Source organism: Natrialba aegyptia DSM 13077 (genome assembly GCF_000337535.1).
Lineage (GTDB): Archaea > Halobacteriota > Halobacteria > Halobacteriales > Natrialbaceae > Natrialba > Natrialba aegyptia.
Genome location: NZ_AOIP01000009.1, coordinates 57672 through 114676, shown reverse-complemented (window position 1 = coordinate 114676; position 57005 = coordinate 57672). Strand labels below are relative to the sequence as shown.

At 62.8% G+C, this 57005-nt stretch carries 53 protein-coding genes and 2 tRNA genes (1 of these 55 only partly in view); 27 read left to right on the top strand and 28 right to left on the bottom strand.

Annotated features, from left to right (window positions below):
- Together citE and C480_RS21990 are read left to right on the top strand one after the other, a co-directional pair.
- Positions 1–396, top strand: the end of a protein-coding gene (citE, locus tag C480_RS02005; RefSeq protein WP_006663951.1) for an L-malyl-CoA/beta-methylmalyl-CoA lyase. Its footprint begins 648 nt before the window's first position; the window shows 396 of its 1044 coding nt (coding positions 649–1044); the start codon falls outside the window, past its left edge; the stop codon is at positions 394–396.
- 285 nt (positions 397–681) lie between these two features.
- The gene (locus C480_RS21990; protein WP_006663950.1) at positions 682–1368 is read left to right on the top strand and encodes a metallophosphoesterase family protein; all 687 of its coding nucleotides are present in this window, start codon (positions 682–684) and stop codon (positions 1366–1368) included.
- An 85-nt stretch (positions 1369–1453) separates the two neighbouring features.
- Here the strand turns inward: C480_RS21990 and ppk1 are convergent, their stop codons facing one another.
- On the bottom strand, positions 1454–3835 hold the full coding sequence (gene ppk1 / locus C480_RS01995; RefSeq protein ID WP_083873327.1) for a polyphosphate kinase 1: 2382 nt from the start codon (positions 3833–3835) through the stop codon (positions 1454–1456).
- Positions 3836–4733: 898 nt separating this feature from the next.
- On the opposite strand from ppk1, the gene C480_RS01990 reads away from it, so the two are divergent.
- The gene (locus tag C480_RS01990) at positions 4734–5957 is read left to right on the top strand and encodes an RNA-guided endonuclease InsQ/TnpB family protein (protein WP_006663947.1); all 1224 of its coding nucleotides are present in this window, start codon (positions 4734–4736) and stop codon (positions 5955–5957) included.
- A 347-nt stretch (positions 5958–6304) separates the two neighbouring features.
- Here C480_RS01990 and C480_RS01985 read toward each other — a convergent pair.
- Both C480_RS01985 and C480_RS01980 read right to left on the bottom strand, forming a co-directional pair.
- Positions 6305–6386 (bottom strand) — tRNA-Ser (locus tag C480_RS01985).
- 23 nt (positions 6387–6409) lie between these two features.
- Positions 6410–7189 carry a glycosyltransferase family protein gene (locus C480_RS01980; RefSeq protein ID WP_006663946.1) on the bottom strand — a complete coding sequence of 260 codons (780 nt, stop codon included), beginning with the start codon at positions 7187–7189 and terminating at the stop codon, positions 6410–6412.
- 100 nt (positions 7190–7289) lie between these two features.
- Between C480_RS01980 and C480_RS01975 the strand changes: the two genes are divergently transcribed.
- The gene (locus C480_RS01975; RefSeq protein WP_006663945.1) at positions 7290–7514 is read left to right on the top strand and encodes a hypothetical protein; all 225 of its coding nucleotides are present in this window, start codon (positions 7290–7292) and stop codon (positions 7512–7514) included.
- Between the two features lie 32 nt (positions 7515–7546).
- Here the strand turns inward: C480_RS01975 and C480_RS01970 are convergent, their stop codons facing one another.
- The 4 genes from C480_RS01970 to C480_RS01955 all read right to left on the bottom strand — a co-directional run bounded on the left by C480_RS01970 (position 7547) and on the right by C480_RS01955 (position 10076).
- Complete coding sequence (locus tag C480_RS01970) at positions 7547–8212, bottom strand: uracil-DNA glycosylase (protein ID WP_049903069.1); 666 nt, start codon at positions 8210–8212, stop codon at positions 7547–7549.
- A gap of 88 nt (positions 8213–8300) precedes the next feature.
- A complete protein-coding gene (locus tag C480_RS01965) occupies positions 8301–8597 on the bottom strand; it encodes a hypothetical protein (RefSeq protein ID WP_006663943.1) in 297 nt (98 codons plus the stop codon).
- On the bottom strand, positions 8594–9670 hold the full coding sequence (locus tag C480_RS01960; protein ID WP_006663942.1) for an Mrp/NBP35 family ATP-binding protein: 1077 nt from the start codon (positions 9668–9670) through the stop codon (positions 8594–8596). The genes C480_RS01965 and C480_RS01960 overlap by 4 nt, the downstream gene beginning before the upstream one ends.
- A gap of 73 nt (positions 9671–9743) precedes the next feature.
- On the bottom strand, positions 9744–10076 hold the full coding sequence (locus C480_RS01955; protein ID WP_006663941.1) for a hypothetical protein: 333 nt from the start codon (positions 10074–10076) through the stop codon (positions 9744–9746).
- Positions 10077–10180: 104 nt separating this feature from the next.
- Between C480_RS01955 and C480_RS01950 the strand changes: the two genes are divergently transcribed.
- The 3 genes from C480_RS01950 (at position 10181) to C480_RS01940 (ending at position 12961) form a co-directional block, all read left to right on the top strand.
- On the top strand, positions 10181–10549 hold the full coding sequence (locus tag C480_RS01950) for a DUF5783 family protein (protein WP_006663940.1): 369 nt from the start codon (positions 10181–10183) through the stop codon (positions 10547–10549).
- An 86-nt stretch (positions 10550–10635) separates the two neighbouring features.
- Positions 10636–11487: a translation initiation factor eIF-2B gene (locus C480_RS01945; RefSeq protein WP_006663939.1), complete on the top strand. Its 852-nt coding sequence runs from the start codon at positions 10636–10638 to the stop codon at positions 11485–11487.
- 187 nt (positions 11488–11674) lie between these two features.
- Positions 11675–12961: a TIGR00341 family protein gene (locus tag C480_RS01940; protein WP_006663938.1), complete on the top strand. Its 1287-nt coding sequence runs from the start codon at positions 11675–11677 to the stop codon at positions 12959–12961.
- 11 nt (positions 12962–12972) lie between these two features.
- Here the strand turns inward: C480_RS01940 and C480_RS01935 are convergent, their stop codons facing one another.
- On the bottom strand, positions 12973–13695 hold the full coding sequence (locus tag C480_RS01935) for a ThuA domain-containing protein (RefSeq protein WP_006663937.1): 723 nt from the start codon (positions 13693–13695) through the stop codon (positions 12973–12975).
- 240 nt (positions 13696–13935) lie between these two features.
- Between C480_RS01935 and C480_RS01930 the strand changes: the two genes are divergently transcribed.
- From C480_RS01930 to C480_RS01910, 5 genes are all read left to right on the top strand, one after another.
- A complete protein-coding gene (locus C480_RS01930; protein ID WP_006663936.1) occupies positions 13936–15090 on the top strand; it encodes a Gfo/Idh/MocA family protein in 1155 nt (384 codons plus the stop codon).
- Positions 15091–15361: 271 nt separating this feature from the next.
- Positions 15362–16645: an ABC transporter substrate-binding protein gene (locus C480_RS01925; protein ID WP_006663935.1), complete on the top strand. Its 1284-nt coding sequence runs from the start codon at positions 15362–15364 to the stop codon at positions 16643–16645.
- 20 nt (positions 16646–16665) lie between these two features.
- Positions 16666–17643 carry a carbohydrate ABC transporter permease gene (locus C480_RS01920; RefSeq protein WP_006663934.1) on the top strand — a complete coding sequence of 326 codons (978 nt, stop codon included), beginning with the start codon at positions 16666–16668 and terminating at the stop codon, positions 17641–17643.
- Complete coding sequence (locus C480_RS01915) at positions 17643–18614, top strand: carbohydrate ABC transporter permease (RefSeq protein ID WP_006663933.1); 972 nt, start codon at positions 17643–17645, stop codon at positions 18612–18614. Before C480_RS01920 ends, C480_RS01915 begins: the two co-directional genes overlap by 1 nt.
- 22 nt (positions 18615–18636) lie before the next feature.
- Positions 18637–19782 (top strand): ABC transporter ATP-binding protein, encoded by a 1146-nt coding sequence (locus tag C480_RS01910; RefSeq protein WP_006663932.1) that lies wholly within the window; start codon positions 18637–18639, stop codon positions 19780–19782.
- A gap of 22 nt (positions 19783–19804) precedes the next feature.
- Here the strand turns inward: C480_RS01910 and C480_RS01905 are convergent, their stop codons facing one another.
- A complete protein-coding gene (locus C480_RS01905) occupies positions 19805–20578 on the bottom strand; it encodes a DUF4013 domain-containing protein (protein WP_006663931.1) in 774 nt (257 codons plus the stop codon).
- A 92-nt stretch (positions 20579–20670) separates the two neighbouring features.
- Here C480_RS01905 and C480_RS01900 point away from each other — a divergent pair, with 92 nt between their 5' ends.
- The 7 genes from C480_RS01900 to C480_RS01865 all read left to right on the top strand — a co-directional run bounded on the left by C480_RS01900 (position 20671) and on the right by C480_RS01865 (position 25798).
- The gene (locus tag C480_RS01900; protein WP_006663930.1) at positions 20671–20997 is read left to right on the top strand and encodes a DUF5785 family protein; all 327 of its coding nucleotides are present in this window, start codon (positions 20671–20673) and stop codon (positions 20995–20997) included.
- A gap of 137 nt (positions 20998–21134) precedes the next feature.
- Complete coding sequence (locus C480_RS01895; RefSeq protein ID WP_006663929.1) at positions 21135–21896, top strand: GTP cyclohydrolase III; 762 nt, start codon at positions 21135–21137, stop codon at positions 21894–21896.
- A 106-nt stretch (positions 21897–22002) separates the two neighbouring features.
- Positions 22003–22629 (top strand): CBS domain-containing protein, encoded by a 627-nt coding sequence (locus tag C480_RS01890; protein ID WP_006663928.1) that lies wholly within the window; start codon positions 22003–22005, stop codon positions 22627–22629.
- Between the two features lie 247 nt (positions 22630–22876).
- Positions 22877–24088, top strand: coding sequence for a phosphoglycerate kinase (locus C480_RS01885; protein ID WP_006663927.1), 1212 nt, complete (start codon positions 22877–22879; stop codon positions 24086–24088).
- 79 nt (positions 24089–24167) lie between these two features.
- Complete coding sequence (locus C480_RS01880; protein WP_006663926.1) at positions 24168–24674, top strand: GNAT family N-acetyltransferase; 507 nt, start codon at positions 24168–24170, stop codon at positions 24672–24674.
- A gap of 79 nt (positions 24675–24753) precedes the next feature.
- Positions 24754–24827: transfer RNA gene (locus C480_RS01875), tRNA-Thr, on the top strand.
- Between the two features lie 686 nt (positions 24828–25513).
- Positions 25514–25798: a HalOD1 output domain-containing protein gene (locus tag C480_RS01865; protein WP_006663924.1), complete on the top strand. Its 285-nt coding sequence runs from the start codon at positions 25514–25516 to the stop codon at positions 25796–25798.
- A gap of 47 nt (positions 25799–25845) precedes the next feature.
- On the opposite strand, the gene C480_RS01860 is transcribed toward C480_RS01865, so the two are convergent.
- The 3 genes from C480_RS01860 to C480_RS01850 all read right to left on the bottom strand — a co-directional run bounded on the left by C480_RS01860 (position 25846) and on the right by C480_RS01850 (position 27969).
- Positions 25846–26256, bottom strand: coding sequence for an acyl-CoA thioesterase (locus C480_RS01860; RefSeq protein ID WP_006663923.1), 411 nt, complete (start codon positions 26254–26256; stop codon positions 25846–25848).
- Positions 26257–26309: 53 nt separating this feature from the next.
- Entirely contained in the window at positions 26310–27062 is a 753-nt protein-coding gene (locus C480_RS01855) for a ribonuclease H-like domain-containing protein (protein WP_006663922.1), read from the bottom strand.
- Between the two features lie 103 nt (positions 27063–27165).
- On the bottom strand, positions 27166–27969 hold the full coding sequence (locus tag C480_RS01850) for a DUF7504 family protein (RefSeq protein ID WP_006663921.1): 804 nt from the start codon (positions 27967–27969) through the stop codon (positions 27166–27168).
- Between the two features lie 158 nt (positions 27970–28127).
- Here C480_RS01850 and C480_RS01845 point away from each other — a divergent pair, with 158 nt between their 5' ends.
- Positions 28128–29054, top strand: coding sequence for a DUF7547 family protein (locus C480_RS01845; protein WP_006663920.1), 927 nt, complete (start codon positions 28128–28130; stop codon positions 29052–29054).
- An 18-nt stretch (positions 29055–29072) separates the two neighbouring features.
- Here the strand turns inward: C480_RS01845 and C480_RS01840 are convergent, their stop codons facing one another.
- The 4 genes from C480_RS01840 to hflX form a co-directional block, all read right to left on the bottom strand.
- Positions 29073–29432 carry a hypothetical protein gene (locus tag C480_RS01840; protein WP_006663919.1) on the bottom strand — a complete coding sequence of 120 codons (360 nt, stop codon included), beginning with the start codon at positions 29430–29432 and terminating at the stop codon, positions 29073–29075.
- A complete protein-coding gene (locus C480_RS01835; protein ID WP_006663918.1) occupies positions 29429–30583 on the bottom strand; it encodes a thiolase family protein in 1155 nt (384 codons plus the stop codon). Before C480_RS01835 ends, C480_RS01840 begins: the two co-directional genes overlap by 4 nt.
- Positions 30584–30735: 152 nt before the next feature.
- A complete protein-coding gene (locus C480_RS24455; RefSeq protein WP_275040261.1) occupies positions 30736–30867 on the bottom strand; it encodes a nuclear transport factor 2 family protein in 132 nt (43 codons plus the stop codon).
- Between the two features lie 50 nt (positions 30868–30917).
- A complete protein-coding gene (gene hflX, locus C480_RS01830; RefSeq protein WP_006663917.1) occupies positions 30918–32219 on the bottom strand; it encodes a GTPase HflX in 1302 nt (433 codons plus the stop codon).
- A gap of 557 nt (positions 32220–32776) precedes the next feature.
- On the opposite strand from hflX, the gene C480_RS01825 reads away from it, so the two are divergent.
- Entirely contained in the window at positions 32777–33100 is a 324-nt protein-coding gene (locus C480_RS01825; protein ID WP_006663916.1) for an FUN14 domain-containing protein, read from the top strand.
- 217 nt (positions 33101–33317) lie between these two features.
- On the opposite strand, the gene C480_RS01820 is transcribed toward C480_RS01825, so the two are convergent.
- The 7 genes from C480_RS01820 to C480_RS01790 all read right to left on the bottom strand — a co-directional run bounded on the left by C480_RS01820 (position 33318) and on the right by C480_RS01790 (position 40376).
- Positions 33318–34043 carry a ribosome assembly factor SBDS gene (locus C480_RS01820; protein WP_006663915.1) on the bottom strand — a complete coding sequence of 242 codons (726 nt, stop codon included), beginning with the start codon at positions 34041–34043 and terminating at the stop codon, positions 33318–33320.
- A 200-nt stretch (positions 34044–34243) separates the two neighbouring features.
- Positions 34244–35005, bottom strand: a complete 762-nt coding sequence (gene psmA / locus C480_RS01815) for an archaeal proteasome endopeptidase complex subunit alpha (RefSeq protein ID WP_006663914.1) — start codon at positions 35003–35005, stop codon at positions 34244–34246.
- A gap of 4 nt (positions 35006–35009) precedes the next feature.
- Positions 35010–35513: an Rpp14/Pop5 family protein gene (locus tag C480_RS01810; protein ID WP_006663913.1), complete on the bottom strand. Its 504-nt coding sequence runs from the start codon at positions 35511–35513 to the stop codon at positions 35010–35012.
- Positions 35510–36136: a class I SAM-dependent methyltransferase gene (locus C480_RS01805; RefSeq protein WP_006663912.1), complete on the bottom strand. Its 627-nt coding sequence runs from the start codon at positions 36134–36136 to the stop codon at positions 35510–35512. Before C480_RS01805 ends, C480_RS01810 begins: the two co-directional genes overlap by 4 nt.
- The gene (locus C480_RS01800; protein WP_006663911.1) at positions 36120–36824 is read right to left on the bottom strand and encodes an RNase P subunit p30 family protein; all 705 of its coding nucleotides are present in this window, start codon (positions 36822–36824) and stop codon (positions 36120–36122) included. The genes C480_RS01805 and C480_RS01800 overlap by 17 nt, the downstream gene beginning before the upstream one ends.
- 123 nt (positions 36825–36947) lie before the next feature.
- A complete protein-coding gene (gene tbsP, locus C480_RS01795; protein WP_006663910.1) occupies positions 36948–37766 on the bottom strand; it encodes a transcriptional regulator TbsP in 819 nt (272 codons plus the stop codon).
- Positions 37767–38162: 396 nt separating this feature from the next.
- On the bottom strand, positions 38163–40376 hold the full coding sequence (locus C480_RS01790) for a polysaccharide deacetylase family protein (RefSeq protein ID WP_006663909.1): 2214 nt from the start codon (positions 40374–40376) through the stop codon (positions 38163–38165).
- A 149-nt stretch (positions 40377–40525) separates the two neighbouring features.
- Here C480_RS01790 and glyA point away from each other — a divergent pair, with 149 nt between their 5' ends.
- Positions 40526–41779, top strand: a complete 1254-nt coding sequence (glyA, locus tag C480_RS01785; protein WP_006663908.1) for a serine hydroxymethyltransferase — start codon at positions 40526–40528, stop codon at positions 41777–41779.
- A gap of 124 nt (positions 41780–41903) precedes the next feature.
- Here glyA and C480_RS01780 read toward each other — a convergent pair whose 3' ends face one another.
- Positions 41904–43547 (bottom strand): outer membrane protein assembly factor BamB family protein, encoded by a 1644-nt coding sequence (locus C480_RS01780; RefSeq protein ID WP_006663907.1) that lies wholly within the window; start codon positions 43545–43547, stop codon positions 41904–41906.
- A 105-nt stretch (positions 43548–43652) separates the two neighbouring features.
- The gene (locus C480_RS01775; RefSeq protein WP_006663906.1) at positions 43653–44606 is read right to left on the bottom strand and encodes a TIGR03557 family F420-dependent LLM class oxidoreductase; all 954 of its coding nucleotides are present in this window, start codon (positions 44604–44606) and stop codon (positions 43653–43655) included.
- Between the two features lie 100 nt (positions 44607–44706).
- Between C480_RS01775 and C480_RS01770 the strand changes: the two genes are divergently transcribed.
- Together C480_RS01770 and C480_RS01765 are read left to right on the top strand one after the other, a co-directional pair.
- A complete protein-coding gene (locus C480_RS01770) occupies positions 44707–45705 on the top strand; it encodes an ABC transporter ATP-binding protein (protein ID WP_006663905.1) in 999 nt (332 codons plus the stop codon).
- Positions 45702–46475, top strand: coding sequence for an ABC transporter permease (locus tag C480_RS01765; protein WP_006663904.1), 774 nt, complete (start codon positions 45702–45704; stop codon positions 46473–46475). The genes C480_RS01770 and C480_RS01765 overlap by 4 nt, the downstream gene beginning before the upstream one ends.
- Before the next feature lie 16 nt (positions 46476–46491).
- On the opposite strand, the gene C480_RS01760 is transcribed toward C480_RS01765, so the two are convergent.
- The 3 genes from C480_RS01760 to leuS all read right to left on the bottom strand — a co-directional run bounded on the left by C480_RS01760 (position 46492) and on the right by leuS (position 52606).
- On the bottom strand, positions 46492–48690 hold the full coding sequence (locus tag C480_RS01760) for an ATP-binding protein (RefSeq protein ID WP_006663903.1): 2199 nt from the start codon (positions 48688–48690) through the stop codon (positions 46492–46494).
- 142 nt (positions 48691–48832) lie between these two features.
- Complete coding sequence (locus tag C480_RS01755; RefSeq protein ID WP_006663902.1) at positions 48833–49441, bottom strand: DUF420 domain-containing protein; 609 nt, start codon at positions 49439–49441, stop codon at positions 48833–48835.
- 243 nt (positions 49442–49684) lie between these two features.
- Positions 49685–52606, bottom strand: a complete 2922-nt coding sequence (gene leuS, locus C480_RS01750; RefSeq protein ID WP_006663901.1) for a leucine--tRNA ligase — start codon at positions 52604–52606, stop codon at positions 49685–49687.
- 129 nt (positions 52607–52735) lie between these two features.
- Here leuS and C480_RS01745 point away from each other — a divergent pair, with 129 nt between their 5' ends.
- The 3 genes from C480_RS01745 to C480_RS01735 all read left to right on the top strand — a co-directional run bounded on the left by C480_RS01745 (position 52736) and on the right by C480_RS01735 (position 56648).
- Positions 52736–53446, top strand: coding sequence for a hypothetical protein (locus C480_RS01745; RefSeq protein ID WP_006663900.1), 711 nt, complete (start codon positions 52736–52738; stop codon positions 53444–53446).
- 348 nt (positions 53447–53794) lie between these two features.
- Positions 53795–55042, top strand: coding sequence for a polysaccharide deacetylase family protein (locus C480_RS01740; protein ID WP_006663899.1), 1248 nt, complete (start codon positions 53795–53797; stop codon positions 55040–55042).
- A 589-nt stretch (positions 55043–55631) separates the two neighbouring features.
- Positions 55632–56648 (top strand): carboxypeptidase regulatory-like domain-containing protein, encoded by a 1017-nt coding sequence (locus C480_RS01735; RefSeq protein ID WP_006663898.1) that lies wholly within the window; start codon positions 55632–55634, stop codon positions 56646–56648.
- Positions 56649–57005 lie beyond the last annotated feature (357 nt).

The following is a 57005-nucleotide window of genomic DNA, read 5'->3' as shown; positions in this document are numbered from 1 at the left end:
CCGTTCGACGACCTGTTCAAAGAACGCGCCGGGCTGACCTACTACAACGCCGACGAGTACGCCGATCAGGTCGAACACGAGGCCCGGCTCGGTCTGGACGGTTCTTGGTCGCTCTATCCCAAACAGACCATCCAGGCCAACACGATCCACATGCCCACGCCCGCCGAACTAGAACGCGACGTGCACAAGATCGAGCGGTTCAACGAAGCCAAACGTGAAGGCACCGGCGCGGTCACCATCGACGGCCAGATGGTCGACGAAGCGACGTTCAAGAACTTCGAAAATACGGTCCAACAGGTCCGTGCAATCGACGACCGGCGACCGGCCCAAACCGCAGAGCGCTACGACGAATCACTGTTAGAACGCGCGCGTGAACTCGAACTTTCCTACCAGTAGCGTTCGAGGACGGTCGGATTACCGCCGCCGATGATCCGCGTCACGTGGGGTCGGCGTCTTGTGTGTACCGACAGTTGTTACAGGGAGTATCGAGGATGCCTATTCACAGATTGGGTTCGGATCCGACGAATATTCGTCAGTACGATAGCGTCCGGTTTCTCTTATCTAGGGGGACTCATACATAGCCGTATAGTCTGCTACTAGAAACAGCTTAACCCGGTTACGGAGAATAGATGTCTGAACGCCGATAGAGATCGACCCACCACCCATTCCAAACAGTTTCTCATGAACACAGTACCGAAGTTCAGCGATGGTGTCGAATCACACCACAAACGGTTCGATGTCGATGAGTACAGTGATATTTACGTCGTTGGTGACGTCCACGGAAGCCGGGCCACTCTTGAGACGCTTCTTTCGGACCTCGGCCTGAACGACGACGACCTCGTTATCTTCGTCGGTGATCTGGTACGAAAGGGACCAGATAGCCCCGGCGTGATCGATCTTGTCCGCGAAGATAGTCGTCTCATCAGCGTTCGCGGGAACAACGAGCAGAAAATCGTGCGTGGGCACAAGGACCCAGAATGGCTCCGTGAAGGGGATCGAGCGTATTTTGACTCGCTCCCTGTTGTTATCTCGTTTGCGGATGCACTCGTTGTCCATGGTGGCGTTGACCCCAAGCAAACACTGGAAAACCACTCCGTTGAAGAGCTATTGACGATGCGTGCACCACACGGTGATGGGTATAATGGACCGTTCTGGTACGAGAGTTATGACGGTCCATATCGTGTCTTCTTCGGACACACCGTTCACAACCGTCCGGTTGAGCGAGAGTTCGCCGTCGGTCTCGACACCGGCTGTGTCTATGGTGGCATGCTCACGGCTTACAATTACCGGTATGACGAATTTATCACTACCGACCAGACGACAACTCACCAAGAGCGAGACGACTCAAAAGTCGTTCACCCGGCTTGAATCGGTTTTCTACCGTGAGGTCGGACACACCCCGCAATTCTAGATACGTTTGGAGTTCGAATAACCGTGTTCGGAAATATCGGCGTTATACGTACTCCGATCGGAGACGATTCCGCGCTCCCTCACGAGTCTTGAAATACCGTCGTTCGCCGTCAGTTGTTCGAACTGCCCAGTCGTAGATTTCGCTGTTAGGACGATACCAGTACTCGGAATACGCGTCGAACACAGGTTTCTCTCCGCCGTCTGACCGGGCCTGAGTAATTGTCTCGTCGTGCGTGGAGTCATCCGGTTTCTCGCGACCGGCATCTGCATCGGTTTCGGACGCGTCCGCAATGAGGAGGTCCCCCTCGATGAGATCTGTATCGACCATCAGCCCCGATTCACTTCCGCGATCGAGAGCCGCTTTCGTGGCTGTCATCAGTATCTCTTGGATGTCCCGTACGGGGTCATCACCCGGAGAGATTTGCTCGTAGCTCCCGTCGCTTTGCATCACCCACCGACGGCGGTTATCCGCCATTGACGACTCCAGGATGAACCGGAGTTGTCTACGCAGTTGTGTCTCCTGAACCGGAGTAACGGCTTCCACCCGATAGTCGAGATTCCGTGTCATCCAATCGGCCGACCCAATGTACCATTCAGGCTTGCCACCGTTTTCGAAGTAGAAGATTCGAGCGTGTTCGAGGAATCGGCCGACAATCGAATGGACAGTGATGTTCTCGCTCAACGCTTCGATACCAGGGCGGAGCCGACAGATGTCCCGAACAATCAGATCGATCTCAACACCGGCTCTCGAAGCGCGATAGAGTTCCTCGACCATCGAGGGATCTTCGAGTCCGTTTACCTTCACGACGATCCGCGCCCGTCGGCCCGCATCGGCATGGTCAGCTTCCCGTCTAATCATCTCCGTAAACCGCTCGCGCATCGTTACAGGCGCGATTAGGAGCTTCCGGAAGCGATCATCGAGCGTTGGTCCGGTAAAAAAGTTGAATACCTTCGTGAGGTCGTGGCCAATGTCCTGATTGGCGGTCACCAACCCCAGATCAGAATACCCCTTCGCCGTCTCCGAGTGGTAATTTCCCGTCCCGACGTGTGAGTAGAGTCGAACACCGTCGTCTTCCTGTCGAACGACGAGCGCAGTCTTAGAATGCGTTTTCAGGTTGACGGTTCCGTAGGCGACGTGGATACCTTCCTCCTCGAGTTGTCGAACCCACTCCAGGTTATTCTTCTCGTCGAAGCGAGCCTTGAGTTCAACCATCACAGCCACCTGCTTGCCGTTCTTGGCGGCGTCGATGAGACTTTGTATCACCTTCGAGTCACTCGCCGTCCGATAGATGGCCGCTTTCACTGCGAGCACGTTGGGGTCGTTTGCCGCCGCGTTGAGAAACTGTTGTACCGTCCCTTCGAAGGAGTGGTACGGATGATGTACAAGGACATCCCCCTCTCGAATCTCATCAAAGATAGCCATCGGTCCGTCTTGAGTATCGCTCGTCACCGATCGAAATCGGGGGTGTGCTCGTGGGGTCCACGAAGACCGCTTGAGATCAGGACGGTCCAGCTCGGCGAGTTCGAAAAAGTCCTCGAAATCGATTGGTCCCTCCCGATAGAACACTTCCCGATCATGCACATCAAGCTGCGCTTTGAGGGTCGAAAGCGACTCGGCTGGCATATCGGCATCGACTTCCAGCCTGACGACTGTCGCAAAGCGACGCTGCTCGAGAACCTCCTCAACCATATCGATGAGGTCCTCAGCGACCTCTTCGTTACGCCGCACCTCAGCGTTCCGAGTCACTTTGAATTTCGACACGTCGCGGATGTCGAGATCGGGAAGCAGTAGATCAAGATTTGCTTCGATCAACTCTTCGATGAGAATATACCGATCCGTTCTGTCGGGAATCGCTATCAACCGCGGCTGGTTTGATGGGATTTTGATGCGAGTGAACGTGGGGTCATCAGCCTCGTCCGACGAAAGTACAGCAAGAGAAAGTGAGAGATTCGAAATGAACGGAAACGGGTGAGCCGGGTCGAACGAAAGGGGCGTCAGCGTTGGCAGTATCGACTCCTCGAAGTACGTCCGTACCGTTTCGCGCGTATCCGCCGATAACTCGTCGAGATCGCAAATCTCGATACCCTCATCCGCGAGTGTGGGCTTGAGCGTGTTTTGCCAATATGCTGATTGCTGGCGAAAAAGCGGACGTGCGGTATCAAGCACCTCGCGCCACTGTTGTTTCGGCGTTCGACCATCCGGCGTCGTCTCGGTCACGTCGGCTTCGATCTGCTGTTTGAGCCCACCGACGCGCTTCATGAAGAACTCGTCAGTGTTCTTGGTAAAGAACGCAAGAAATCGAAGCCGTTCGAGTGGTGGATTGCGCTCGTCCATCCCCTCGCAAAGAACACGCTCCTGAAAAGCAAGCTCTGAGAGTTCCCGATTCAGGTAGTACTCGGGGTTCGTGAGGTCCCTCTCGCTCATTGCTGCACCTCACAGCACCCATGTAGCTGTGGCCCCCCGATTCGACGTGGCTGATCGCTCACGGATTCGAGTTCAAATCGTGTCGGTCGATTTCCGCCGATCGGTCTCCGTTGAACCGGTGGCTCACAATTGCGTCCCACACTGGGCACTGCATTCGATACCGAACACCCAGCCCGTCGAACAACCGTCCGTAACCAGCCGAGTACGCCTCTCGTCCCGTCGACATCCGTGGCGATAGTTCGCATGCGATCGGTCTGTGAACCGAGTTGTCCGAGAGTATCAGGCTTCGGCATAGGGCTGGAAAGTAATCGTTTCAGTTGACAGTTCAGACTCTCTCATCGGAGTCCGAACGAACTCGGGTGACTCCATCGCACGTTCCATTGCGTCACGTCTGCTCAACTGGCTCCGGATCGCAGCTAAACTCTCATCAAGAATATGAGTATATCTCTGGGTAGTGCCAGTCGTGCGACACTCCCGGGTCGGATGGACATCTCCGGTTCCCCCACGTATTCGATCGGGCTTGTGGATCGAACACTGCCAGAGATCGGATTGTGGCATACCCGGTAAAGAATCATCGGACTACAAGTAACCCACTTAATAGCTCTATGTATCAATATGTATTTATCTAAAAATAGGCGCTAAGACCCCTTCCTCAGCGAGCGAAGCGAGCAGGGAGGGGATACAGCGCCGCTCGAGTTTCATACACTGTTCTACAGCAGGTTCACAGGCCCCACGTGATCGGTAACACTTTACGTATAGAGTGCATTGTGTGCATACAGTGAAACGGAAAACTATCACCATTCGGGAGGACCAAGACGAGTGGATCGAGGAGCAGCACCTCAACCTCTCGTCGTTCGTCCGTGACAAACTCGACGAACTCATCGAAGAACGTTCGTAGATGAACTACAACTACCGGTACAGACTCGACCCGTCCGATGCCGTCCAAGAGACGTTGGACCGGCATCGGGATCTGTATCGGCAAGTGTACAACCACTTCCTCCGCCGTCTCAATCACAGCGACGGGACGGCAAAGTACGACGAGATCAACCGACTCCCGTCGATCAAGGAGTGGTGGACCGATCTCACCGACCTGTACTCTCGAACACTTCAGAACGTCGTTGAGCGGTTGTACGACAACCTCTCACGACTCAAAGACGCGAAGAATAATGGTCGTGCGGTTGGCCTGCTCAAGTGGAAAGCGCCGAACGAGTACCGATCGTTCACGTACCGACAGTCTGGCTTCGAGCTCAAGAATACGAGCGGTCAGACCGTCCTACGGCTTTCAAAGATCGGAGAAATACCCGTTCACTTCCACCGAGAGCTACCCGACGACGCGACGATCAAACAGGTAACGGTCAAGAAGGAACCGACGGGCGAGTGGTTCGCTGTTCTCGGTGCCGAAACGCCCGAAGACCCGCCAGAGAAACCCGAGAACCCGATGAACGTCGTCGGGATCGACGTGGGTATTCTGAAGTACGCACACGACACCGACGGCCACGCGATCGAATCGGTCGATCTTTCGGCCGAACGCGACCGGTTGGAACGCGAACAACGGAAGCTCTCACGCAAAGAACACGGATCGGCGAACTACCGCAAGCAACAGCGAGTCGTCGCCAAACGTCACGCCGACCTGAAGCGAAAGCGCCGGGACTTCCTTCACAAACTCTCGAACTACTACGCTCGAGAGTACGATCTCGTCGCGGTCGAAGACCTTGACGCGAAAGGTCTTGTCGAACTCGACGGTAACTCACGGAACCGTGCCGGAGCAGCGTGGGGGACGTTCCTTCGAATGCTCGAGTACAAATGCGAACGCGAAGGCACGCACTTCGTGGCTGTCGATCCGGCCGGAACGACCAAAGAGTGTGCGGCGTGTGGTGTCTCGACCGACAAGCCGCTGTGGGTCCGCGAACACTCATGTCCCTCCTGTGGATTCACCGCCGATAGGGACTGGAACGCAGCGTGGAACATTCTTTCTCGCGGTATCAAGCAGTTAGGAGCGGGACGCTCCGAATCAACGCCTGTGGAGACTGCGCTCCCTACGGGAACCCATTCGGTTCCTGCAAAGCGCATCGTGGAAGCAGGAAGCCCCTCCCTCAAGCGCGAGCCGAAAGGCGAGCGGTAGGGTGGGGTAGTTCACTACCGTCACCGTCTGCGGGAACGGTCATCTGAGCGGTTGTTACGATGCGGACTCCACGGTAGGTAGTGTTGATGTCCGCTGAGCACCGACGATCCGAACGAGCGACGAAATTGGGACACCTGCGCTGTGGGTGGTAGCCGCTCGAACCCGTGGAGAGTAACAGCAGCGGAAAGGAGACCACCTCGAACCAGGCACACTTCGCTGCGCGTGACTGGCTACTTTAATTCTACCGACATCTATTCCCTACAAACGTGGTCCCAACAGCAACGGTTGGGACGGAAACTACGGTCCGTACGAAGTACTTCCGTGATCCAATCTCGTTCGTCGCAAAACGGTGGGGTTGGGATTTGAACCCAAGAGGCTGACGCCACCTGCTTTCAAGGCAGGCGCAATAGGCCGCTCTGCCACCCCACCTCACCTGCGTCTTCCCCGTGCGTTCAAAAAGGGTTATCGGTCTCTGTCCGCTCGAGCGTTTCGTCCGGACCAACCCTCAGCCCGAGTTCAGCAACGGCGGCAGCCATTGTGTCTGTCCCCGGTCGACCAGCCTGCTGGCGCGCCTCGAGAGTGGCGATGGTTGCACACAGTCCGGACTCGGTCGCGATAGTCGGGAGCATGGGCGCGAAGCCGAGTTTGAGGTCGGCCTCCGCTGCTGCCGTCCGTTTTGCGAGCGTCGAGACTGCCGGCGTTTCGTACGCGTCGGTGAAGTCTATCGGCTCGGTAAAGCCCGCGAAGTACGCCCGGCCGTTGGAGGAAGGGCCGAGGACGACGTCGTGGCGGCGCAGCGACATCGCCGCCCCGTCGAGTTCAGTTCGGGCGACGAGCGGGACCGTGGGTTCGAGGACGCCGACCGCGTCGGCCTGATCGCGCTCGAGTAAGTGCGTGACCGTGTTTCCGATGCGGGCTGCGTGCGTGGAGCCGACCTGGCGTTCGAATCTGACGGTCTCGGCGTCGGTCGGTTCGAGCGCCGCCGCAGCGAGTTCACGGACAGCGGTCTCAGCGTCTCCCGTTCCCGCATCAGCGGCCGCGTCCGGTATCGTCTCCTCGTCGCGGTAGTTGAGCAGGACGTCGCCGCCGCTTTGCTCGGCGGCCCGCACCACGTCGGTGACGGCGGCTTCGTAGAGCGTCACAGCCGCTGATTCGGAGAGCGGTGTCGACTCGACGAGCGACGGCAGGACCAGCCCCGGCCACGGCGGGTCGACGGGAACGACGACGATCATACTGACTCGTCCGGGACCTGAACTCTTGAACGCGGCGCTTTGTGCGGATCGAACCGGGAAACTCGGACGAATTATAGGGGTGGAGGCTGTGCACCCGCGTATGACCGATCGATCACTCACGATCGAGGGACTGCTCGGAACGGGAGTCGTCGGCGTGCTGGCGGCGCTCGGCGTCTACGGGTTTACAACTGGCTACCTGCTCGAATCTCCCGGCCGGTTGTTCGCGCCGTCGGTTGCGACGCTCGGGATTGTCGTTGCGGTCGTCGGCACGCTGGTACTCCTCGGCGCGCGTTCGAAGCGGTGGCGGCAGAATCCGTACTGGTAGCGCTCGCGGCTTCTGGTCCGGTATCGCGCTCGTTACCGTTTTTGTCGCCCCTTCGTCTGCCGATAGTCCGATGCCATGAGGTCGACGAAGTGCTCGATCCAGGTCTGGGTCTGCGCTGCGGACTGATCGCGGGGCGCTTCCATCGGCACGAGTTCGAAGCCGCGTCCGCGGATCGTCGTCGCGTGGGCGTCGGGAAGGACGAGTTCGTCCGCCGGCGTCGTGGTGTAGTCGGTGCCGAGGACGGAGAGCGCTCGGTCGCCGATGGGGACCAGGATTTCGGGGTTTATCATCCGGATTTCGGCGTTGAGGTAGGGTTCGCAGGTGTCGATTTCCTCGGCGGTCGGCGGCCGCTCCGGATGGCGACAGCGCGTGAGAGTCGTCAGATAGACGTTCTCGAGTTCGGGCTGGTCGGCGGGAGACGTGGCGTCACAGAGGGCGAGGCGTTCGAGGATGCGGCGGAGGTCGTCGGCGGTGTTCGTGCTGGCCGCCGCGTCGGTGTCCGCGTCCGCGCCGGTGTCCACCTCGGTACCCGACTCCGCCGCGGAATCGCGCGCGACGAGTGGAACCCCGCTCTCGTCGGCCGCTCGACTCGGGCGTTCACCGACGAACAGGAAGTCAGCGCCGACATCGCCGTAGCCGTGGACGACCTGCGTGCGCGTCTCGCAGAGCGCCGGGCAGTTCCGGCACTGCTCGTCCATGCTGAACGGGTTCGCCCGCGTTTGCTGATTCGCGTCCACACTCGGGTCTCGGCGGGGACGACCAAAAGCACCGCGACTGCACGGAGCGTCAGCGACCCAGCCCGCCGCGCTCGTTGACTTCGAGAATGAACTTGACGTTGCGGACGATCTCCTCCGGCGACGTGTCTTCGTCCGCGTCGTAGAGGTCGCTGGTCCGGTACAGGATGTTCGCGAGTTGCTTGCTCTCGCTCGACTCGCCGCGCACGTCGTCGGCAACGGCTCGGATGCGCTCGACGCGTTCCGGGTCCGGACTGAACTCGTCGGTTTCAGCATCGTCGTCGCGCTCAGCGCCGTCTTCACCGGCATCCGGTTCTGTCACCGTATCGTCCGCGCTCTCGTCGGTCATTGGTCCGGCGAGGGCGTCTCCGTCCGGCTTGCCTGAGACACGCCGCGCCGGTGAACGATCCCCGTGTTGTTCGCGACGTTCTGGGTGATCGTTCTGAACGCATCGCCGGTCTCACTGTCGTTGTCGAGGACGGTCGGCTCGCCGCCGTCGCCGCCCTCGCGGACAGCCGGGTCGAGCGGGATCGAGCCCAGAAACGGCATGTCGTGAGTCTCGGCGAACTCCTCGCCGCCCCCGGAGCCGAAGATGTCGTGTTCGCCGCCGCAGTCGGGACAGGCGAACGTCGACATGTTCTCGGCGATACCGAGCACGACGGTGTCGTGTTTGGCGAACATCTCGAGGCCCTTGCGGGCGTCGTCGAGCGCTACGTCCTGGGGCGTCGTAACGATAACCGCGCCCGTGACGGGCATGGTCTGGAGCATCGTCAACTGCGTGTCGCCGGTGCCCGGCGGGAGGTCGACGACGAGGTAATCGAGGTGGCCCCACTCGACGTCCTCGGTGAGCTGCGTGATGACCTTGTGGACCATCGGGCCGCGCCAGATGACCGGATCGTCCTTCCCGGTGAGAAAGGCCATGCTCATCAGCTTCACGCCGTACTTTTCGGGCGGCACGAGCGTCTCGTCCTCGGTGGCCATCGGCGGCTCGTCGGCGTCGACCATCCGCGGCACGTTCGGACCGTACACGTCGGCGTCGAAAAGCCCGACGCGCGCCCCCAACTGCGAGAGCCCGGCGGCGAGATTGACCGCGACGGTCGACTTGCCGACGCCGCCCTTGCCGGAGGCGACGGCGATGACGTTCTTGACGTTCGGCAGGACCTGTTCGTCGGTTTCGAAGTCGTCACGGTCGGGAATACTCGCGGAAAGGTCGGGTTCGAGTCCCTCCGCGACGAGCAACTCGCGGATCTCGGCGGCGATGTCGGACTCGGTTGGCGAGTACGGTGCGCCGAGTGCGAGATCGATGGCAACCTCGTCCCCCTCGACAGTCACGTCGTTGACCAACCCGAGCGAGACGATATCGTCGCCGAGTTCGGGATCATCGACCGACCGAAGGCGGTCGCGAACGGCGGCTTCGTCCATGTTTGAAGGTACCTCCGGGCGTCGAAAAGGGTTGTGTTCGCGGGGGCGACGACACGGCCGGTCGACTCAGGGATCAGGGGTTGAAGTCGAACCGCGGCCCGCCGTACGTCGGCGGGTCGGGTTCGAGTTCAACGCCGCGCTCGTAGCGGACGAAATTGAGGTAGAACGGGCGGCCACAGCCGTCGATCGGGCTCCCCTCACGATCGGTAACGGTGCCGTCTTCGCCGCAGAGAAAGGCGATTCCGTCCGCGGATTCGCGGGTTGCCAGGCCGTCGGTCGGCGTGGCGTACTCCCAGCCCGGCTGTGCGTGTTTCGTGACCGAGCGGTCCGCGAGGTCGGGACCGCGTTCGATGCTGTGGACGGCGTCGCAGTGGGGGCAGGTGTATCGGACGGTGACGGAAGCCATCGGTGGCGGATCTAAGAGGGCACGAACCGTAAGGATGCGGTCGCCGTGACTGCCGCCACCGCCGGGACCGAACTGTTTACCGATTGGCGACCGGACGGACGGCCATGACCGATCCCGACCCTCAACCCGAGGCTGAGGCCGAACGGACAGCCGAGTTCGACCCCGAAAAGTTCGAGGAGAAGTACGTCCACTACTTCGACGAACTCGAAGCGGCGTATTCGAACGCCTACCAGCAACTCCACGGGCAGGTCGATTCCGAGGTCCTTCGAGCGATCGACCGACAGGTGTTGAGCGAGAGCGAACCGGTGTACGAGGGCAGCGGCGAGTTCAGCGTCGCCCTCCCCGAGAACCCGCGGGAGCGAGTCGGCGCTGTCGACGACGAGGAGTTCGAGGCCGTGCTCTCCGCGTTCACCGAGCGGATCGAACGGGAGTTACAGCGGCTCTTCGAGCTCGGGGACGGGACTGCGGAGTGAACTCGCGGTGTCGATCCTCGATTGAACGGGCCGACTCGATCGCCGGACCCGGAACACCTTTTGCGATCACGGGAATCCATGCAGGTATGATCGACGAGACGGTCGAGGAGATTCAGGAGATGCAGACGCACAGCTCCTCGGTAGTCGCCGTAAACGCGACGCGGGCGCTCGAGGAACTGCTCGATCGGGAGTTCGCGACCGCCGAAGAGTACGTTCGCGCGCTCGAGCGAAACGGCTCGGTGCTCCGGCGAGCAAACCCGTCCCACGCGTCGCTCCAGAACGCGGTTCGCCAGGTCGTGGCGGCCGTGACCGAGGCCGACCCCGAGACCGTGACGGAAGCGAAGATACTGACCCAGGAGGAGATCGACGCGGTCGTCTCGCGGGTCGAATCCGCCAAGGAGCGGGCGGCCGAGAACGCCGTGTCGTCTCTCGAAGACGGCATGACGTTGCTGACCCACGACTACTCCTCGACCGTTATCGAGGCGCTCGAACAAGCGACGGACGCGGGCAAATCCTTCGAGGTTTACGTCACCGAAGCGCGACCGCGTTACATCGGCCGCAAGACGGCCCGCCGGCTCGCCGACCTCGACGGCGTCGAAGCGACGCTGATCGCCGACAGCGCAAACGGCTACTATCTCGAGGAGTGTGACCGCGTCGTCGTCGGCATGGACTGCATCGTCGAGGACACCCTCTACAATCGCGTCGGGACGTTCCCGATCGCGGCGACCGCGAGCGAACTCGACGTTCCGGTGACCGTCCTCGGATCGGCCTCGAAGATCGTCGGCGAGGGCTTCGTCTTCGAGAACGAGTTCAGGTCGGGTAGCGAGGTGATGCCGGAGCCGGCGGAGGGATTCGGCGTGGAGAACCCGACCTACGACGCGACGCCGGTGGCGTTGCTCGAGAGCGTGATCACCGACGAGGGACGAGAGACGTTCTGAGTGTCCGGCTTCCCGTTTCGCGTCGCCCGCTGATTCGTCGTTTCATCGTGGCACCGATTCGCCGATACTGGGTCGCTGTTTCACGGCGTCGTCGACCCCCTCGAACCCGAGACGACGAGCGATCAGCATCGCTGACGGTCACGATCCCGTGACGACAGTCTATGCCGGTGTCCGTCGTACTGGGAGTATGCGCCTCGTCCAGGTGTTCGTTCCAGCGGGTGATCTCGAACTCGTCCTCGAGCGGGCGGAGGCGGCCGGCGTCGACTACGCCGTCTCCGAGGAGACGAGTAACGACGAGTTCGAGGCGCTCGTCTCGATTCCCGTCCCGCCGGCCGCCGTCGAACCGCTCGTCGCCGACTTTCGGAAGGCCGGCCTCGACGAGTCCTCCTACACGGTGGTCACGTCCGCGGAGACGATCGTTTCCGACCGGACCGACGACCTGCTCGGCCGGTTTTCCGGCACCCGAATCTCCCGCGAAGAGTTGCAGTCCCAGGCGGTGGCGCTCGCGCCCGCGAGTTCGACGTACTACACGCTGCTCATCGTCAGCACGGTCATCGCGACGGCCGGCCTGTTGCTCGACTCCGCGGCGACGATCATCGGCGCGATGGTCGTCGCACCGCTTATGGGACCCGCGCTCGCGGCGAGCGTCGGCGTCGTCGTCGACGACGACGAACTCGCGAGACGCGGGGTCGTCTTGCAAGTCGTCGGCCTTCTTGTCGCCGTCGCAACGGCGGCGCTGCTGGGGTGGCTCCTCAGGGGAACGGTGTTGTTGCCGCCGGGCTTTGACATCACGACGGTGCCACAGATCCGCGAGCGGATCACGCCGAACGCGCTGGCGCTGTTTCTCGCGCTCGGCTCCGGCGTCGCCGGCGTCATCAGCCTCATCCGCAACGTCGGCTCGGTCCTCGTCGGCGTCGCAATCGCCGTCGCGCTCGTGCCGCCGGCCGCGACGGTGGGCCTCGGAATCGCCTGGGGGCATCCGGAGGTCGTCGTCACCGCCGGCACGCTCGTTCTGGTCAACCTGCTCTCGATCAACCTCACCGCGTTACTCCTGCTCTGGCTCTCCGGCTACCGACCGCACCGCGTCGGGAGCGTCGACCGCGTCTACGGTCGCCTTCGCTCGCGGATCGTCGTGTTGGTCGTTGCTATCGCCGTCCTCTCGGTGATCCTCGGGGGCGTCACCTACGGCACCTACCAGACTGCAGCCGTCGAACACGACGCGCGAACCGAACTCGACGCGATGAGCGACGAACCGCCGTTCGACGAGCTCGTCCTGCGAGAACTCTCCGTCCAGTACGAACTGATCGACCTCTACACCGGCGACGTGCCGGTCGTAACCGTCCTCGTCGAACGCCCGCCCGGCGAGACGGAACCGCCCGACTTCGCCGAGCAGGTGCGTGAACGACTCGAAACGGCGACGGGAACCGAACTCGAGGTCGTCACCGAACTGGTCGACACGCAGCGAAGCGGCTAACCGGCGGCTGGTCACTCGCGCTCGCCGAACGATCGCGGCGCACCCGCCGTCGGACTCGCCCACGCGACAGCGTTTCGGAGCACCCGCCGAATCTCCGCGTTCTCGTAGATCGGATACGTCTCGTGGCCCGGTCGGAAATAGAAGATGCGCCCGCTCCCGCGACGATAACAACAGCCGCTTCGAAACACTTCGCCGCCCTCGAACCAGCTCGTAAAGACCAGTCGGTCCGGCTCCGGTACGTCGAACGGCTCGCCGTACATCTCCGTCTCCGGCAACTCGATGAACTCGTCCAGCCCGTCCGCGATCGGGTGGCCGGGATCGACGACCCACAGCCGTTCCGTGCCGCCGTCTTCGCGCCACTGGAGGCTACACGACGTTCCGAGCAGCCGCTTGAATATCTTCGAGTAATGTGCGGAGTGGAGGACCAGCAAGCCCATCCCCTCGAGCACGCGCTCCTGAACGCGGTCGACAACCTCGTCTTCGACCTCGTCGTGCGCCTCGTGTCCCCACCAGAGCAACACGTCGGTCGCGTCGAGTACGTCCTCGGTGAGCCCGTGTTCCGGTTCGTCGAGTGTCGCCGTCCGAACCTCGTACTCGACGCCGTCCTCGGTCTCGGCTTCCTCGCCGGTAAACACGGTCGCAAGCGCCTCGTGAATCCCCTCCGGATACACCGCCGCGACCTCCTCGTCCTCGCGCTCGTGTCTGAACTCGTTCCAGATCGTAATCGTACACATTGGATGTGGGTCCACCATCGACGGCCTTAGCTCACCTGGTCTGTCCTGCGTTCACGTGACACACCACCGGCCCATGTCAGATCAAATGATTCACAGTAATGCAGAGAGATGGGTCGGTCACAACCCTTATTTTGATCGCTGCCCGCGTCTCTCTATGAACTGGGACTGGGCGCTTACGACATCGAACACCCTCATTTCTCGCCTCACACCACCCTCACAACAACGACAGGGTGGTTCTCGGTGAACGGAACGAGCATCGGCGTCGGCATCGTCGGGCTCGGCGGCATGGGTCACCACCACGCACGAAACGTCGAAGAACTCGGTGCTACCGTCGTCGCTGGCGTCGATCTCGTCCCCGAACAACGCGAGCGCTTCGCCGCAGAGTTCAACGCGACGACGTACGAAACGCACGACGAACTCGTCGTCGACGATGCGGTCGATGCGGTCGTCGTGACGACGCCGAACCGATTTCACGAACCGATCACGGTCGCCGCGCTCGAGGCCGGCTGTGACGTGCTCGTCGAAAAACCCCTGGCACACACCCTAGAGAGTGCAGAACGGATCGCAGCGGTCGAAGCGGAATCGGACGGGTTCTGTATGGTCGGCTTTCACAACCGACACGCGGCCTCGATGGCGATGTTCGAGGAACACCACGCCCGCGGTCGGTTCGGCGAGCTAACCCACATCGAAGCCAACTACGTGCGGCGACGCGGCGTCCCCGGTCCGGGCTCGTGGTTCACGAACAAGGATCTCTCGGGCGGCGGCGCGCTGCTGGATATCGGCGTTCACGCGCTCGATCTTGCACTGTACGCGCTCGATTTCCCCGAAATCACCGAAGTCTCCGGCATCGCCAGGACGACGTTCGGCGGGCGCGAGGACTACGCGGACCCCGACGGGTTCGGCGACAACTGGGACGCAAACGCCGAAACGTACGACGTCGACGATTCGGTCAGCGCGTTCATTCGCTGTGCCGACGGACAGACGATCTCGCTCGAGGCCGCGTGGGCGACGAACCGCGAGGAGAGTATGGACTTCCGAATCCGCGGCACCGAGGCCGGCGCACAGTTCGACATCGGCGATACGAAGCTCCAGATTCTCGGTGCGAGTGCAACCGGCGCCGATCACTACACTGACACAACCTGTACGGGCGATACGGGACTAACTGGCTATCTCGAGCAGGACGAGCGGTTCCTGACGGCCGTCGCCACGGGAAGCGAGCCGACGACGAATACGCTCGATGAGGCGCTCACCGTCCAGCGCGTCATCGACGCGATTTATCGCTCGAGCGAGACCGGCCAAGCCGAATCGATCGAATCAGGGCCCATCCCACAGCCGGTCGACAAAGAGGCCGAAGCGGACCAACAGCCGGAAGCCGGAGCCGAAGCTGATCTCTGAACTCGGCTCCCACCAACCCGCCTCGGAACCGTCCGTCGGACGAACTCCTTTGTTTCGCACAACTAGCGTCGTAGAATCAGTTGTATAGCCGAATCGACCGCCAAACCGCCGTCATCGGTCTGTTCTCAGGAGTATATAATTAACTATATTCTGGATCAATGTTGTCCATCATTATCAAAGGCCTTATTACTATGTACATGTCTCGCATACAGTAGAAGGGTTGACTATGGTTAGAAAAAATTCTACCACGAACGGACGCTCACGACGGCGAGTGTTGCAAGCGACGGGGGCACTCGGGCTGGCTGCGGCGGCGGGTTGTCTCGGCGGCGGCAACGAGGCCGAACCGCTCGATGAACTTCTCGAGGAAGATCCCGACGAGTTCGAGTCGGTCGAGATCGGCCACTGGTGGACGGCCGACGCGGAGGCGGAAGCCTTCGAGGCGCTCGTCGAAGGGTTCGAGGAGGAGTACCCGGATATTACCGTCGAGTCCTCGCCGTCACCGGGTGGGGCCGGGAGCGCGCTCGAGGCGGACATTCGAAACCGGGTCGTCGACCAGGATCCGCCGAGCACGTTCCAGGTTTGGCCGGGCCAGGCGCTCGCGGATTACACCGCCGACGACCTGCTCTACGACATCGAGGGACACGTCTGGAACGACGAGATGGAGGAGGCGTACCTCGACGGGCCGATCGAGGTCGCGCGGCCGGACGGCGACTTCGTCGCCGTGCCGATCAACATCCACCGGCTGAACAACCTGTTCTACAACGTCAACGTTATCGAGGACAGCGGCATCGATCCCGAGTCGATCGACAGTCCGAGCGCGCTCATCGACGCGATGGAGACCGCCGACGAGGCGGGCTACGTCGGAATGGCCCAACAGACCCAGTCGTCGTGGTCGACACTCCAGCTATGGGCGCAGGTCCTGCTCGGCGAGTACGGCACCGATGTGTACGACTCGGTCATCGAGGGGAACGTCGAGGAGAACGAATCCGAAGTCCGCGACTCGCTCGAACTCGTCGTCGACTACAGCGAGTTCTTCAACGAGGACGCGAGTTCGATGAACGACTGGGACGACGCGAGCGACTACATCAATTCCGGCGAGGCTGCGTTCTTCCATCAGGGCGACTGGGCCGCCGGCCAGTACGAGACCGACGAGGAACTCGCGTACGGGGACGACTGGGATTACGTCCCGTTCCCGGGAACCGACGGGATGTACGTGATGGTCATCGACTCGTTCGTGTTCCCGAAGTTCAACCCGTCGCCGAACGCGACCGTGCGATTCCTGCGCTACGCGGGTACCGCGGACGCACAGGAACGGTTCAACCAGGCCAAGGGCTCGATTCCGCCGCGGACCGACGTTTCGGACGAAGCGTTCACCCCGTTCCTCCAGGATCAGATGGCCGACTTCGAGGAGTCGGACGAACAGCCGCCGTCGATCGCCCACGGGTTGGCAGTCGCGCCGGATATCCAGACCGAGGTCGAGGGCGCGTTCGCGAACTTCATCGACAACTGGGATGTCGACGAGACGTACAACGAACTCGGCAATAGCTTCCAGTAACGCTGGAAGAGGGATTTACTATGGATTCGTTACGGAACTCCCTCCGACGGCTCAACCCGCTATCCGAGACGGCGACGGAGCAGTCCCAGGGAACGCAGACGCAAGGTTCGCTTGCCGGCCGGCTTCGAGACAGTGACTTCGTCGAGTCGATGCCGTTCTGGCTGCCGCCGACGCTGCTCGTCTTGCTGTTCGTTTACGGGGCAATCGCCTGGAACATCGCTATTTCGTTCACCGGCTGGTCGGGGCTCGGACAGCCGGAGTATACCGACCTCTCGCTCGAGATGTATCGCCAGTTGCCGGCGGACCAGAACTTCAGAGCGTCGCTCTGGAACACGATCCTGCTCCTCATCACGTTTACGGGGTCGTCGCTGGTCGTCGGACTGGGGCTTGCCCTGCTCGTCGATCGGAAGATTCGCTTCGAGAACACGTTTCGGACGATCTACCTGCTACCGATGGCGCTGTCGTTCGTCGTGACGGCAATCTTCTGGTCGTGGATGTACGCGTCGAACGGGGTGATCAATACGACGTTGAACGTCTTCGGACTCGATTTGCTGACGCACAACTGGATCGGCAACCCGCAGTTCAAACTCGCGGCGGTGATCGTCGCGCTCATCTGGCAGTTCAGCGGCTACTGTATGATCGTCTACCTCGCGGGACTGCGGGCGATTCCGGACGAACACTACGAAGCCGCGCGGATCGACGGCGCGTCGACGCTGAAGCTGTACTGGCGGGTCATCATCCCGCAGCTTCGGTCCTCGACCATCGGCGCGGTCGTCGTGTTGATGGTCTTCGCGCTCAAGGCGTTCGACTTCATCTACGTGATGTTCGGGACCAATCCCGGCCGCTCCGTCGACATCCTCGCGGTCACGATGTACCGCGAGGCGTTCTCCTCGAGCCAGTGGGCCTACGGCGCTGCGATCGCCGTGGTCCTGTTCGCGCTCGCACTGACGATCATCGGACCGTACGCCTACACGCAGTACAAGCGAGGTGCACTCTAATGACGGACGATACCGACGCTCACACAGACAGAGACAGAGACAGAGACGCGGACGCAGATACCGACACGGACGCAGACAGGGACACGCAGACGGACACGGAAACGGAAACGAAAACGAAACCAGCGACCGACGACTCCTCTCGTCTCCCGGCTATCGGACCCGGTCGCCTCGCGCTCTACGGCGCGTTGCTCGCACTCGTGATCGGCTACCTCTCCCCGCTGTACGGCGGGCTGACGACCGCGTTCAAGACCCAGGAAGCGTACCGCGAGACCTCGCCGCTCCAGCCGCCGATCGAGGGGATCACCGTCGACCCCTGGGTCACCGCCGGCGGCGAACTCGCCATGGGGATGATAAACAGCTTCGCGCTGACGATCCCCGCAGCCGTCTTCTCGGCACTCCTCGGCAGCCTGGCCGCCTACGGCCTGACCAAAGTCAACTGGCGCGGTCAGGCATTCTTGCTCGCGCTGTTCCTCGCAGCCGTGTTCATCCCCTACCAGGCCGTGCTCGTCCCGCTCCGCCAGTTCTGGTCGATCGTCGACATCTCCGGGCTCCACGAGCGCGGTGAACTCGTCGAACTGATAATTACCCACATCGCCTACGGGACCCCGATCTGTACGGTCCTCTTTCGATCGTACTACCAGACGCTCGACGACGAACTCATCGAGGCGGCGCGCCTCGACGGCGCGAGCCTCGCCCGGATCTACCGGAAGATCGTCCTGCCGCTCTCGGTTCCGATGTTCGCCGTGACGCTGATCTACCAGTTCACGCAGATCTGGAACGACTTCCTGTTCGCGCTCGTCCTGCTCAGCGACCGCGCGAACTACGTCGTCACCCTCGAGTTAAACGCACTCCAGGGCGCGATGGCGACCGACTACGGCGTGCAGATGGCTGGCGCGTTCATCGCAGCGCTCCCGACGATTCTCGTGTACATCATGTTCGGAGAACAGTTCGCGAAAGGACAGACGATGTGATCACAACTCACAGATCAAAACGATGGCAGACCTACAACTCGACGCCGTAACCAAGGTGTTCACGGAACGCGACGGCAACCAAATCACCGCCGTCGACGACGTATCGCTCACGATCGAAGACGGGGAATTCCTCGTCCTCGTTGGCCCCTCCGGCTGTGGCAAGTCGACGACCCTCCGAATGGTCGCCGGCTTGGAATCGATCAGCGCCGGCCAGGTCCGACTCGGCGACACGGTCGTCAACGACTCGAAGCCGAAAGACCGGAACATCGCGATGGTGTTCCAGTCCTACGCGCTGTACCCGCACATGACCGTCCGTGAAAACATGGCCTTCGGGCTACAGGAGTCGACCACGATGCCCGACGACGAGATCGAACGGACGGTCGAGTCCGCCGCCGACATGCTCGGCATCGAGGAGCTCCTCGAACGCAAACCGGACGATCTCTCCGGCGGCCAACAACAGCGCGTCGCCCTCGGCCGCGCAATCGTCCGCGACCCCGAGGTCTTCCTGCTCGACGAACCCCTCTCGAACCTCGACGCCAAACTCCGCGCGCAGATGCGCACGGAACTCAAACGCCTCCAGAACGATCTCGACGTCGCCACCATCTACGTCACCCACGATCAGACCGAGGCGATGACGATGGCCGACAAAATCGCCATCCTGAACGACGGCGAACTTCAGCAGGTCGGCACCCCACTCGAGTGCTACCACGAACCCGCAAACCTCTTCGTCGCCAGCTTCATCGGCGAACCCTCGATGAACTTCTTCGACGTAACCCGAGACGACAGCCGGCTCGTCCACGACCACTTCAGGTACGACCTCTCGAACGAAACTGGTGACGAACTTGCGAGCGCCCAAGGTGAACTCGTCCTCGGCGTTCGCCCGGAGGACATCGACCTCCAATCCACCCCAGACGGGGCCCACACCTACGCAACGGTCGTCGATGTCGTCGAGCCGATGGGCAACGAAAACAACGTCTACCTCACCATCGGTGACGAGCAGACGCAGACGTTCGTCGCCACGGTCGACGGGATGCACCACGTCGAGGCGGGGGAGACCGTCTATGCGCACATTCCCGAATCGGCGGTACATATCTTCGACCGACAGAGCGGACACGCACTGCGTAACCGAACGGTCGAGTCGACGACGATTCCGGAAACGAAGCTCTGACTCGGCCTCTTTTTCGATCCGCCTACCGAGTCAGTTCGCCGTCTCGATCCGGGGCTGGTGTGTTACGTCCCGTTGCGCTTCGATAGCCACGCGCGAGAACGCGGACCGAAACGAGATGTGCGTAGAAGGCAAGAAAGACCGCGATAACCCCGAATATCGTTCGTCGGGAGAACGCCGCTGCGAGAAATCCCCAACCGGGGACCACAACGACCAGTGCAGCCGTCCACGCAACAGCGTAGCCACCGTCTACGAGAACCGGTCGCTGCGAGCGGATATCGATCGCTTCGATAATCGTCGCCCCCTCGGCAGTACGCCCGACGGCAACCGAGTACGCGTACCCGATCGCGAGAACGGCGACGAGCGTCGTCGTCGACAGCAGGAAAAATACCATCGACCCGGTGAATCCGACCGATTCTGCAGCGAACGGGAGTCGCGTAAACACCGTGAGGACGACCGCAAAGACGGCGCTCAAAAGGATCGCGTAGCCGATCGAGAGGACGGCCAGTCGACACCCGCGCCGGAGCATCGATCCGAGCGGACGAAACGACGGTGGCGTCTCGCTCTCGGCCGCTGTCGTTTCGAATACGCGAAGGAGATAGCCCAACAAGACGACGGCGGTCACTGCCGTCACGACGGCAAACGGAAGGGCAAAAAGTGGATTCGATGAACCCAGTGCTACACTCAGTTCCCCTGTGATAACCGTCACGAGTCCGAGCAGACCTCCGATCACGAATAGATCCGGCGAGCGATCGCCGCGGAATGGATACCGCAGCGCCTCGCTCAGTCCAAGCGCCATCACCCACCTCTGGGGACGCTCGTGGTATAACGATTGCTGGTTGCCGACGGCCAAGAGTAACCCTTTTGCGGGATCCCTGCACACATCCGAGTATGAGTTCGGACTGGCCACACGACCCCGACGGCGAGGAAGGCAGTGAGGGGATGCGCAAGTACGACATGGCAGTCATCGCCAAGAAGGTCGACGAGGACGAGGACTTCCCGCTCGATCGAGACGAGTTCGTCGCGGAGTACGGCGACGATCCGATCCGGGTGAACTACCGGACGGTCGTCCCACTCAGTGAGATCTTCGAGTTCGTCGAGCAGGCGGAGTTCGAGACGATTACGGACATGCACAAGGCGGTCGGCGCGGCGATGCGGCAGGGGGGCTTCTGGGACTACCACCCGCAGGGCGTGAATCCGGAACAGAAACACGCCTGAGTCTCGCCGTCGCTCGATTCGGTTCCACTCGGAGCGATGCCGTGACCGTCGCGGCCGAATACGACTGACGACCGTTCGCCATCACGAATCTGGATTACGTATCACTTATACGATGGCGTTCGAAAGCTTCGGGCACCGTGACTAACACGCAGGTAACGCTCGTTCAGATCGACAACTACGGACCGTGGACGGTGACGCCGGAGCCGCGACGCGAAGCCGACCTCCAGACGATGCAATCTCGGCTCTACGCCGACATCTCCCAGTTCGTCGGCAACCGCGGCGGCTACGTCTTCTTCAGCCGATTCGACAACATGATCGCGGTTACGAACGGGCTCTCGATGGCGGACCACGAACTCCTTCAGGAGTCGGTGAACAATCGCTACCCCGTGACGCTCAGTCTCGGCGTTGCGACCGGCACCTCGCCCGTCCAGGCGCTTGCCGATGCGACCACGCTGGTGCAGGAAGCGGGCAGCGCACAGGATAAGAATCGGCGCGAGTGTCTCGAGGGGCGGACGATCGAAACTGCCCACCAGACCGACGACGACGTCCAGATCGCCCACTTCGACGTTATCAACGCGACGGGCAACTACACGGACGAACTCAACGCCTTCGATACGTTCATCGAAATCGAACAGGGCTACGCGGAACTCATGCGACACATGCGCACCGCCCACGAGAGCCTCTCCTTTTTCGTCGGCGGCGACAACATTATCGTCTCCTGTCCGAACCTGACGGAAGGCGACTACGAGGACGCGATTCACCACGTCGAGGACGCCGTCGATGTCGAACTCCAGGTCGGCGTTGGGCGCGGTGAGAACGCTCACGACGCCGGATTCGCTGCAAAACACGCGCTCGAAATCTGTCGGGTAGACGGAACCAGAGTCGAAGTAGACTGGTAGCCCGCTGACATCGATATCCGCGGTCGTAGAAGCAGAAAACTTCGGTGTGTGGCCGCTTAAGTGTGGTGGAGGTAGTTTTTAGCCCGACCGCGCGGTGTGTTCACACATGGAATCGGAACTGTCGGTCAGGGATGTCCTGACGACCGAATACGTCGGTGTCAGCGAGTCAGACACCGTTCAGGACGCAGTAACGCTCATGCGCGAGGAACACACCGGCTGTGTGCTCGTCGTCCGCGGCGCTAATCCGGTCGGCATCATGACCGAGTGGGACGTCCTCGGTCTCGTCGCAGCCGGCCGCGATCCCGCCGAAACGACCGTCGGCGAAGCCATGACCGCCCCCGTCATCTCCATCGACCCGGCTCGGTCGGTTACCGATGCAGCGACGATCATGGCTCGTGAAAACATCCGCAATCTCGTCGTCGAACGCGATACCGAACTCCGTGGCGTCGTTACCCAACGCGATGTCATCGCTGCCGCCGGCTCGTTCCAGGCGACGATGACGCCACCACGAACGACCGACCCCGAATCGAGCGCCGTCGCCGATCAGGATCGCGGCGACGAACGCCTCGCCGCCACGACGCCGAGAGGCGAACTCGACACACAGGCCCAACTGCAGCCAAACGGCGGTGACGAGTATTCGACGCAGGGCGTCTGTGAATCCTGTGGCTCACTCGCTGACGAACTCTGGGATGCGAACGGCCAACTGGTCTGTACCGATTGCCGGACGGTATGACGTCCCCAGTTGTGGCGATCAAGACCATACAGTTCCGCCCGCAGACGAGTTTAGCTATCGCTATCAGCGTTCAAATTGACCGCGGGCTGGCGTCTCGGTGACGAGTGCAGGATGCAGTTCTGGCGCTACGTGAGCGAGGACACTGACCGTTATCATGGTTGCTGTCATCACGGATCGTGGATACAGCAGACGGAGACTATCTCTCCGATAGAAAGACCTTTCGGGTGCCGCGGTGGACTGACCGACAATGATCGATACCCTCGACGACCTCGACGTCGAAGGGACAACCGTCGGCGTTCGCGTCGACATCAACAGTCCGATCGCCGACGACGGGTCTCTCGCCGACGACGCCCGGCTCCGTGCTCACGTCGATACGCTCTCGGAATTGCTCGAGCGCGGCGGTCGGGTTGCCGTCCTTGCCCACCAGGGCCGACCCGGCGGTGACGACTTCGGCACCCTGTCTCCGCATGCCGACCGTCTATCCGACCTGCTCGGCCGTCCCGTCGACTACGTCGATGCAACGTTCAGCCAGGCCGCACGCGATGCCGTCCGCTCGCTCGAAGACGGCGACTGCGTCGTTCTCGAGAACACCCGCTTTTACAGCGAGGAATACATGGAATTCGATCCGGACCGCGCTGCTCGAACACAGCTCGTGGCGAATCTCGCGCCCGTCCTCGATGCCTACGTGAACGACGCCTTCGCCGCCGCTCACCGTTCACAGCCCTCGCTCGTCGGCTTTCCAACCGTCGTGCCGGGCTACGCGGGTCGCGTCATGGAATCAGAACTCGACGTGCTCGGCTCGATCGAGGAGACGCCCGAACCGCGGATCTACGTCCTCGGGGGCGCGAAAGTCCCCGATTCAATCGATGTCGCCTGGAGCGTTCTCGAGAAGGACCTCGCCGATCACATCCTCACCGCCGGCGTCGTCGCCAACGTCTTCCTGATCGCCGACGGCGTCGACCTCGGCGACGCGAGTTCGGATTTCATCTACGAACAGGGTTACTGGGACGAGATCGATCGCGCTAGCGACTTGCTCGACGCCTACGGCGACCGGATCGCGCTGCCCCGCGATGTCGCCGTCGACCGCGACGACGGCCGCCACGAACTCGGCGTCAACGCGTTACCGCCTCAGGAGGGCGAGGCCGCGATGGATATCGGCTCGTCGACGCTTGCCTACTACGAGCGGCTTCTCGAGGACGCAGGCACCGTTATCCTCAACGGGCCGGCCGGCGTCTTCGAGGACGACCGGTTCGAACTGGGAACCAGACGGCTCTACGGCGCGGCGACGGGCGTGCCGACGAGTATCGTCGGCGGTGGCGACACTGCCTCGGCGCTCCGCCGACTCGGCGTCGAGGGCTTTTCACACGTGAGTACCGGCGGCGGTGCCGCGTTGCAAATGCTGACCGCCGATCAGCTGCCTGCCGTCAGCGCGCTCGAGCGTACTGTTGACGCTGCTTGACCCACCATTGGCAATGGTCCCTACCCTCGGATCGCTGATCGCCGATCGATAACCGGACGACTGACAATGACGACCGACGATGACAACCAATCTAACTATCGATCACGCCACGAGCGCCGATCTCGAAGCCGTCACCGATCTCTGGGTCCGACTCGCCCGCGGCCAGCGCGAGTTCGACTCGGCCGTCCGCGCGGAGGCCAACCGCGAACTGATGCGCGAGACCCTCGCCGCACACCGCGTCGCCGACGGCCTTCTCGTCGCTCGCGTCGACGACGCGATCGTCGGCTTTGCCTCGGTCTCGATCGAACGCGGCAGCCTCGAACTCGAGCGGACGCGCGGCACCCTCTCGAATCTCTACGTCGATCCAGCCTATCGCAACCGGGGCATCGGGTCCGCGCTACTCGAGGCCGCCACGGCTGAACTCGAATCGAAGGGCGCAGAGGTGTTGCTGCTCGAAGTGATGGCACAAAACGAGGACGCGAGGCGGTTTTACCGAACGCACGGATACGAACCCTATCGAGTGGCGATGAAACGATCGCTCGAGGAGTCCACAGCCGGGGCGAATACTGAGACCGAGACCGACTGAGCGGCCCGGTCGAACGGATCGCCGAACGGAAACCGAAAACGATACACATTCAAAGGAGGATTGCTAACCAACGGACTGCGCCAGGGGAGCATGGGCGGTTCATGCACTCGACTTGTAATCGAGACTTCGTGGGTTCAAATCCCACCCCTGGCTTAAATCCGTAGGCTCAAACAGCTTACCGGCTGGTATCGGCACATTCCGGCACTCGGAGAACGGCGGTAATTCGGCCCGCCGGTTCAACACTCGTTCTACCGCTGAATCCACGCGGATGGGTATCGAGTATCCTCTCGGATTGCGCACCGACCGCGTCGAACGGTTGGTCGAGTTCACATCTGATAAGGGCGGGGTGAGTTCGCCGTCGGCGCAACCGAAGTGCAGCCCGGACGAACCAGATCGCATCTATCGATCGATCACTCGAGAACTCGACGGCGACTTCTCCCCCAGCCTGCACCGCAATCGTGACCAGCCGACGTATCTGGCCGAGGATCCTGACACAGTACAAAGAGAACAGACGAGGAAACCGAATGGATCTCGGTTCCCGGAACCGTAATCAACTGAGAGACTACCACGGCGTCGTCATACTCACGGCAAAGATCGGCTTCCGTATTAGCCTCGAACGCCGGAAACTGTGGCGTGTTCCGCCTCCTACAACGAGTGCCTGTTTGGTGGATACGCCTCCCTGAAACGCCTCAACTGGGGTGAACTCAACTATATTATCTATTATATAAATGGAAATAAATACACCAGTGTACAACTACATGCAGTAGACAACAGATCTATTCTACAAGCTCGGGTTGAGGCCAGTGGATTTATATATAGGCGAGGAAAGAGTCCGGCCAATGCTACTCTCAGTCGATCGTTCGGAGACCGCCGAGACACGGTCGCTTAGCTTCGACGTAATCGCTGCAGTCGCCGAACGAGAGGGAGTCGATCCGACAGACATCGAACCGCCGGAGTACGAATCCCTCTATGCTGTCGTCAATCCCGAAGCCCTGGATGCACTGTTTGCACCGCGACAGGACGGGTCCGATCGAATTTCGGGCCGTGTCGAGTTCACGTTCAATGGTTATCACGTCGTTATTACGGGCGATGGTGAGGTGACCTTGCGAGAGGAATCATCGTAGTATCTCCACCGGCGAGGCGGTCTCTCGATCGAAAAACGATGGGTGGACTAGTCGAGCTGGGAGCGCCAGGCTTCCGGAACGGGCCGTGAATCGCCGGTACCGGGTTCGATGAAGACCTGGACGGTCGTGGCCGTCGCTGCCAGGGACTCGTCGGCGTAGATCTCGTACGTGAGCGGGAGACTCGCAGTCCCGAGTTCACCGACCGTGAGTGCGATGGAGACGGCTGCGTCGGCCTCGATTGGCTGTTTGTAGTCGATTTCGAGATGTGCGAGAACGGTATCGATATCGGCGAGCGAGGTGTCGAAAACGTCCTGGAAGTAAGCCTCTCGGGCCTGTTCGAGGTAGGTTGCGTAGGTAGCGTTGTTGACGTGGCCCATGAAGTCGATATCTCGAAGCCGAACGTCGATCTCGACGACGTAGGTATCCGTTGTTGTGTCCGGGTCGGTTCCTGAAGTCATGTAGGATGGTGGCCGGTCGACACCCGTATACGTACTGGTTGCCGGGACCAGAATTATTCGCCGCGACAAACCGATTCGAACACCTGCTCGTGAAGCCGCTCTGTGACGAGTTCGAGAAGCGGTTTCATGTGTTGCGTGTCCGCCCGGTTGTATTCGATCAGGGTTTCGAGTGCGGCGTCGTCGCCGCGTTCGTACTCCCGCCAGAGGCGGACGGCATCGCGGCCGTGTATCTCCGGGAGGTCGCGCTCGATACCGACATCTCGTTCGATCGCTTTGAGTCCGCCGTCGAGGCCGATTTTCTTGCAGGGGTACATGAGGTCGACGTGCGGCGTCGTCACGTCCAGATCGTAGCAAGTCTCGAGAAACGGCACGTCAAAGCGTTGGCCGTTGAACGTGACCAGAAGCGATGCGGCCTCGAGTGCAGCCGAGAGTCGGTCGCGCGTGAGATCTCGGCCCTTGACGAACGTCGTCGTCTCGCCGTTGCGATGAAGGCTGACTGTCGTCACGTCGTGGTGACTTGCATCGAGACCGGTCGTTTCGATGTCGAGAAAACAGGTATTATCGCGGGCGTTTTCGTAGAGTCGCCAGCGGCTCGAAGCGGGAAGAGACTCCGCGAACGGAGCGACGTCACCCTGCTCCAGGTGGGCTCGACCCGTTTCGATGAACGTCTCGATCCGATCCGTGAGCGTGTCGCCGACGACGCTGCCGTCGAACTCGTCCCAGTGGGTAATTCCGTGTTCCCAGAGGCGGCGTTCGGTCACCTCGCCGACGCCGCGAACGGGAATGAAACTGTTCTCGATTCGCACACCAGTGGAGGGGAGTGGCGGAGAGAAAAGTGCTTGGATCGATGGAAGCCGTACTGCCGAGTACGCGATCGACGTCCATCGGGTGTCACGAAAGGAGAACCGATCAGACCGGCATCCACTCCGTCACCAGTTCGCGATCGCGCAGCGTCCAACGCTGTTCGTCGATACCGTCGCGCGTTCGCAGTTCGACGACCGCATCGAACAGCGGTTCGAGCAGCGCAACGGCGTCGTGGTTCGAGTCGAGCGGCAGGTGGACGTGACCGACTCCCCGGGCGTGAGTCGTGGCAGTCGTCACCAGATGCAACAGTCGAAAGACCTCGTCCGTGTCGTGCTCGTCTAGCAACGCGACCAGCGAATCCAGACAGAGGCGAAGCCCCGCCGGTTTGTAGTCGGCCGTCCCCCGGTCGAACTCGTCGATCGCCTCGATAATTTCGAGGCCGAGCGTGCCGATTAGCGGCTGCTCACCCAGCAACGACTCGGACGGGTGCGTGTGACCGGGCCGGGAGCGATCGAGGGAAGCCGTCGAAATCGTACGCGTCCGGGTCGACTGGTTCGGACAGTCCTGCCAAGAGTCCGCGCTGGTTGTTTCATCGACGGTGCCCGTGACGCGCAGTCGATACTGGACGCCGCGCGAGTCAGTTGTCTCCAGCGTCTCCGAGTCTGTGTCTGAGTTTGAGTCTGAGTTTGAGTCTGAGCTTGACTCTCGGTGAACGCCTGCGAGCCGCCGGCAGACAGCCTCGTGTGCCCCCTGGCTGTCAGCACCGACGACCAGGACCGAACTCCCCTCTCGTTTGAGTGCATCGAGGGTCTGTGCGAAGGTCATCTCCGTCTCGGTGTCAACGGTTCCCCTTGGCACCGTCGCGCTGTCCGTCTCCGTGACGTCGGAACCCCCAGATTCTGACCCCATCTTCGCTGACAGAGACACCGATCACACATAATATTTCGGGATGAATACGGGAGAAAAACGGTGCTCGCCGCCGTCCGAGTTCAGCCGGTCGACTCGCGGTCGGAAGCCTCTCTCCTCCCGACAGCCGGATTTTCATACCGTGACCCCATACAGGGGGTATGGGCGACCCCGACTCCAACTCCAACGCCGACTCCAGTTCCGGCTCCGGTGCTCCTCGCTCCGACCCCGACGAGGATCTCGCGACAGCCGTTCGCGAACTCACCGACACGATCGAGCTACTCCGTCAAGAACTCGCCGAGAGCGAGCGTCGATCCCCGTTCTCACCCGCATCGCCATCCAGACCACCGCTTCGGCCACCGTCTCCCCGAGAAGTTCTCGCGTTCACCGACGAGTTCGCTATACCCGCCGCCATCACCGCCCTCGAATCGAGCGTGCGTGCACTCGAGGCGTTCCAGCGCGGACTCAACCTCATGCGCACCGAACGAGAGGCCAGGGATCGCGCGTCGGCAGCAGCCGAAACAACGAGCGAGCGCGCCACCGACGTTCGTCGGACGACGCTCTCGCAGCTCGATACGGTCCTCACGCAACTCCAGCGGGCGGCCTCGTCGGACGCCCTTCCCGCGGACGAAGACGCCCGTGAGCTCCTCACAGAGGCGCGTCGGCTCCGTGACGAAGTCGATACTCGCCTCCGGGAAGCGACTGCCGACCGCGAGTCCGGCTCCGATGACGAGGCTCCTGCTACCGGTGGCGACAGCACTGAGACGGGGGCTACCGATGTGGTTCAGATCGACATCGGCGACGGTCGCCCCCCACGCGATGAGACGACGGACGAAACCGAGGCGGCGAACGGCTCGAACGTCGATGTCGACGCTGAACTCGAGACGCTGAAGGATCGGTACAGTTCGGACGAGGAGCCGCCGGCCGATGACGGGCAGGACGCTCGCGATCCCGATACGGAGTCGAGCGAACCGGACGCCGAAGACAATGATCGCGGCGATTCGGCGACCGCTGCCGACAATGACGACGAGATAGATGGCAGCGACAACGATTCCAGCAGCAACGATACCGACGGCAACGGCGAGTAGAATACGACCTGGAGGACGTTAGACCGGCTCGAACCGATAGCCGTCCCACTCCTGGCTCGCCGGCTCCCGAATGCCCGCACCCGGCTCGCGGAGTTCATCGGCGTAGACCGGCCGGACCTCGTCACCGACTCCGATCTCGCCCGTCGTCACCTGCCCGATCGCGCGCACTGATTCACCCTCGATCGTGAACTCGACGATCGCCAAGTGGTTCGGCTCACGAACGCCCGGGGGCGTCGCCGTCGAGGTCGTCCACGTGACGACCTCCGCGGTGAACTCGCTCAGATCGATCGTTTCCACCGGCTCCGCGCCGTCGGGGCCGCGCGGATGTCCAGGGTAGCTGATCGTGCCGTCCTCGTACCGGTAGGCGTCCATCGTCATTGTGCTGCCTCCATGATAGTGGTGATAACGCAGTTCCCGAAGCCGCCGACGTTACAGCACAGCCCCACGTCCGCCTCGACCTGGCGCGCACCGGCCTCGCCGACGAGCTGTTCGTAGATCTCGACCCCCTGTGCGACGCCGCTCGCCCCGAGCGGGTGACCCTTCGATTTCAGCCCGCCGGAGGTGTTGATCGGCAACTCGCCGTCGCGTTCCGTCTCCCCTTCTTCGACGAGTTCCCAGGCCTCGCCCTGCTCGGCGAAGCCGAGTCCCTCCATCTGGAGGAACTCGAGGATCGTGAACATGTCGTGGAGTTCAGCGACGTCGATATCGTCGGGCTCGCGGCCGCTCATCTCGTAGGCCCCCTCGCCGCTCTCGACGACGCCGCCCATCACGGTCGGGTCCTCGCGCTCGTGGACGACGTGCGTGTCCGTCGCACCGTCGATACCCGTGATGACGGCGTACTCGTCGGTGTACTCCTGGGCGACAGATTCGGGACACAACAGCAGGGCCGCCGACCCGTCCGTGATCGGACAGAAGTCGTACAGTCGGAGCGGATCGGCCACGATCGGCGACTCCAGCACCGTCTCCAGATCGACCTCCTTCCGGAACTGTGCGTGCGGATTGTCGACGCCGTTTTTGTGGTTCTTGACCGCAACCTTCCCGAGGCTCTCGCGGGGCGCATCGAACCGATCAAGGTAATGCCGAGCCGTCAGGCCGGCGAACGAGGGCAAGGTCACACCGTGTTTGTACTCGACCGGATGGGTCAACGAGGCGATCACGTCCGTCGCCTCGCCGGTCGTTCGATGGGTCATCTTCTCGCCGCCGACGAGTAGCGTCATCTCGCTCGCCCCGCTCGCGACCGACTGCCAAGCAGCGTAGATTCCCGCCCCGCCACTTGAACTCGTCTGGTCGACCCGCTGGGTGTACGCCGGCGTCGCGTCGATGTCCTGGGCCAGCGCGTTCATGATCCCGGTCTGTCCCTCGAACTCGCCGCTCGCCATGTTCGAGACGTACAGGTGATCGACATCCGCCGCGCCGACGCCCGCGTCGTCGAGACAGGCGAGTCCCGCCTCCGAGAGGAGTTCCAGAACCCACTCGTCTCGCTGCCCGAACTGGGTCATCGACGAGCCGATGACTGCGACACGTTCCATACCCTACTGCACACAGGTCACTGTTTTATATGGTAGGGGTCCGGAGCGCGCGGCGCGCCGGTATCGATCAGTACCGGGAGCGGCAGGTGACTGGCAGTTCCTGCACAGCAGTGCCTATCCGACTCCACGTCGATCACGTTGATCCGCGCTCGCTACTGGTAAATGTACCACTCGCCGTCATCTTTCACCATGGGGAAGTAGAACTCATCGACCGGCCCCGACGAATACGAGACGTACACGAACGCGTTGTCGTCGAGACCGCTCTCCTCGAACGTGGCGCTCAAATCGTTCTTTATACGGTAATCTACTATCCGGCGGGAGTGGAGCGATCAGGTTAGGCTGATTCGGGCGTCGCCGTCTGCAACTCGCTCGCGCGCGAGCGCGCCTGCGAGATTACCGCGGGTCGCGCCTCGAAGGAGACGAGTACGTCTTCGTCCCCGTAGGTAACGTCGTCGACGTGGGCGTTGTCGTGGATCCACGAGACCACGCTCATCGTCTCGTCCGTCATCGGCAGTACGAGCCGTTCTTCCTCCCAATCGGGCAGTTCGCTGTCGATCCGATCGAGCAGTGCGTCGACGTTCGTCCCCTCCCGCGCGCTGACGGTAACCGGGTTCGGTGCGAGCGCGGACAGCGCCTCTCGCTTTTCCGCGAGTTCAGCGTCGTCGACGGCGTCGATTTTGTTGAGGACGGTGACGATGGGGGCCTCGTTGCGCTCGTAGAGGGTGTCGTGGCTGGTGACGAGTTTCTCGTGGATGTCGTCGACGTCTTCGCTCACGTCGACGACGAGCAAGACGAGGTCGGCCCGGTAGACGGAGTCGAGCGTCGATTTGAAGGATTCGACGAGCCAGTGGGGCAGATCGCTGATGAAACCGACGGTGTCGGTTACGAGCACGTCGCGCGGGTCGATGTCGGCGCGGCGGGTGGTCGTTCCGAGCGTGGTGAACAGTTTGTCCTGGGATTCGGCGGTCGAGTCGAGGTCGGGATGGAGATCCTCGTTCTCGTCGACGTCGAGATCGGCCGCGAGTCGTCGGAGTAGCGTGGATTTGCCGGCGTTCGTGTAGCCCGCGAGGGCGACCAGATCGAAGCCGGAGTTGCGCCGTCGTTCGCGGCGGTGTTCCTCCGTTTGTTCGATGCGCTCGAGTTCGTCGGTGATGCGGCTGATCTGGTCTTTGATGTCCTGCTCGCGGCTTTCGTCGTACTCGCCGAGCCCCATGAAACCGGGGTGCTCGTCGCGTTTGGCGAGGCTGGTCTTGGCCTCGGCACGGGGCAGTTCGTAGCGGAGTTCGGCGAGTTCGACCTGGAGCTGGGCTTTTCGAGTTTGGGCGCGCTGGCCGAAGATTTCGAGGATGAGGGTGAATCGGTCTATGACTTCGACGCCCTCGGGCAGGAGCTGGCCGAGGTTGTACGTCTGGTAGGGGCCGAGCCGGTTGTCGAAGATGACGGTCGTCGCATCCGTGGCGGCGGCTGTTTCGGCGAGTTCTTCGGCCTTGCCCTCGCCGATCTGGAGTGCGGGGTCAGCCCGGCGGGACTGGGTGATCTCACCGACGACGGTGTAGCCGGCGGCGGCGGCGAGGTCGCTGATCTCGCTGGTGTCTGGCGTTCCGGAGTCGACGCGCTTGGCGATGAGTGCTCTCATGCGGATTCGAATGCAATTGCAGGGGTCACTTCGGGTTTGTCGGTGATTCTGCGGTTGGGTCGGATGGTGGTGATGGTGGTGTTTGTACTGGTGCTGACGGCGTCTGGACGAAAGCCGCCACTACCGTTGGTGAGACGTATCACAGATGATTCCACTGCCGCTGCAGGGACACAGCCACAGAGCAGCGTGGACAGTGTACTCGATTCTCGGCCGGTGCTGCCGAGACGAAGCGCGGACTGTTGTGGTTGAGACTCGATCCGGTGGCGTCGCTGTTGCCGAAACGAAGAAGGCTCCATGCGCGCACGCGAGCACGGGTGCGGGTACAACTGCAACCGCGACCGCGACCGAGCTGGCGACGAGACGCCATCAGCCACGCTCGAGGTGCCGGCAGGCCACCTCCGTTGGACGCAAGACAATCATACTCCACTGTACGTCTCCAACCGCCTTGAATCCCGTGCCCGCACTGAACTCGTTGTTGTACCGCCGGTTCGCTGGCCGCTCGCTCGACGGAAATCGGATCAAAACAGTCATTATCTGTGATACGAATACTCGCGGTGATGGTTTCCGCCGACCCGACGACGCTCGCACTCGAGTTCATCGCCGGCGCAGTCCTCGGCGGGCTGCTCGGCTTTGGGACCAAGCGAGTCGCCAAACTGATCGCCATTATCTTCGGCATCGAACTGATGGTTGTTCGCTATCTCCAGTCCCAGGGCATCGTTATCGTGGACTGGGATCGACTCTCTGCCGGGCTCATCACGACACAAGAACAGACGGTGTCAAACGCCGGTGTCACTGCCCACTGGATCGACTCGCTCCTCTCCGTCGCCTCGATCGCCGTCGGCTTTACGAGCGGCTTTCTGATCGGATACTACCGCGCCTGAGACGGGCTGCTGGCAGTCAGTTCCAAAGGAATTCGAACCGCTGCAACTGCGCTGGAAATCGGTATGGCAGACCGTCTGACGCCATCTGTGTCCGGGAACGGTACGTAGACCGGGTTAGAACAGAACGTCCGGGACTGTAATACTGCAGTGTCGCTGTTGGATTTCCAGTCTCAGGGACTTCCGGTCTCACACCGGTACCGTCACGACGCGCCACTGACTATCGCGTCTGAATATCGTCCTTGTCCTTGATCAACTCCGTCTCAGCGTTGCCGCTCGAGTGTTCGTTGACCACGTCGTAGAACTCGTTTTGCATCCCTGCGGGGAAGGTGACGACGCCGATCCAGGAACCGTCGGCCTGCCACTCCTCGCGCTCGAGGTCGCCGAACTGTCTGACCTGGGCCTGCGCGCTGCCCGCGTACTCCGCCGGAATCTGGACCGCGATCGTCACCTCCTCGAACCGAATCGGGATCACCGGTCGAAGGTCGTCCAGCGCGTCGTCGACCTGCGATTCGACCGTCTCCATCGGATCGACGGTAAAGCCCGCTTCCTCGAGTGCGTTCTCGATCCGTTCCGGCGGGTGTGGCGCATTATCCATCTGCGGGTTGACCGCGTTGCGCGCGATGGTGTCGACCAGCTGTTTACGCTTTTTCTCTTGCATCTCGCGTCGCTGCTCGGCCGTAATCTGGATCTCCCCCTCCGTGATAACGTCCGGGATGATTTCCAGTGGATCCGTCGTATCGAAGACCTTCTCGAGGTCGCTCTCGGCGGGGCGGTCCCCGCGGGAGGCGTTCTCGAAGACGTCCTCCGCAGCGATGACGTCCTCCAGGTCACCCTCGAACTCGCCGCGTTTGATCGCGAGAGCCGCATCCGGATCGACCAACACTTCAAAGCGCGCCCCGTGTGACTCGAGTCGCGCTGTCACCGCCTCGTCAAGAGAGATCATACCGAAGCGTTCCTCCGGCTTCCTAAAAGAGTTTTTCCTGAGACGAGGCAGTTGCTCGGAGCCGTCGAACGAATCCGAATCCCGAAACAGTGACAAACGAGTGCAGTAGCGCGAGTTGTCAGGAATCGGGGAGTCGGGATCGAGAACCGATGATCGTGAACTCGAGCGACCGAGCGGGTCGTCACGAGTCTCTGGCCCGATTACTCTTCGGATTCGCCGTCCTCGTCGCCCTCATCGAGGAGATCGTTTTCGGTCAAGTGGTCCGCGATGCGGTCCTGTTCGAACTGTTCGAAGCTCTCGGTTTCGGCGTCAACGGTCGCGAGGCCGACCTCGCTCGGGAGCAGCGAGCCGTCGTTGACCGACGCGAGCGCGTCGAGTGCGAGCTGAATGCCGCCGTCTAAGTCAGCCTCGTCGTCGTAGTTCTCTTCCAGATAGCTCTGGAGTTCACTGCGGTCGGCACCGACGGCGAGGGCCTTCCACTCGTATGGCGTCCCGGACGGATCGGTCTCGAACAGGCGCGGCTCGCCGTTTTCGACGCCGCCGACGATCAGTGCGACGCCGAACGGGCGTGCGCCCCCAACCTGGGTGTACTGCTGGATGTGGTCGGTAACTTCCTTCGTCAGCGTTTCGACGCCGATCGGTTCGCCGTAGCGCAGTTGGTTGACCTGCGTCTGTCGGCGCGCGAAGTCGATTAGCTGACGCGCGTCGGCGACGTGACCCGCGCTCGCGATGCCGATGTGGTCGTCTGCCTTGTGGATCTTCTCGACGCTCGAATCTTCGAGCAGCGGCGAGGGAACGCGCTTGTCGACGGCCAGCACGACGCCGTCGTCGGTTCGCACGCCAATACTCGCCGTGCCACGTTTGACCGCCTCGCGGGCGTACTCCACCTGGTAGAGTCGGCCGTCGGGCGAGAAGATCGTGATGCCTCGGTCGTACGCCTGCTGTTGGGCTTGTCCCTGCATAGTATCACGCTAAATCGTAATCGTAGTCGTAATCGAGGTCTGTCGTCCCCGCGAACGCCGCATCGAGTCGCACGTCTACAGATCCATCGCGCACGACGGCGACTCGCTCCTCGTTCCCGAACACGACGTTTCTCTCTTCAGAATCTTGCCCGCGTCGCCCTAAATACTTTTCTTCAGCGGCACGGATCGTGCCACTGATACCGCTGACCCGAACACCGACAGGATGCCCGTCGATTTCGTCGATGCAAGCGAGCGCCGCTCGCGCTTCGTCTGTCCACCCGTGTCTGACCTTGACGAGCGCCTCACCGACGCCTGCATCGGCACTGAACTCGAACTGCAGGACCGACAGCTCGGCGCGTGCGCTCCCCGGATCACCGAGCAGATTCTGGCCCGCGTACCAGCATTCGCGCTGAAACGCCCGGCGATCGATCGCGGCGTCGGGCCAACTTTCGATCTCGACCGCGAGATACCGCCAGCGCGGCCGGAGGTGTTTTGGAAGGTGTTTCATTCGTTCTGGTCCGCGTCAGGACGGCCGCGTTCGGCCACCAACACGCCGACCTGCTCGTGAACGCGTTCGACGGCCGACAGTGAGAAGCCGGCGTCCGTAAGCGCATCCGCGAGGAAGCCGACGGTCGCCGGATCGTCGACCTCCGGCGAGTAGAACGGCTCGTCCGGGTTCGGCTCGCCGAAGAACATCACGTCCCCGAGGACGAACGTGCGCGGCCCGAGGTCGGCGATCACCGAAATCGCCTCGCGCTTTTCCTCGTCCGACAGGTGATGCATCGCGAAGTTCGACGTTACGATATCGACGTCGCCGTCGTACTCGGGCTCTCGGAACGTCCCGTGGCCGAACGCGACGTTCTCGATCCCTTCGTCGGCCGCTTTCGTCTCCGCTTCCGACATCATGCCCTCGCTGATGTCTCGCCCGACGACGCGCTCGGCGTCCGAAGCCAGCGCGATCGCGATCGCGCCCGTTCCGGTCCCGAGGTCGAGAACGACATCCTCCGTATCGGGTGCAGCGTGCTCGATAACCAGGTTCGCGCACGCGCGATACTCGGCGGAACTCTCGTCGTCGTACTCGCTTGCGATCTCGTCGAACCGGGCGGCGTGATCCTCAATGCTCCTCTTCATACCTGCCTCGTTCGACCCCCGGCTCAATGAACGACTCGGACTGGATCCGTCGGTTGCGCTCGGCCATCCGCCCCCACTCTTCGAGTCCCGCCTCGACGAACGAACTCGAGAGACCGAGTTGCTCGCCGAGCGCCGCCAGTTCCCGCGGCGCGCGGAGTTCGAGGTGTGACCGCGGCGTCGCGCTCACGACGTAGGGAGCGTCGTAGTGGCCGACGATGTCCGCGAGCTTTCGCAGCGACTGGATGATCCGCACGCGTCGTCCGCCGTGGGTGCGAAGGACGCCCGAGAGATCGAACTCGAAGCGAACGCCGTTCTCGACGGCTGCCTTCGCGAGCACGTGATTCACATCGCCCCCCTCGGCCATCGGCCGGGCGAGCACGTCCACCTTCTCGTTTTCCACGGCAAAGCGGTTCATCGCGGGCGTCCCGCCAGCGACCGCGACGATCGTCTCGTCGGTCCGGTAGTTGCCGACCGCACCGCTTGCCTGTTCGACATCGTCGGCGTCGATTTCGATCCCTTCGACCACGTCGATCCCGTACTCGTTCCCGATCCGCTCGGCGTCGAACTCGGCCCGCTCGTCCGCGCGATTGCGCACGACCACGCCCTCGAAGCTGAACTCGGCCGCCGTCTTCGCAAGTCTGGCGACCGTGCTCTGTCCGTCGGGGTGGGCGTGGACGGCCTCGTACATAGTCGGGGACTCACGCGGCGAGAACTTGGGGTTTGCGTCATCCGGCGACAACGGCTGTCCGCCGAGTGGAAGACATCGAGTTCAGCGAGAAACAGTGAGAGCGACAGTCGGCGTCGGCCAGTCTCAGTTCAGGATAGACTGGGCGACCGTCGCGAGCTGGCCGTTGTCGGCCTCGCGGAGCCGGTCGTCGCCGATCTTCAGGCGCAGGCGCGGCCGACCAACGTCGATCGGTACCTTCTCGGTGTCGATCAGGCCCATGTCCTCGAGCTTGGTCTTCGTGCGGCTGAAGGTCGCCTTCGACGCGATGCCCACGTCCTCGCCCCACTTGCTGATGTCGTACAGCAACGCCTCGTTCTTGGCCGCGACGAGCAGCGAGATCGTCACTTCGTCGAGCCCGTCGCCGTCGCCACGGGCCGTCTCGAGCGAGTTCAGGATCGCGGTGAAGTCGTCCTCGGCCTCGGGGCTGATCTCGTCGGAAAGGGTCTCTCGAACGTCCGTAATCGGCGGCGTCCGGAGGTTGTAGGCGGGTGCGTCCTCCCAGCGGGCGGCGTAGGTGTCGTACGTGTCCTCGACGAAACTGTCGTCGTCGGTGACGAGGCCGCCGACGCGGTCGCCGGCGTGGACGACGGCGATGACGCGGTCTTCGGTGACCAAAAGCGAGTTCTCCGGCGCTTCCTCGAGCGTGTGGAGTGCGAGTGCGCCCTCGCTGATGAGGTCCGCCGCGTTCGAGGCGACGATGAAATCGTCCATGACCGCCTTCAAGGTACGCTCGTCGGCGAGCATGTGGACCGACGGGAGCGAGCCATCGAGCGCCGTCGCGACGGCGATGAACTCCTCGATGGCGTCCCGCGAGGGGTTGACCATGTAGACGTCACCGCTTGCGTCTTCGAGGATTGATTCGAGTATATCGTCAATCTGGTGGTTGAGTAAATTCGAAGCCATCTCTCTGCAGAAGTAAACGAGGTCCCAGTACTTAATTTTGGTGGCCATCTTCACGGCAGAACTTCTCACCTGATTGACGAACGGGTAATTTTTGTCCCGTTGTTGTTCATTATAGCTATAGGTTTCTCAGAACAACAGGATGGTCGGTCGATGAACGGAATCGACGGCCTTCGTTTAATCCGTATCTGATTGCGAGAATTAATTAGAATAATTATATAAGAGTGTCTTGGTAATATCGGACTGCATGGGTTTCAGTAGTACCCGACTCTGGATGGATGTATGGCCCTGCCAGCTGAGTGATGGATTGCTCTCTCGTCTCCGTTCGGACGACTATACGCTGTTTGCAGAGCGCGTGAGTACGTACGGCGGTCCGTAGGCGAACCGATCTACTCATCGCTACTCGTCGAAGTGCGACCAGAGCGAGTTCGACCAGTAAATATCGCCGTCGTAAATCACCGACGCCTCCGTTTCTTTGAGCAACGTTACGAGTTCGGGTTTCGAGACGATGAAATTGGACTCGGAGCCACAGAGGTAGGCGACCTCGTTGTCGGCGGTGTGGGGGAAGTAATAGGAGCCGGTGACGCGGGTCGAGTAGCAGTCGAAGGTGACGAGATATCGGGGCTGATCGTTTCGTGCTGTCTGTTGTGGCTGGGATGTGCCGTCGGTGTCGTTGCTCGCGGTACTTGCGGCGCTTGCAGCGCTTGCAGTGCTCGCATCCGGATCGCCGTTCCGGATTGCGCGCGAGGAGCGTCTGTATTCCGCGTCGAGTTCGTCGATGCGGAGGGTGGTGGGTACGCGGTGTTCGCCTTGCGTGAGCGAGTGGGTGCCGTCGCCGACGACGGTGTAGTCCTTCCCCATCATGATGCGTCGGCGTGCGAGTTCCATCGCTCGTTCGATGCTGAAGCCGTTGACGAGCAGCGTCGCGAACGTGGAGCCGACCTTGATCGCGTGCTCGTTCAGGACCTCGGTGACGGTGACGGCTCCGGCGACGCTGCCCTTCTCGATCAGCGCACGTCCCTCGTAGAAGGAACCACACGCGTTGAGAAAGAACGTCTGAGCGGTACAGCGGTCGAGACTCGCCGTCGAGAGCGTGCCGTCGGGACAGCAGAGGCCGTCGGTCTCGCAGTGGCCGATGTAGTGGACGAAGTCGTGGCCCGTCTCGAAGACGCGAGCGAGTTCGGCCGTCGTCAGGCCGTCCTCGACGGTGACGGTCATCGGGAGGTCGCCGGACCGAGAGCGGTAGATCTCGGCCACGTCGTCGTGTTCGCCGGCCATGTCCGGGTCGTTGAGAACGACGCAGACGGAGGTTTCCTCGCAGGTGCGATCGAGGAACGCGAGCCGGTTGTGGTAGGCCTCCGGCGCAGCGGTGAAGACGTCGACGGGGACGCCGTCGGCGAGCCAGCCGTGGGCCCGGCCGTGGCGCAGTTCGGGCTTGACGATATCGACGGACGCAACCTGTCCTCCCGTTCCCGCCCGCTCGCCGTCGCGGTAGAACGCCTCGAGCGATCGTTCGACGAGTTCACGCCCCTCGAGCGTCGACGTGCGGGGTCGATAGAGCAGGCTCATCCGGTTGAGCAGGAACGGCAGCGTCTCGACGCGGCTGAACTCGGGGGCGACGTACGTCGCGAGGTGCCAGTCGGGCAGGCGGTGTTCGATCGCCCCGAAGGGAACGTCGAGGTAGGTCGCGAGTCGGTCCTGCGGCGAGGCCGCGTACAGCGACTCGCTGTCGAGATCGAGGATCTCGAGCAGTCTGGATTCGTCGAGTTCGGTGCCGTAGGGCCCGGCGTTGCGGACCAGACAGTCGAGGAAGAACGTCTGTCGAAGCAACTGTTCGACCTCGCGCTCGAGTCGAGGCGGGCCGGGGAGGGAGCGTTCGACATCGTACTCGGGAAGGCGAAGCCGTGCGCCGCTAATCGTTGGGTCCGTGCGAACGCGCGCCTGCAGGTAGTACGCCAGCGGCGCAGTGACGTACAGCGACTCGTACTCGGGCGGGACGACGAGTTCGGTTCCGGTCCGTGGCGTGTCGGCGCGAACGCGGTCCGGAATCGCCAGTTCGTCGCCCGGTTCGAGCAGCGGCGGGTGGCCCCGGAGCGTCGGGTAGGAGCGGTCCGGTCCCGTCGTCTTGTGCGAGGACGGGAGGTGGGAAATCGCCCGCGCGAGGGCCGCCGGTGAGTCCGGAACGGTGATCGTTCCAGTGGGGAACTCGTGGCGGCTGCGAAAGCCGAGGATGACGTGCGTTCGCTCGGGAAAGGAGACGACGACGGACTCGAAGTCGTCCGTTCGCTCGATCCGCGCCGCACCGGCAAACTGCAGGTAGGTTTTGATCTCGGTGTCGACGTCGACGACGTACTCCCCGGGCGAAAGCGAGAGCGGGTCGCCGCAGGGATCGAGTTCGAGTGGCGTCGACGATTCGCGGGGGAACGCGTAGACGACGGCGTGGGGCAAGCGCAGTTCGCGTGCGGTCACCGCGACGGTTTCGTCGACCGGCCGCGGAACGTCGAGCGTCGGGTCGGCCTCGTCGATACTGAACTCGGTCCCGGTCACGGCAAGGGCGGCGGTATCGCTGTCGGTGACGGAGAGGCCATCCTGTTGGGCGTCCCACACAAGCATCCGGTGCGGTACATCCAACGCAGTCAAGTTAGTTGTATCGGATGGTAGTCAATAACAGACGACATGATCGTGCTGACTGGCGCTTGCGTTCGTGGCCCGCTTTGCCGAAGAGAGGTACACTTATACAGCAGCCAGACACCACATCGGATATGGACCACGAGCACGTTCGAGAGGTCGATCCCGCCGTCGCCGATGCGCTCGAGGGCGAGGTGGACCGCCAGCGATCGACGCTCCAGATGATCGCGAGCGAGAACCACGCCAGTCGCGCCGTCATCGACGCCCAGGGAAGCGCGCTGACGAACAAGTACGCCGAGGGCTATCCCGGCTCGCGCTACTACGGCGGCTGCGAGTTCGCCGACGAGGTCGAAGAACTCGCGATCGAACGTGCCAAAGAACTGTTCGGTGCCGAACACGTTAACGTCCAGCCGCATTCGGGGACGCAGGCGAACCAGGCCGTCTACTTCGCAATGCTCGAACCGGGCGATAAGATCCTCTCGCTGGATCTGAACCACGGCGGCCACCTCAGTCACGGTCACCCGGCGAACTTCGTCGGCCAACTCTACGACGTCGAGCAGTACGAGGTCGACCCCGAGACGGGCTACCTCGACTACGAGGGCCTCGCCGAACACGCCGAGGAGTTCGAACCGGATATCATCGTCTCGGGCTACTCCGCGTACCCGCGCGAGATCGAATGGGAACGCATTCAGGAGGCAGCCGACAGCGTCGACGCGCTCCACCTCGCCGACATCGCCCACATCACCGGCCTCGTCGCCGCGGGCGTTCACTCGTCGCCGGTCGGCATCGCCGACTTCGTCACGGGTTCGACGCACAAGACCATCCGCTCGGGTCGCGGCGGCATCGTGATGACGAGCGAGGAGTACGCGGACGATATCGACTCGGCCGTCTTCCCCGGCGGCCAAGGCGGACCGCTCATGCACAATATCGCGGGCAAGGCCGTCGGCTTCAAGGAAGCGCTCGAGCCCGAGTTCGAGGAGTACGCCGAACAGACGGTCGCAAATGCCGAAGCGCTCGGCGACCGGCTCGCCGAACACGGCTTCTCGCTCGTCTCGGAGGGGACCGACAACCACCTCGTGCTCGTCGACCTGCGCGAGAGCCACCCCGACACCTCCGGCGGCGACGCCGAGGAGGCGCTCGAGGACGCCGGCATCGTCCTCAACGGGAACACGGTTCCCGGCGAGACGCGCTCGCCGTTCGACCCGAGCGGCATCCGCGCCGGCACCCCGGCGCTGACCACGCGCGGCTTCGACGAGGACGACTGCCGAACGGTCGCGGACCTGATCGCCCGCGTCGTCGACGAGCCGAACGACGAGGACGTGATCGCGTCGGTCCGCGAGAAGGTCGACGAACTCTGTGCAGCACACCCGCTGTATCAGGACGAGTAACCGCGGTCTGACGGCCGTCGCCTTTCTGCAATTTCGCTTCTCAGTGAGCAGTACCGTCTCATCGTGAGCTACAGAACGGAGCACAGCGCCGACAGCATCACGTCAGCAACCGCCGACGCGTCCGTTACTCGGTCGAGTCGTCCGCGTTCGAATCGGCCTGCCGGCGAACCCATTCGAGACCGAGCGCACCGCTGACGATGCCGGCACCGGTCGTGAAGCCGGGAACGGTATCGTCCCCGGAGCTTCCGTCCGTCTCGTTGGACGTTCCGTTTTCGGCGCTGTCGTTGCCGTTCCCGTTACTACCGCCGTCGGAACCACCGTTATCGCTGCCGTTCCCGCCGCCGGTTCCGTCACTTCCCTCGGTCGCGTCGTCCCCCTCGTCCGCCCCTTCGTTCCCGTCGTTACCGCCATCGGCCGAATCGCCGTCACCCTGGTCACCGCCCTCGTTACTTCCGTCTTCGTCACTGCCGTCTTCGTCACTGCCGCCTTCGTCACTGCCGTCTTCACCGCCCCCACCGTTCCCGTCTTCATCACCTGCCCCCTCTCGGAGCGCGATGAGTTCACCGCTGCGGTCGACGTAGATCGTTCCGTCGCTGATCGCGCGAACGCGACCGACGGGAACGTCGTCGTTCGAGAGGATCCACTGCTCGGTTCCGTCGTACTTGTTCAGTGCAACGAGAGCCGCATTGTACGGTGGCGCGTCCTCGCCTTCGGAGCCGGCATCGGTAAAGTAGACGTACACCGTCTCGCCATAGATGGCGGCGTGGCCGGCGTTAGCGTTGCTCTCGACCTGCCAGTAGTACTCGTGTTCGTACGCGCCGACCTCGAGTTGGTGGTCGGTCCCGGTAACGTAAATTTCGTCGTCGAGCGCCCAGTCGACGCTCTCGGATGCGACCAAAATATCGTCATCGCCGGTTTGTGCGTTCACGAGTACGCGCTCGGCCTCCGAGTTGCCGACGGCGACGGTACTGGCCGTCGCTCGAACCTGGGTGTTCTTCGCGGCCGTCCCCAGGTACGGTATCGGAGCGAGCCACACCTCGGCCCCGGTTTCGGGCTCGAACGCGACGGCACCGCCCCACGACAGGGCGTAGACGACCCCGTTCGCCACCGCGGTGTAGCTGGTGAACTCGTATTCCGCTTCCTCGTCTGCCTCCGGGTCCGGGGGTGCGGTGATCGACTCCTTGCGCCACCGAACCGACCCGTCGTCGGCTTCGAGGGCGTACAGCGTCCCGTCGACGCCGACGTAGACCGCGCCGTAGGCCACCGTCGGACTCCCGAGCAGTGCGTCGGTGTCGAACTCGCTCTCCCAGCGGACGCTCCCGTCCGAGCTATCGAGCGCCACGACCTCGTCGCCGGTGACGTAGACCGTCTCGCCGACCACCGCCGGTTCGCTCGCGTCGACGGTCGCGTTCTCCCAGACGAGCGTTCCGTCGGCCGCGTCGAACGCGGCGACGCCGTCCGCGGTCGAGGTGTAGACGGTGTCGTCGGCGACGGCGATCGGTCCGGTCGATCCGACGGACCAGGCGGCCGCGAGCGCATCGGCATCGAACTCGGTGCCGGCGTCGACGCTCCTGCTGTGGCTGGCGTCACCGGCGAACGACGCCCAGTCTTCGTCCTGATCCGGATTCGGTTCCAGCGACGGGTCCGGAAGCGACTCGGCGGCGGATTCCTCCGAGTCGTCCCGGCCGGCGGCGATCGAGGCCATCCCGCTCCCGACGGAAAGCGCTGCACCGGTTGCGAGTACCGAACGGCGATCCCAATCAGACATACCGGTATCACTCCCGGAGACCGTCGTTACTATCCAGTTGTTACGACGGATTTGATCCCTGAGCAACTGTTTTGCAAACCGTTCACGACCGCACCCGCATCCGTATCAGAACGCCGGCAGCACTTCCTCCTCGTAGAACTCGATCGCCCGCTCCTGCTCGGGACCGATCTGGTGGACGTAGACGTGATCGTACCCCGCGTCGACCGCCGTCTCGATACTGTCGATGTGCGCCTGCGGGTCCGGATCGGTAGTGGTCCCGCTCTCGGCGATATCGTCCCGGTCGACCATCTCCGTGGCCTGCTCGAAGTGCGCCGGCGTCGGCAGTTCTTGCCCGAGTTCACCCGGCAGTGAACCGTTCGGCCAGTACTCGTGAACGGTGTCGATCGCCTCGTCCTCGCTGTCGGCGTAGCAGATGTGCAACTGCGAGTAGGCGGGGCCGTCGCCCCCGGCGTCCTCGTACTCGTCGACCACCGCACCCTTCGGTCCGGAACACCAGAGTCCGTCGCCGTGTTCGGCGGCCCAGCGGGCCGTCTGCGGACCGAAGGCGCTCGCGATCGTCGTCGGCTGCTCGTCCGGGACCGTGAACAGCCGCGCGTTCTCGACCGTGTAGTGCTCGCCGTGGTGGCTCGTATTGTCGCCGGTCCAGAGGCTGCTCATTACGTTCATGGCCTCCGTCAGCATCTCGAGTCGAACGTCGTGTTCGGGCCAGCGGTGGCCGGTGACGTGCTCGTTCAAGTTCTCGCCGGTGCCGACGCCGAAGGTGAACCGGCCGTCGAACATCTCCTCGACCGTCGCGACCGCCTGCGCGACGTTGACCGGGTGGATGCGCATCGTCGGACAGGTGACGCCGACCCCGACCTCGATCTCGTCGGTCGCCGTCGCGATCCCGCCGAGAGTGCTCCAGACGAACGGCGACTCCCCCTGCGCCGGAATCCACGGATGGAAGTGATCCGAGATCGAGACGAAGTCGAAGCCGGCCTCCTCGGCGCGGCGGGCGTACTCGACGAGTTCAGTTGGACCGTGCTCTTCGCTCGAGAGGGTGTAGCCGAGCTGGGTCATGCCGAAACCGTATCACGAACGCGCCGGTAACGGTTGAGCCTGCGTGGGCAAGAGCGCGGGAATCGAACCGCTTACCCGGACGGCGTGGGTAGCCATTCGTATGTCTGCCGTCGTTGCCGCGACTGAACTCGCGAAGACATACGGCGAGACGGTCGCGCTCGATTCCGCCTCGCTGACCGTCGACCGCGGCGAGGTCTTTGCACTCATCGGCCCGAACGGGGCCGGCAAAACGACGCTCGTCCGTGCGCTGACGGGAACGACCGATCCCGACTCGGGATCGGCGCGCGTGCTCGATGAACCGCCAGCGGCCGTCGACCGCGACCGACTCGGCGTCCTCCCGCAGGCGTTCTCGCCGCCGGATCGGCTCACCGTTCGCGAACTCCTGACCTACTACGCGGGGCTCTACGAGGAGACCCGCGATCCCGACGACGTGCTCGCCGACGTGGGCCTCGTCGATGCGGCCGACACCTGGTACGAAGACCTCTCTGGCGGGCAGCAACGTCGGGTCTGCGTCGGCGCGACGCTGGTCAACGATCCCGACGTGCTCTTTCTCGACGAGCCGACGACGGGGATCGACCCCGCCGGCCGGCGGACCGTCTGGCGGCTGATCGAGGCCCTCGCCGACGCCGGCACGACGGTCGTCCTGACGACCCACGACATGGCCGAGGCCGAACGACTCGCGGACCGCGTCGGCCTGCTTTCGAACGGTGAACTCGTCGCCCGCGGCACGCCCGCCGAACTGATCGACGAACACGGCGGAACGAGCCGCCTCGAAATCGAGACGGACGCACCCGCGGACGCGTTCGCCGATCTCCCGTTCGCCGTCGAGCAACCGGCTCGAGGCCGACAGCGCGACCACCAGGGCATCGTCGTCCGCGATATTTCGCCCGCCGAAATCGGAACCGTGGTCGACGCGCTCGAAACCGACGGGATCGAGTACTCCGGACTCGCGTGGGCCGAACCCGACCTCGAAGACGTCTACCTGACGCTCGCGGATTCGGCCGAGCGCGCACGAACCGGGCGGGGTGGCGGATTGGACGCGGACGAACCGACCGACGACGAACTCGGCGATGCGCCGCGGGCGGGTGAGACTGCGTGAGCGTCGCGAGCCGCGTCCGGGCCGAGACGGGAGCCGGCTGGCGCTCGTTTATCCGCCGTCGGACGGCGGTCTTCTTCACGTTTTTCTTCCCCGTGATCCTGATCGTCATCTTCGGGGCTCTCGTCCGAACCGACCCCGCCGGCGGCGGGCTGTTCGCGGAGCCGCCGGTCTACTACGTTCCGGGCTATCTCGCCGTCGTCGTCCTCTTTACGCCGCTGTCGCGGATGGGAAGCGAAGTCGCGCGCCACCGCGAGGGCAACCGCTTCGAAAAGCTCGCGACGACGCCGCTGACCCGCGCGGAGTGGCTGCTCGCCCAGACGGTCGTCAACGCCGTCATCATCGGACTGGCGAGTCTCCTCATCCTTGGGCTCGTGATCGTCCTCACGGGCGCCGAAATCGCCTTCTCGCCCCTGCTCGTGCCGTACATCCTCGTCGGCGTCGTCTGCTTTTGCGGCGTCGGTGCGATACTCGGCAGCTACACCGACTCACAGGACGGGGCCGTCGCAGCGAGCAACGGCATCGGCCTCCCGCTCCTGTTCCTCTCGGAGACGTTTATCACGCTCGAGCAGTTACCCGACTGGTTCGAACCGCTCGTGAACCTCTCGCCGCTGACGTACTTCACGCGCGGCGTCCGAGCGGTGACCGATCCCGGTGCGAACCCCGCTACGATCGCCGGCGTCGATCCTGCACTGGCGAACCTCGCCATCCTCGCGGTTCTCGCCGGAATCGTCTTCGCACTCGGCGCACGATCGATCCCGCAGACCGACTAACCGAACTCGACGACGCTCAGTTTACCGACTTCGAGGCTGATTCTGACCCCGACGCCGACTCTCGCTTCGGCCCCAATCGCGTCGGCAACGTGAACGAAAACGTCGCCCCCTCTCCGGGCTCCGATTCGACCCAAATCTCGCCGCCGTGGCGCTCGATAATCCGCTTACAGAGCGCCAGCCCGAGCCCGCTACCCGTCTGCTCGTCGCTATCGTGACGGCGCTGGAACAACCCGAAGATCCGCTCTTGATCGTCCGGTTCGATCCCGACTCCGTCATCACTCACCGAAATCACCCACTCCTTGCCCGTATCGTGGGCGGAGATTTCGATTCGGGGCGACTCGTTGCCGGAGTACTCGATCGCGTTCGACAACAGGTTCTGGAACACCTGCCGCAACTGATTGCCGTCTCCCTCCACGCGCGGCAGTTCACCCGCCGCAATCTCGGCTCCGCTCTCTTCGATCTGCATCCGTAAATCCCGGCGCACGTCCGCAAGAACGTCGTCCAGGTCGATCGGCTCGAACGGCTCCCCCTGCGTCTCGACCCGCGAAAACTGGAGCAACCCGTCGATCATCTCCTGCATCCGCTCTGCCCCGTCGACCGCGTACTCGATGAACTCGCGGCCGTCCTGATCTAGCTCGTCCGCGTACCGATTCTCGATAAGCCGCAAGTAGCTCGTGATCATCCGCAACGGCTCTTGTAGATCGTGCGACGCAGCGTAGGCGAACTGTTCGAGTCGTTCATTCGACTCCTCGAGCCGCCGCTGGTACTTCTTCCGATCCGTAATATCCCGGAAGTACACCGATGCACCGGTCTCCGACGGATAGATCGTCACCTCGAGCCAGAGACCGGCCGGCTCGTAGTAGTGTTCGTAACTCGTCTGTTCCTGCGACTCCATCGCCCGCTCGAAACTCTCCCGGACGACGTTCTCGCTCGCCGACTCCGGGAACTGCTCCCAGAGCTTCTCACCGAGGAGTTCATCCGCCGAGCGCTGCAACAACTCCTCGGCCCGTTCGTTGACGTGCGTATACCGCAACTCCTCGTCGAACGCACAGACCGCCTCGTCGACCCGACCCAGTATCTCTTCGAGTCGGCTCTCGAGTTCACGTCGCTCGGTGATGTCTCTGAACGCGTAGATGACGCCGTCGAACTCGCCGTCTACATCGAACAGCGGACTGCAGTGTATCAGCAGCCACACTCGCTCGTCGGAGGAGCGTCTGATACCGACGATTTCGTCGTACACCGGCTCCTTCGTCTCTTTCACCCGCGAGAACGGGAGCTCATAGAACGACATCTGCTCGCCGTTCTCGTCGACGAGATCCCACCGCTCGTCGTTGTGCGTGTACGTCTCTAATTCCTCGATCGACCGGCCGAGAATCTCTTCCGCCCGATCGTTCGAAAAGACGTGTCGTCCCTCGGCATTGATGAGCGTGATCCCGATCGGCGATGTTTCCAGCACGTTGTTTCTGCGCGTTTGTTCTTCCTTCCGGCGTCGCTCCGCTCGCGTCCGCTCGACCGTCAGCGCGAGCAGATTCGCGACGGCCTCGACGAACGCGATCTCTCCCTCGCTGAACTCGCGCGGCGTCGTCGAATACGTGCCGAGGACACCCCACGTACCGCGGCCGCCAGCCGCATCCCGAGGCGATTCGTCGATACCGGGAGCAGCGCCGCTGGCGGACACACCGCGTCCGTCCGCCTCGCGATCACGGGGGCCCGTATCGATCCTGACGCCGAGTCCGCTCGCCGCCTCGTCTTCGACCGGCGGTCCGGCACGCACAAACCGGTCGTTAGTCGTGAACTCGTCGACGAGAATCGGCTCGGGTGAGACGAGTGTCGCCCCGAGTTGCGTGTCGGGATCGACCGGAATCGGTCCCATCTCGTTCAGGTCACCGGTCCGGCGCGCACCGGCACGAACGCGAAAGAACTCGTGTGCCGAATCGACCTCGAGAACGTAACACGAATCCGTGCCGAGCGTCGACCTGATTCGCTCTGTCGCCGTTCGAAAGAGTTCATCGAGCGTCTCGGTGATGCTGACGTGGTCATCGGCGTCGGAGTCGGAGTCGGAGTCAGAGTCGATACGCTCACTAGCTGCATCCATCCCAGCACGCACGGCACCACGTCGGACGTCGAGTGACCGATCACTGAGTTCGGCCAACACCTGCTGTTGGCGCAACTGCTGGGATCGTTCGGCGTCAGGGTCCCGCGACGGCGAATCCATGTCGATCCACCTACACTGCCGATCCCCGTAAACCCTGTCCTCGAATCTGACTGAAACGGTGATTTTCTCGCATCTGAACCGTTCTTTCCCGTTGGGACGGGTGGCTGCGTATCGATACGAAAGCGGGCCTCGGCCGACCGCCTCACACCGAAACCAGCGGCACGAGCATCGCGCTGAACTCGTAGGTGAAGACGTGATTGAGCAGTACGTACGTCACGACGCCGAGGACGAGGCTCAAAATCCACGCGCCGGCGGCGATGCGGCCGACGCTGGCGTGGGCCGTCTGTTTCAACTCCGCCGGCGTGTGCGTCAGGCCGAGGATCAGCGCGTAGAGAACGACCGGAACGGAGACGATGGAGAGGATAATGTGAATCGCCAGCATGATCAGATACGAGTAGTAGGCCCAGTCCGGACCCTGGAAGAGCTTCGTGCCGCCGCCGCCGACCTTGATCAGGTAGACGACCAGAAACAGCATGATCAACGCGAACCCGCTTATCATCGCCATCCGATGCTTTCCGGTTTCGCCGGCCCGAATCCAGTACCAGCCGGCGACGAGCAGTATCGTCGTCGCCGTGTTGATAACCGCGATCGCGTGGGTGAGGAGATTGACCTGTGCGTTCGTCAGTTCCGGGTACAGCGGCACGTCGAGGAGGAAGGTCCCGAGAACGAGCGTATAGCCCACGACCGTCAGAAAGACTGTCGCTCCGATCGGCCGCTCCCGAAGTCGCTGTTGTGCGTCCGCGGTTGCCATTGTTGACCGTTAGGAGAGATGCCGTATCTGTCTTGCTGTTAGACCCCGCGTCCGGGAATCGTCCACAGGTCGTCGCGAACCGACGCGCGTATCCGTACGAACGCGCCGAAAATCGGGAATGGAGGGCTCCTCTCTCCGCGTCACCGCCGCGTCCCGCCGATTCATACGGTCTGCTGTAACGATTTACCGGCGCGACCGCGCCCGTCCTGCGGTTGCGCCGGAACTGACTTACAGCAGTCCGTATCACTCGATTCGAATCGCCGGCTTCCCCGGTCGCGCCCGCCGTGCCAACTCGTCGGCGTCGAGTTCAGCGTCGCCAAGACGCCCGGTCGGTCCACCGGCATCGGCCTGTCGAACCACGACGGACGCACCGAACTCGTCGGCGAGGAGCCAGGACGCGCGGTCGAGAATCCCGCGTTCACGCCGGGCGGAAAGCGACGACTGCCCGGCGCGGTCGCCTTCCGTCTGCACGAACTCGGCGACGGCCGCCCGGTCGACTGGCACACTGAACTCGAGTTCGTCGAGGACGGCGTCGACGGCGACTGCGTCGTCCTCGACCCGACCGAGATGGGCCAGAACGTCGTATTTCCAGGGCTGTGCGACGACCAGTTCGATGCGCTCCGGGTCGTCGATCGACGCGACATCGACGATGTCTCGAACGTCCGAGAGCGTCGTTTCGACGAGTCGCCGCTCGAGTTCATACTCGATCTCGGTCTCGGCCGTCGGGGCGTCGGCGTCGGTGCCGGCGGTTGTGGGGGTGTCATCGGTTGCGGAGGTGCCGTTGGGAGCGGTATCGGCAGCGTCGGTAGCCGAGGGTGAGGAATCGTCGGCGGTAGCCAGCGAGAGCCAGTCGGTTTCGACGACCAGCCCCTCGCCGCGGAGAATGTTCCAGAGTTCTTCTCCGAGGTGGGGAGCAAGCGGCGAGATGAGCGTGGCGATCGTCAGTAGCCCGCGCCGATAGGTGTCGCCGTGAACGCGATCGAACGATCGGTAGCGTCGAAGCAGCGCCGCGAGTTCACGAATTTCGGTGACCACTCGGTGGAATCGCAGCCGCTCGAACTCGTCGGTAACGGCGGCGATCGTGCGGTCGATCTCTCGGTCGAGGTAGTCGTCGTGGGCCGCGCGTTCGACTCGAGTCGTCCCCTCATCGACGAACGCCGTCGCCATTCCGTACAGGGTCTGCTGGAGGTCGTAGGCACCGCGCACGTCGTTTGCGGTCCACTCGAAGTCCTGTTCGGGATGGGCGGCCGAGAGGACGAACAGCCGCGTCGTTTCCGCGCCGTACTCGTCGGGAGTGACGACGTTGCCGGTCGAGGTGGACATCTTCTCGCCCTCGTAGAGGACGGTCCCCTGGCTAACGAGCCGCTCGACCGGTTCGCGCCGATCGAGCAGCCCTAGATCCGAAAGCGCACGCGTCACGAAGCGGATGTACAGCAGGTGGAGGATCGCGTGTTCGTCGCCGCCGACGTAGATGTCGACCGGCAGCCACTCGTTCGCCCGCTCGGTATCGAAGGGCGCGTCCGCGAGGTCGGGCGAGAGAAAGCGCAGGAAGTACCACGAGGAGTCCACGAAGGTGTCCATCGTGTCCGTCTCCCGCTCGGCCGGCCCGCCGCAGTCGGGACAGGTCGTCTCCTTCCATTCCGTGGCGGCGTCGAGCGGATTGCCGGTCGTCTGGACGAACTCGGGAAGTTCGACGGGGAGTTCGTCGTCGGGAACGAGGACGTGGCCGCAGTCCTCGCAGTGGACGACCGGAATCGGCGTGCCCCAGTATCGCTGGCGGGAGATCAGCCAGTCGCGCAGGCGGTAGGTCACGTCCGATTCGATCGCCTCGTGATCCGAGAGCAGTTCTTCTCGAACCGTTTCGCTCGCGAGGCCGTCGTATTCGCTATCCGTCCCGGTACCGAGGTCGAGCACGCCCTTATCGGTGTAGGGGCCGTTCCCGGGTCCGGAGGCCACGTCGTCCGCCGCGTCGGCCGCGGGAACGACGACCGTCTCCACCGCTAGGTCGCGCTCGCGCGCGAACTCGTAGTCCTGTTCGTTGTGCCCCGGCACGCCCATCACCGCGCCGGTTCCCACGTCACCCAGAACGTACTCGGCGACGTACACCGGTAGCTCCTCGCCCGTCAGCGGATTCACCGCCGTCGCATCCGTTTCGATACCCGAGTCGCTGTACTCGTCACGGTCGGCGTGTCCGGACGCCCCCTCACGAGTTCGTGCGCGGTCGACGAACGCCGCGATGTCCGCGTCCGTCTCTGCGAGTGCGGTCGCCAGGTCGTGCTCGGGCGAGACGGCGAGGAAGGTCGCGCCGAAGGCGGTTTCGGGGCGGGTGCTGAAGACGTCGACGGATTCGGCGGCGCTCGGGGCGTTCGACAGGTCGAACGTGAGTCGCGCACCGTCCTGGCGGCCGATCCAGTTGCGCTGGATCTCCCGAACGCCCTCGGGCCAGCCGTCGAGTTCGTCGAGGCCGTCGGCGAGTTCGTCCGCGTAGTCGGTGATCGTGAAGAACCACTGGTCGAGTTCGCGCCGTTCGACGGGCGTTTCGCAGCGCCAGCAGACGCGGGTTCCGTCGTGATGGTCGTCATCGCCATCGCCATCATTATCGCTGTCGGAGACTGCGACCTGCGCGTCGGCCAGTACCGTCTCGCAGTCCGGACACCAGTTGACCGCCGCGCCGGTGAACTCGACGAGGTCGGCCTCGTAGAATCGCTTGAACAGCCACTGATTCCAGCGGTAGTAGGCGGGCTCACAGGTCGTAACCTCCCGCGACCAGTCGTAGCCAAAGCCCATCGTCTCGAGTTCTTCGCGCATGCGGCGGATGCACGCGCGGGTCCAGGATTCGGGGTCGCTCGCGCGCTCGTAGGCCGCGTTTTCGGCGGGCAGGCCGAAGGCATCCCACCCCATCGGATGGAGGACGTCGTCGCCCTGTAGCCGTCGGTAGCGAGCGTAGGCGTCGGTGATCGCGTAGTTCCGGACGTGGCCCATGTGCAGCGTCCCGGAGGTGTAGGGGAACATGCCGAGGACGTACGTCGGATCGACGGCGTCGTCCGAAAGGCGGGCGACCCCGTCGCGCTCCCAGACGTACTGCCAGAACTCCTGGACCTGCGCGTGATCGTACTGGTCTGTCATGTAGCGGGACTCGTTATCACCACTCTGGGTGCCGTCCATATCATTGTTCGCCACCGGTCGGCACCGGACCTACGCGGCGCAAAGCGCGGGTAACAAGCCCCGTAATCCAGAGCTACAGGTGTGGGCGGCGCTTAACAAAGGCTCACCGTCACGTCTGGAGAGTCTCGAATGGTGAACTCGTCTGACCGGGCCGAACCCGACGATCAGCGTCCGACGACACGGACGCTCATCGTCACGGTTGTGGTGGTGTTGTGTACGTTCTCGCTGCTCATCGCTGTCTTCGCGCCGAATATGATGCCCGACCGCTCCAGTTCGATCGATTCGACGGAATCGACGGACGAGGCGGATGCAACGGACGGGACGGATGAGGCCGATGAGACTGGTGCAACGGACGACATGATAGAAACGAACGAATCGACTGCAAGCGAGGATCCCGACACGACGACGGCGTCCGTAGCCCCATCGAACGGCGAGTCCGTCGTCGACGGTTCCGCGACGACAGTAGACACCGAGGGAACGGTGACGACCGAGACAACCGCGTCTTCGGAGACAAACACGGGAACGGAGGCGTCGACCACGACAGCTCAGACGACCACCTCGGCTGCGGTGGCGACAACGGCGGCCGAAACGACCGCCGAATCGACGGCCGACCCGGAGACAGCATCGGAGCCGACCACCGACGAACACCAGCCATCCGAGCTGCCGGCCGACGTTTCGACCGAGTTCAGCGAGGCCGATGTCGATGCGGCCGACGTGCGCTCTGAACTCGAGTCACGGTGGCGCGACGGGGAGGGAGACGCTGAAAGCGATCAGGATGACGAGGATGACGAGGGCGATGAGGAGTGGGACCCATTGGACGGAACTCCCGGTCGAGACTGAGTCGAGGACGCCCGACCGGCCCGTTGACGTGGGGTTGCCGGCGGCGGGTGAGAGCGGGCCACCGGAGTAGGCAGGCCCACCGGAGACTGCAGGCCAGCCGATACCATGATCTCACGGGGCGGTGCTAGTCTCCACACGGCGTTTATCACTCGATTAAGGGTCAGTCATCGTTCCCGATGGATCGAGCAGTCCGACGGAGAGACGGCGACCGGTTGGGATTGCTATCGGCGCCGGAATAGTTTACTCCAGCGGAATTAACACCTTCATTAGAAAGTCCCTCGCAGGAGTTGTGCCGATACAGACATGACTCGTGGACTGTCTCGACGACAATTGGTCACAGCACTAGGCGTGACATCGACAGCGACGGTCGCAGGCTGTCTCGACGCTCTCTCCGACGATAGTGACGGCAATGGAGACGGCAACGGAAACGGCGACGGCTCCGGCAACGGAAACGGCGACGGGAACGGAAACGGGAACGGAGGCGGCTGGCCCGCGATCGACGATGGCGAGGTCATCTCCGACTTCGAGACAGCAGACGACTGGACCGCCGTTACCGGCGAACTCGAAACCGTGTCGGATGCCCCGACCGGCTCCCAGGGTCTCGCAGTCGAAGGCGACGGCGACCGGGCTGCGATGCGCATCGACATCCCGCGAGGTATCGACCTCGACGGCTGGGACACCTCACTCGCGGTCAAAACCGATTCCGTCACCAAGATTCACTTCGAGTTCATGGCTCCCGAACGCGGGAGTCACCTGACCAGCATCCGTGACATCCCGTCGGACTTCGAGGGGTGGACGCGACTCGACTTCGGGTACATTCAGAAACACGGCGAACCCGATCTCGCGAACGTCAGGCGTCTGAACATCGTCGCCGTCGGGCCCGAGGACGGCACCCGAATCGTGGTCGACGACCTCCGGAAGACCGAGGCCGTCGACAACGGGAAAGCTGTCCTCGCGTTCTACGACGGCCGCGATTCGCACTACGAACTCGCAGCCGACAGGCTCGAAGAACGCGGTTGGTCCGCTGCAGTACCGGTCGATTCCGACCGAATCGGCGGCCAGGGCCGGATGGGACTCGGCGAACTCGACGAACTCACCGAACGGGGCTGGGACATCTGCTCGTACCCGTCCGTCAGCACCCCGCTGCCTGAAATGCCCGAGGACCGCCAACAGGAGGTCATCGAAAGCAACCGAGACGAACTCGCTGAACTCGGTTACGAGGACGGCTCCCGGCACTTCTTCGCGCCCAACGACCGAATGGCCGCAGCGACGCAGACGGTCCTCCGTGACAGCCACGAATCGGCGTTCCTGTTCGGGGCTTCCCCCGCCGGCGCGCCGCCGACCAACCTGCACATGACGCCGCTGATCTGGGGACCGGACCTCCACGGCGGCGTTCGGCGTGCGATCAACCTGTGCGACCAGTTCCAGCAACTCACGGTGCTTCGCATTCCCCGCATCGTCGACACGTCGAACGGCGGGGAGGCCGGCTCGAACAGCATGCCGCTCGAGGATTTCGAAGAACTGCTCGATCACCTCGAAAATCGCGGTCTCGACGTGGTTACACCCTCGGACCTGGTTGATGGGAATTTAGAATAACGGGGATACCGACGAAGAACTCTTCCGCAGAGGCGACGAGAGGCTATTCGGCCGAAGGAACCGGCGTGACGAAGTCCCGTATCAATCGGCCGCATGCAGGTGTCTACTGTAGGAGAGGTCCGGTCGCTGCCAAGGCCGATTGCAACTGGACAGTTGAGATCCGGGAAGTACGGAGATACCGGAAGAAAATCAGTCGCGATTCCCACAACAGTACTACTCTGGGATGCTGTAATGCCCGGAGGCCTGTACGACAGGACCGCTAGTACGGATCGGCCTCGTTCAGGTCAATAGAACGACCTTAGCAACTGTATAGTGAACCGCCGAAAGCGAGAACTGTTCTGGTAATGCAACGCCGCCAGAGTCAACCGTTGCTGCTCAGTTCGCTGTCAGGGGCCCCGCCCCGGCCGCAGACGGGGCTTGACCGGAGCAAGCCCGACAGGAGCGGTGAGACTGCACTGCAGTCTCCAGTCGAGAACACGAGTTGGACCGCCCACGAGAGTGAATTTAAACCTGAACGCGATGGTCCGTGCGTGACGACCCGAACGGAGCCTGGGCCGTCTCCCGACCACCAAACCGACTACTGACAGACATGTCCCGCAATACCCGCCAACAGACTGCAGACGCGCGATCGATCCAGACGGGTGTACAGGTCCTGCTAACGGCTGCTGGCGTCGTGTTGCTCGTCGCTGGGCTGGCGCTTGCAGCGAGTGGCGCATCGATTAACGAGACGCTCGGTTCGATCGGTGACGACGACGACAGCCCTGACGACCAGGACGCTGGATCGAACGCCGATGATACCGACAACGGCAACGCGACTGACGACGGTGCTAATGGCGGTGACGACACCGGTGATGGGAACGGCGGTGACGATAGCGGCGACGGCAGTGGCGGCGATGGTAACGACACTGGCAACGGCAACGACGACGGAAACGGTTCCAATGGCGGTGACGACAACGGAGATGGAGACGGAGACGGAGACGGAGATAACGGCGATAACAATAACGGCGACAACGGCAGCGACGGCAGCGACGATAACGACGGGGACTCCGGAACCAGCACCCAGACGCTCACCACCACCGTCGAAGACGACAACGGGAACGCGATCTCGGGTGCCACCCTCGAACTCACTGGCGACAGCGGAACGACCGACGTAACGACCGACAACAACGGCCAGGCCGAGTTCACCGTGAACGACGGCGAGTACACGCTCACCGCCTCCGCGGACGGCTACGAGGAGAGCGAAACTGACGTCGAGGTCGATGGAAGCGACGAAAGCGCCACGCTAACCCTCGAAAGCGAGGACGGTGACGACAACGGGAGCGACAACGACAGCGACGACGACAGCAACACCAACACGCTCACCACCACCGTCAAGGACAGCTCCAACGGCAGCGCGATCGAAGGCGCAACCGTCGAACTCTACAGCGGCTACCAGTTCTTCGGCCCCGACGCAGACGCCACGACCGACGACGACGGTACCGCTGAACTCGATGCCGAATCCGACGAGTACACCGTCGTCGTCTCCGCAGACGGCTACGAGGAAACCGAGTTCGAGGTCAACCTCGACGAAGACCAGGACGTCTCGATCGAACTCGACTCGAACTAACGATCCCGTTCGATCGCTCGTTTTTGGATGAGACCAACCGGCGGTTCGATTCCGTTCTCAGTCGGATAACTATCAGAATATATGTCTCTTCGACTGTGATACGGGCGGGCACATCGACGGATCGCCTCGCAGTGCTGTCCGTCGTTGCGTCGCGTCTCCCGTTGTGCCGCGCGCAGCGCTTGCGCTCTGTCCTCGCCGTCGGAATCTGTCCCGTCGGCGTCACGCTTTCACGCGACCGTCACAGGCGGCGCTGATCGCCTGAAGACGACCAACCCGGATCGGATCGCTTGCGACCGCATCGATCGCTGTCGGGGATCTTCGACCACGGGGGACGCGATACGCAGCAGTAGTCGCTTT

Bases quoted from the DNA above. Each gene is read 5' to 3' on its own strand.
- C480_RS01745 (WP_006663900.1), top strand. From the start codon at position 52,736: ATGGTGAACTCGTCTGACCGGGCCGAACCCGACGATCAGCGTCCGACG.
- C480_RS01835 (WP_006663918.1), bottom strand. From the start codon at position 30,583: ATGGAACGTGTCGCAGTCATCGGCTCGTCGATGACCCAGTTCGGGCAG.
- psmA (WP_006663914.1), bottom strand. From the start codon at position 35,005: ATGCAGGGACAAGCCCAACAGCAGGCGTACGACCGAGGCATCACGATC.
- C480_RS01880 (WP_006663926.1), top strand. From the start codon at position 24,168: ATGACAACCAATCTAACTATCGATCACGCCACGAGCGCCGATCTCGAA.
- glyA (WP_006663908.1), top strand. From the start codon at position 40,526: ATGGACCACGAGCACGTTCGAGAGGTCGATCCCGCCGTCGCCGATGCG.
- C480_RS01955 (WP_006663941.1), bottom strand. From the start codon at position 10,076: ATGGCTTCCGTCACCGTCCGATACACCTGCCCCCACTGCGACGCCGTC.
- C480_RS01950 (WP_006663940.1), top strand. From the start codon at position 10,181: ATGACCGATCCCGACCCTCAACCCGAGGCTGAGGCCGAACGGACAGCC.
- C480_RS01960 (WP_006663942.1), bottom strand. From the start codon at position 9,670: ATGGACGAAGCCGCCGTTCGCGACCGCCTTCGGTCGGTCGATGATCCC.
- C480_RS01910 (WP_006663932.1), top strand. From the start codon at position 18,637: ATGGCAGACCTACAACTCGACGCCGTAACCAAGGTGTTCACGGAACGC.
- ppk1 (WP_083873327.1), bottom strand. From the start codon at position 3,835: ATGAGCGAGAGGGACCTCACGAACCCCGAGTACTACCTGAATCGGGAA.
- C480_RS01900 (WP_006663930.1), top strand. From the start codon at position 20,671: ATGAGTTCGGACTGGCCACACGACCCCGACGGCGAGGAAGGCAGTGAG.
- C480_RS01990 (WP_006663947.1), top strand. From the start codon at position 4,734: ATGAACTACAACTACCGGTACAGACTCGACCCGTCCGATGCCGTCCAA.
- C480_RS01820 (WP_006663915.1), bottom strand. From the start codon at position 34,043: ATGATCTCTCTTGACGAGGCGGTGACAGCGCGACTCGAGTCACACGGG.
- C480_RS01965 (WP_006663943.1), bottom strand. From the start codon at position 8,597: ATGACCGACGAGAGCGCGGACGATACGGTGACAGAACCGGATGCCGGT.
- C480_RS01775 (WP_006663906.1), bottom strand. From the start codon at position 44,606: ATGACCCAGCTCGGCTACACCCTCTCGAGCGAAGAGCACGGTCCAACT.
- C480_RS01865 (WP_006663924.1), top strand. From the start codon at position 25,514: ATGCTACTCTCAGTCGATCGTTCGGAGACCGCCGAGACACGGTCGCTT.
- C480_RS01800 (WP_006663911.1), bottom strand. From the start codon at position 36,824: ATGTACGAGGCCGTCCACGCCCACCCCGACGGACAGAGCACGGTCGCC.
- hflX (WP_006663917.1), bottom strand. From the start codon at position 32,219: ATGAGAGCACTCATCGCCAAGCGCGTCGACTCCGGAACGCCAGACACC.
- C480_RS01920 (WP_006663934.1), top strand. From the start codon at position 16,666: ATGGATTCGTTACGGAACTCCCTCCGACGGCTCAACCCGCTATCCGAG.
- tbsP (WP_006663910.1), bottom strand. From the start codon at position 37,766: ATGGCTTCGAATTTACTCAACCACCAGATTGACGATATACTCGAATCA.
- C480_RS01790 (WP_006663909.1), bottom strand. From the start codon at position 40,376: ATGCTTGTGTGGGACGCCCAACAGGATGGCCTCTCCGTCACCGACAGC.
- C480_RS01860 (WP_006663923.1), bottom strand. From the start codon at position 26,256: ATGACTTCAGGAACCGACCCGGACACAACAACGGATACCTACGTCGTC.
- C480_RS01840 (WP_006663919.1), bottom strand. From the start codon at position 29,432: ATGACGATGGACGCCTACCGGTACGAGGACGGCACGATCAGCTACCCT.
- C480_RS01760 (WP_006663903.1), bottom strand. From the start codon at position 48,690: ATGGATTCGCCGTCGCGGGACCCTGACGCCGAACGATCCCAGCAGTTG.
- C480_RS01805 (WP_006663912.1), bottom strand. From the start codon at position 36,136: ATGAAGAGGAGCATTGAGGATCACGCCGCCCGGTTCGACGAGATCGCA.
- leuS (WP_006663901.1), bottom strand. From the start codon at position 52,606: ATGGACGGCACCCAGAGTGGTGATAACGAGTCCCGCTACATGACAGAC.
- C480_RS01735 (WP_006663898.1), top strand. From the start codon at position 55,632: ATGTCCCGCAATACCCGCCAACAGACTGCAGACGCGCGATCGATCCAG.
- C480_RS01780 (WP_006663907.1), bottom strand. From the start codon at position 43,547: ATGTCTGATTGGGATCGCCGTTCGGTACTCGCAACCGGTGCAGCGCTT.
- C480_RS01890 (WP_006663928.1), top strand. From the start codon at position 22,003: ATGGAATCGGAACTGTCGGTCAGGGATGTCCTGACGACCGAATACGTC.
- C480_RS01755 (WP_006663902.1), bottom strand. From the start codon at position 49,441: ATGGCAACCGCGGACGCACAACAGCGACTTCGGGAGCGGCCGATCGGA.
- C480_RS01915 (WP_006663933.1), top strand. From the start codon at position 17,643: ATGACGGACGATACCGACGCTCACACAGACAGAGACAGAGACAGAGAC.
- C480_RS01935 (WP_006663937.1), bottom strand. From the start codon at position 13,695: ATGTGTACGATTACGATCTGGAACGAGTTCAGACACGAGCGCGAGGAC.
- C480_RS01980 (WP_006663946.1), bottom strand. From the start codon at position 7,189: ATGATCGTCGTCGTTCCCGTCGACCCGCCGTGGCCGGGGCTGGTCCTG.
- C480_RS01885 (WP_006663927.1), top strand. From the start codon at position 22,877: ATGATCGATACCCTCGACGACCTCGACGTCGAAGGGACAACCGTCGGC.
- C480_RS21990 (WP_006663950.1), top strand. From the start codon at position 682: ATGAACACAGTACCGAAGTTCAGCGATGGTGTCGAATCACACCACAAA.
- C480_RS01975 (WP_006663945.1), top strand. From the start codon at position 7,290: ATGACCGATCGATCACTCACGATCGAGGGACTGCTCGGAACGGGAGTC.
- C480_RS01940 (WP_006663938.1), top strand. From the start codon at position 11,675: ATGCGCCTCGTCCAGGTGTTCGTTCCAGCGGGTGATCTCGAACTCGTC.
- C480_RS01810 (WP_006663913.1), bottom strand. From the start codon at position 35,513: ATGAAACACCTTCCAAAACACCTCCGGCCGCGCTGGCGGTATCTCGCG.
- C480_RS01945 (WP_006663939.1), top strand. From the start codon at position 10,636: ATGATCGACGAGACGGTCGAGGAGATTCAGGAGATGCAGACGCACAGC.
- C480_RS01770 (WP_006663905.1), top strand. From the start codon at position 44,707: ATGTCTGCCGTCGTTGCCGCGACTGAACTCGCGAAGACATACGGCGAG.
- C480_RS01845 (WP_006663920.1), top strand. From the start codon at position 28,128: ATGGGCGACCCCGACTCCAACTCCAACGCCGACTCCAGTTCCGGCTCC.
- C480_RS01850 (WP_006663921.1), bottom strand. From the start codon at position 27,969: ATGGGGTCAGAATCTGGGGGTTCCGACGTCACGGAGACGGACAGCGCG.
- C480_RS01825 (WP_006663916.1), top strand. From the start codon at position 32,777: ATGGTTTCCGCCGACCCGACGACGCTCGCACTCGAGTTCATCGCCGGC.
- C480_RS01970 (WP_049903069.1), bottom strand. From the start codon at position 8,212: ATGGACGAGCAGTGCCGGAACTGCCCGGCGCTCTGCGAGACGCGCACG.
- C480_RS01905 (WP_006663931.1), bottom strand. From the start codon at position 20,578: ATGGCGCTTGGACTGAGCGAGGCGCTGCGGTATCCATTCCGCGGCGAT.